Source organism: Methylobacterium sp. Leaf118 (assembly GCF_920984675.1).
In the GTDB taxonomy this organism is placed as follows: Bacteria; Pseudomonadota; Alphaproteobacteria; order Rhizobiales; family Beijerinckiaceae; genus Methylobacterium.
Genome location: NZ_CAKLBV010000004.1, coordinates 55,413 through 109,337, shown reverse-complemented (window position 1 = coordinate 109,337; position 53,925 = coordinate 55,413). Strand labels below are relative to the sequence as shown.

General features: G+C 70.7%; 59 protein-coding genes and 1 tRNA gene (2 of these 60 running past the window's edge). 37 read left to right on the top strand and 23 right to left on the bottom strand.

Going from position 1 to position 53,925, the window contains the following annotated elements; translation table 11 throughout:
- Positions 1–501, top strand: the end of a protein-coding gene (locus LW587_RS03300; protein WP_232628172.1) for a multicopper oxidase family protein. It extends 1,011 nt beyond the left edge of the window; 501 of the gene's 1,512 nt are visible here — the last part of the coding sequence; the start codon falls outside the window, past its left edge; the stop codon is at positions 499–501.
- Positions 502–531: 30 nt separating this feature from the next.
- On the opposite strand, the gene LW587_RS03295 is transcribed toward LW587_RS03300, so the two are convergent.
- Entirely contained in the window at positions 532–1,758 is a 1,227-nt protein-coding gene (locus LW587_RS03295; protein WP_232628171.1) for an A/G-specific adenine glycosylase, read from the bottom strand.
- A gap of 138 nt (positions 1,759–1,896) precedes the next feature.
- Here LW587_RS03295 and LW587_RS03290 point away from each other — a divergent pair, with 138 nt between their 5' ends.
- The 13 genes from LW587_RS03290 to LW587_RS03230 all read left to right on the top strand — a co-directional run bounded on the left by LW587_RS03290 (position 1,897) and on the right by LW587_RS03230 (position 12,196).
- Entirely contained in the window at positions 1,897–2,250 is a 354-nt protein-coding gene (locus LW587_RS03290; RefSeq protein ID WP_232628170.1) for a DUF1428 domain-containing protein, read from the top strand.
- Between the two features lie 94 nt (positions 2,251–2,344).
- Complete coding sequence (locus LW587_RS03285; RefSeq protein WP_232628169.1) at positions 2,345–2,839, top strand: DUF721 domain-containing protein; 495 nt, start codon at positions 2,345–2,347, stop codon at positions 2,837–2,839.
- Positions 2,840–2,989: 150 nt separating this feature from the next.
- A complete protein-coding gene (locus LW587_RS03280; RefSeq protein ID WP_232628168.1) occupies positions 2,990–3,637 on the top strand; it encodes a DsbA family protein in 648 nt (215 codons plus the stop codon).
- A gap of 165 nt (positions 3,638–3,802) precedes the next feature.
- Positions 3,803–4,171 carry an AtpZ/AtpI family protein gene (locus LW587_RS03275; RefSeq protein WP_232628167.1) on the top strand — a complete coding sequence of 123 codons (369 nt, stop codon included), beginning with the start codon at positions 3,803–3,805 and terminating at the stop codon, positions 4,169–4,171.
- Between the two features lie 105 nt (positions 4,172–4,276).
- The gene (locus LW587_RS03270; RefSeq protein ID WP_232628166.1) at positions 4,277–5,032 is read left to right on the top strand and encodes a F0F1 ATP synthase subunit A; all 756 of its coding nucleotides are present in this window, start codon (positions 4,277–4,279) and stop codon (positions 5,030–5,032) included.
- Positions 5,033–5,091: 59 nt separating this feature from the next.
- Positions 5,092–5,319 (top strand): F0F1 ATP synthase subunit C, encoded by a 228-nt coding sequence (locus LW587_RS03265; protein WP_003601125.1) that lies wholly within the window; start codon positions 5,092–5,094, stop codon positions 5,317–5,319.
- 108 nt (positions 5,320–5,427) lie between these two features.
- Entirely contained in the window at positions 5,428–6,030 is a 603-nt protein-coding gene (locus LW587_RS03260) for a F0F1 ATP synthase subunit B family protein (RefSeq protein WP_232628165.1), read from the top strand.
- Between the two features lie 103 nt (positions 6,031–6,133).
- Positions 6,134–6,619: a F0F1 ATP synthase subunit B family protein gene (locus LW587_RS03255; RefSeq protein WP_232628212.1), complete on the top strand. Its 486-nt coding sequence runs from the start codon at positions 6,134–6,136 to the stop codon at positions 6,617–6,619.
- Positions 6,620–7,015: 396 nt separating this feature from the next.
- Positions 7,016–8,320, top strand: a complete 1,305-nt coding sequence (gene glyA / locus LW587_RS03250) for a serine hydroxymethyltransferase (RefSeq protein ID WP_232628164.1) — start codon at positions 7,016–7,018, stop codon at positions 8,318–8,320.
- A 215-nt stretch (positions 8,321–8,535) separates the two neighbouring features.
- Positions 8,536–9,075: a transcriptional regulator NrdR gene (nrdR, locus tag LW587_RS03245; RefSeq protein WP_232628163.1), complete on the top strand. Its 540-nt coding sequence runs from the start codon at positions 8,536–8,538 to the stop codon at positions 9,073–9,075.
- A gap of 49 nt (positions 9,076–9,124) precedes the next feature.
- Positions 9,125–10,201, top strand: a complete 1,077-nt coding sequence (gene ribD, locus LW587_RS03240) for a bifunctional diaminohydroxyphosphoribosylaminopyrimidine deaminase/5-amino-6-(5-phosphoribosylamino)uracil reductase RibD (RefSeq protein WP_232628211.1) — start codon at positions 9,125–9,127, stop codon at positions 10,199–10,201.
- A gap of 1 nt (position 10,202) precedes the next feature.
- On the top strand, positions 10,203–10,841 hold the full coding sequence (locus LW587_RS03235; protein WP_232628162.1) for a riboflavin synthase: 639 nt from the start codon (positions 10,203–10,205) through the stop codon (positions 10,839–10,841).
- Positions 10,842–10,966: 125 nt separating this feature from the next.
- Positions 10,967–12,196, top strand: a complete 1,230-nt coding sequence (locus LW587_RS03230) for a hypothetical protein (protein WP_232628161.1) — start codon at positions 10,967–10,969, stop codon at positions 12,194–12,196.
- Here the strand turns inward: LW587_RS03230 and LW587_RS03225 are convergent.
- From LW587_RS03225 to LW587_RS03215, 3 genes are all read right to left on the bottom strand, one after another.
- On the bottom strand, positions 12,184–12,615 hold the full coding sequence (locus LW587_RS03225) for a GtrA family protein (RefSeq protein WP_232628160.1): 432 nt from the start codon (positions 12,613–12,615) through the stop codon (positions 12,184–12,186). The genes LW587_RS03230 and LW587_RS03225 overlap by 13 nt on opposite strands.
- Positions 12,612–14,120: a UbiA family prenyltransferase gene (locus LW587_RS03220; protein WP_232628159.1), complete on the bottom strand. Its 1,509-nt coding sequence runs from the start codon at positions 14,118–14,120 to the stop codon at positions 12,612–12,614. The genes LW587_RS03225 and LW587_RS03220 overlap by 4 nt, the downstream gene beginning before the upstream one ends.
- A gap of 315 nt (positions 14,121–14,435) precedes the next feature.
- A tRNA-Thr gene (locus tag LW587_RS03215) sits at positions 14,436–14,510 on the bottom strand.
- A 229-nt stretch (positions 14,511–14,739) separates the two neighbouring features.
- Between LW587_RS03215 and LW587_RS03210 the strand changes: the two genes are divergently transcribed.
- Positions 14,740–14,997, top strand: coding sequence for a hypothetical protein (locus LW587_RS03210; RefSeq protein ID WP_232628158.1), 258 nt, complete (start codon positions 14,740–14,742; stop codon positions 14,995–14,997).
- Positions 14,998–15,021: 24 nt separating this feature from the next.
- Here LW587_RS03210 and tgt read toward each other — a convergent pair whose 3' ends face one another.
- The 3 genes from tgt to queA are packed head-to-tail and all read right to left on the bottom strand — an operon-like array spanning position 15,022 to position 18,103.
- Complete coding sequence (gene tgt / locus LW587_RS03205) at positions 15,022–16,173, bottom strand: tRNA guanosine(34) transglycosylase Tgt (protein WP_232628157.1); 1,152 nt, start codon at positions 16,171–16,173, stop codon at positions 15,022–15,024.
- 29 nt (positions 16,174–16,202) lie between these two features.
- Positions 16,203–17,012, bottom strand: coding sequence for an aminoglycoside adenylyltransferase domain-containing protein (locus LW587_RS03200; RefSeq protein WP_232628156.1), 810 nt, complete (start codon positions 17,010–17,012; stop codon positions 16,203–16,205).
- Positions 17,009–18,103 (bottom strand): tRNA preQ1(34) S-adenosylmethionine ribosyltransferase-isomerase QueA, encoded by a 1,095-nt coding sequence (queA, locus tag LW587_RS03195; protein ID WP_232628155.1) that lies wholly within the window; start codon positions 18,101–18,103, stop codon positions 17,009–17,011. The genes LW587_RS03200 and queA overlap by 4 nt, the downstream gene beginning before the upstream one ends.
- Positions 18,104–18,210: 107 nt before the next feature.
- Between queA and LW587_RS03190 the strand changes: the two genes are divergently transcribed.
- From LW587_RS03190 to gatB, 6 genes are all read left to right on the top strand, one after another.
- Complete coding sequence (locus LW587_RS03190) at positions 18,211–19,674, top strand: FAD-dependent monooxygenase (protein ID WP_232628154.1); 1,464 nt, start codon at positions 18,211–18,213, stop codon at positions 19,672–19,674.
- 67 nt (positions 19,675–19,741) lie between these two features.
- Positions 19,742–19,990 carry a hypothetical protein gene (locus LW587_RS03185; RefSeq protein ID WP_232628153.1) on the top strand — a complete coding sequence of 83 codons (249 nt, stop codon included), beginning with the start codon at positions 19,742–19,744 and terminating at the stop codon, positions 19,988–19,990.
- 10 nt (positions 19,991–20,000) lie between these two features.
- A complete protein-coding gene (locus LW587_RS03180; RefSeq protein WP_232628152.1) occupies positions 20,001–20,228 on the top strand; it encodes a hypothetical protein in 228 nt (75 codons plus the stop codon).
- Between the two features lie 81 nt (positions 20,229–20,309).
- A complete protein-coding gene (locus LW587_RS03175) occupies positions 20,310–21,197 on the top strand; it encodes a cation diffusion facilitator family transporter (protein ID WP_232628151.1) in 888 nt (295 codons plus the stop codon).
- A 56-nt stretch (positions 21,198–21,253) separates the two neighbouring features.
- Complete coding sequence (locus LW587_RS03170; protein ID WP_232628150.1) at positions 21,254–22,036, top strand: class I SAM-dependent methyltransferase; 783 nt, start codon at positions 21,254–21,256, stop codon at positions 22,034–22,036.
- A 182-nt stretch (positions 22,037–22,218) separates the two neighbouring features.
- A complete protein-coding gene (gene gatB, locus LW587_RS03165) occupies positions 22,219–23,691 on the top strand; it encodes an Asp-tRNA(Asn)/Glu-tRNA(Gln) amidotransferase subunit GatB (RefSeq protein ID WP_232628149.1) in 1,473 nt (490 codons plus the stop codon).
- A 109-nt stretch (positions 23,692–23,800) separates the two neighbouring features.
- Here gatB and LW587_RS03160 read toward each other — a convergent pair whose 3' ends face one another.
- Both LW587_RS03160 and LW587_RS03155 read right to left on the bottom strand, forming a co-directional pair.
- Complete coding sequence (locus LW587_RS03160; RefSeq protein WP_232628148.1) at positions 23,801–25,156, bottom strand: sigma-54-dependent transcriptional regulator; 1,356 nt, start codon at positions 25,154–25,156, stop codon at positions 23,801–23,803.
- Entirely contained in the window at positions 25,153–26,988 is a 1,836-nt protein-coding gene (locus LW587_RS03155; RefSeq protein WP_232628210.1) for a sensor histidine kinase, read from the bottom strand. The genes LW587_RS03160 and LW587_RS03155 overlap by 4 nt, the downstream gene beginning before the upstream one ends.
- 332 nt (positions 26,989–27,320) lie before the next feature.
- Here LW587_RS03155 and LW587_RS03150 point away from each other — a divergent pair, with 332 nt between their 5' ends.
- Positions 27,321–28,673, top strand: coding sequence for a dicarboxylate/amino acid:cation symporter (locus LW587_RS03150; RefSeq protein ID WP_232628147.1), 1,353 nt, complete (start codon positions 27,321–27,323; stop codon positions 28,671–28,673).
- Between the two features lie 156 nt (positions 28,674–28,829).
- Positions 28,830–29,225 carry a GFA family protein gene (locus LW587_RS03145; RefSeq protein WP_232628146.1) on the top strand — a complete coding sequence of 132 codons (396 nt, stop codon included), beginning with the start codon at positions 28,830–28,832 and terminating at the stop codon, positions 29,223–29,225.
- 3 nt (positions 29,226–29,228) lie between these two features.
- Here the strand turns inward: LW587_RS03145 and LW587_RS03140 are convergent, their stop codons facing one another.
- From LW587_RS03140 to LW587_RS03130, 3 genes are all read right to left on the bottom strand, one after another.
- The gene (locus LW587_RS03140) at positions 29,229–29,813 is read right to left on the bottom strand and encodes an NAD(P)H-dependent oxidoreductase (RefSeq protein WP_232628145.1); all 585 of its coding nucleotides are present in this window, start codon (positions 29,811–29,813) and stop codon (positions 29,229–29,231) included.
- 12 nt (positions 29,814–29,825) lie between these two features.
- The gene (locus LW587_RS03135; protein ID WP_232628144.1) at positions 29,826–31,064 is read right to left on the bottom strand and encodes a lytic murein transglycosylase; all 1,239 of its coding nucleotides are present in this window, start codon (positions 31,062–31,064) and stop codon (positions 29,826–29,828) included.
- Positions 31,065–31,204: 140 nt separating this feature from the next.
- Positions 31,205–31,927, bottom strand: coding sequence for an invasion associated locus B family protein (locus LW587_RS03130; RefSeq protein ID WP_232628209.1), 723 nt, complete (start codon positions 31,925–31,927; stop codon positions 31,205–31,207).
- Between the two features lie 164 nt (positions 31,928–32,091).
- Between LW587_RS03130 and LW587_RS03125 the strand changes: the two genes are divergently transcribed.
- On the top strand, positions 32,092–32,583 hold the full coding sequence (locus LW587_RS03125) for a glutathione peroxidase (protein ID WP_232628143.1): 492 nt from the start codon (positions 32,092–32,094) through the stop codon (positions 32,581–32,583).
- A gap of 15 nt (positions 32,584–32,598) precedes the next feature.
- On the opposite strand, the gene LW587_RS03120 is transcribed toward LW587_RS03125, so the two are convergent.
- The 5 genes from LW587_RS03120 to fliL all read right to left on the bottom strand — a co-directional run bounded on the left by LW587_RS03120 (position 32,599) and on the right by fliL (position 38,360).
- Complete coding sequence (locus LW587_RS03120; protein WP_232628142.1) at positions 32,599–34,986, bottom strand: EAL domain-containing protein; 2,388 nt, start codon at positions 34,984–34,986, stop codon at positions 32,599–32,601.
- Between the two features lie 288 nt (positions 34,987–35,274).
- Entirely contained in the window at positions 35,275–36,069 is a 795-nt protein-coding gene (locus tag LW587_RS03115) for a MotE family protein (RefSeq protein ID WP_232628141.1), read from the bottom strand.
- Positions 36,066–36,545: a DUF6468 domain-containing protein gene (locus LW587_RS03110; RefSeq protein WP_232628140.1), complete on the bottom strand. Its 480-nt coding sequence runs from the start codon at positions 36,543–36,545 to the stop codon at positions 36,066–36,068. Before LW587_RS03110 ends, LW587_RS03115 begins: the two co-directional genes overlap by 4 nt.
- 14 nt (positions 36,546–36,559) lie before the next feature.
- Complete coding sequence (fliM, locus tag LW587_RS03105) at positions 36,560–37,777, bottom strand: flagellar motor switch protein FliM (RefSeq protein WP_232628139.1); 1,218 nt, start codon at positions 37,775–37,777, stop codon at positions 36,560–36,562.
- A 73-nt stretch (positions 37,778–37,850) separates the two neighbouring features.
- Complete coding sequence (gene fliL / locus LW587_RS03100) at positions 37,851–38,360, bottom strand: flagellar basal body-associated protein FliL (RefSeq protein WP_232628138.1); 510 nt, start codon at positions 38,358–38,360, stop codon at positions 37,851–37,853.
- Positions 38,361–38,629: 269 nt separating this feature from the next.
- Between fliL and flgF the strand changes: the two genes are divergently transcribed.
- The 4 genes from flgF to flgH are packed head-to-tail and all read left to right on the top strand — an operon-like array spanning position 38,630 to position 42,022.
- Entirely contained in the window at positions 38,630–39,370 is a 741-nt protein-coding gene (flgF, locus tag LW587_RS03095) for a flagellar basal-body rod protein FlgF (RefSeq protein ID WP_232628137.1), read from the top strand.
- A gap of 12 nt (positions 39,371–39,382) precedes the next feature.
- Complete coding sequence (gene flgG / locus LW587_RS03090; protein WP_232628136.1) at positions 39,383–40,174, top strand: flagellar basal-body rod protein FlgG; 792 nt, start codon at positions 39,383–39,385, stop codon at positions 40,172–40,174.
- 11 nt (positions 40,175–40,185) lie between these two features.
- A complete protein-coding gene (flgA, locus tag LW587_RS03085; RefSeq protein WP_232628135.1) occupies positions 40,186–41,250 on the top strand; it encodes a flagellar basal body P-ring formation chaperone FlgA in 1,065 nt (354 codons plus the stop codon).
- Between the two features lie 25 nt (positions 41,251–41,275).
- Positions 41,276–42,022 carry a flagellar basal body L-ring protein FlgH gene (gene flgH / locus LW587_RS03080; protein WP_232628134.1) on the top strand — a complete coding sequence of 249 codons (747 nt, stop codon included), beginning with the start codon at positions 41,276–41,278 and terminating at the stop codon, positions 42,020–42,022.
- 19 nt (positions 42,023–42,041) lie between these two features.
- Here flgH and LW587_RS03075 read toward each other — a convergent pair whose 3' ends face one another.
- On the bottom strand, positions 42,042–42,971 hold the full coding sequence (locus LW587_RS03075; RefSeq protein ID WP_232628133.1) for an AEC family transporter: 930 nt from the start codon (positions 42,969–42,971) through the stop codon (positions 42,042–42,044).
- A gap of 28 nt (positions 42,972–42,999) precedes the next feature.
- A complete protein-coding gene (locus LW587_RS03070; RefSeq protein ID WP_232628132.1) occupies positions 43,000–44,037 on the bottom strand; it encodes a polyprenyl synthetase family protein in 1,038 nt (345 codons plus the stop codon).
- Positions 44,038–44,359: 322 nt separating this feature from the next.
- Here LW587_RS03070 and LW587_RS03065 point away from each other — a divergent pair, with 322 nt between their 5' ends.
- Positions 44,360–44,593, top strand: coding sequence for a putative signal transducing protein (locus tag LW587_RS03065; RefSeq protein WP_232628131.1), 234 nt, complete (start codon positions 44,360–44,362; stop codon positions 44,591–44,593).
- Entirely contained in the window at positions 44,590–45,342 is a 753-nt protein-coding gene (locus LW587_RS03060) for a tRNA1(Val) (adenine(37)-N6)-methyltransferase (RefSeq protein WP_232628130.1), read from the top strand. The genes LW587_RS03065 and LW587_RS03060 overlap by 4 nt, the downstream gene beginning before the upstream one ends.
- A gap of 44 nt (positions 45,343–45,386) precedes the next feature.
- Here the strand turns inward: LW587_RS03060 and LW587_RS03055 are convergent, their stop codons facing one another.
- Positions 45,387–45,722: a hypothetical protein gene (locus tag LW587_RS03055; protein ID WP_232628129.1), complete on the bottom strand. Its 336-nt coding sequence runs from the start codon at positions 45,720–45,722 to the stop codon at positions 45,387–45,389.
- Between the two features lie 316 nt (positions 45,723–46,038).
- Between LW587_RS03055 and LW587_RS03050 the strand changes: the two genes are divergently transcribed.
- On the top strand, positions 46,039–46,899 hold the full coding sequence (locus LW587_RS03050; RefSeq protein ID WP_232628128.1) for a S49 family peptidase: 861 nt from the start codon (positions 46,039–46,041) through the stop codon (positions 46,897–46,899).
- 16 nt (positions 46,900–46,915) lie between these two features.
- Here the strand turns inward: LW587_RS03050 and LW587_RS03045 are convergent, their stop codons facing one another.
- Together LW587_RS03045 and LW587_RS03040 are read right to left on the bottom strand one after the other, a co-directional pair.
- Positions 46,916–47,377 carry a MarR family winged helix-turn-helix transcriptional regulator gene (locus LW587_RS03045; RefSeq protein ID WP_232628127.1) on the bottom strand — a complete coding sequence of 154 codons (462 nt, stop codon included), beginning with the start codon at positions 47,375–47,377 and terminating at the stop codon, positions 46,916–46,918.
- A gap of 21 nt (positions 47,378–47,398) precedes the next feature.
- A complete protein-coding gene (locus LW587_RS03040) occupies positions 47,399–47,686 on the bottom strand; it encodes a putative quinol monooxygenase (RefSeq protein WP_232628126.1) in 288 nt (95 codons plus the stop codon).
- 195 nt (positions 47,687–47,881) lie between these two features.
- Between LW587_RS03040 and LW587_RS03035 the strand changes: the two genes are divergently transcribed.
- On the top strand, positions 47,882–48,346 hold the full coding sequence (locus LW587_RS03035) for a nuclear transport factor 2 family protein (protein ID WP_232628125.1): 465 nt from the start codon (positions 47,882–47,884) through the stop codon (positions 48,344–48,346).
- A gap of 1 nt (position 48,347) precedes the next feature.
- The gene (locus tag LW587_RS03030) at positions 48,348–48,911 is read left to right on the top strand and encodes a TetR/AcrR family transcriptional regulator (RefSeq protein ID WP_232628124.1); all 564 of its coding nucleotides are present in this window, start codon (positions 48,348–48,350) and stop codon (positions 48,909–48,911) included.
- 4 nt (positions 48,912–48,915) lie between these two features.
- Here the strand turns inward: LW587_RS03030 and LW587_RS03025 are convergent, their stop codons facing one another.
- Positions 48,916–49,158: a hypothetical protein gene (locus LW587_RS03025; protein WP_232628123.1), complete on the bottom strand. Its 243-nt coding sequence runs from the start codon at positions 49,156–49,158 to the stop codon at positions 48,916–48,918.
- A 240-nt stretch (positions 49,159–49,398) separates the two neighbouring features.
- Between LW587_RS03025 and LW587_RS03020 the strand changes: the two genes are divergently transcribed.
- The 4 genes from LW587_RS03020 to LW587_RS03005 all read left to right on the top strand — a co-directional run.
- Positions 49,399–50,352, top strand: a complete 954-nt coding sequence (locus LW587_RS03020; RefSeq protein ID WP_232628122.1) for a glycine--tRNA ligase subunit alpha — start codon at positions 49,399–49,401, stop codon at positions 50,350–50,352.
- A gap of 238 nt (positions 50,353–50,590) precedes the next feature.
- Positions 50,591–53,533 carry a monovalent cation/H+ antiporter subunit A gene (locus tag LW587_RS03015; protein WP_232628121.1) on the top strand — a complete coding sequence of 981 codons (2,943 nt, stop codon included), beginning with the start codon at positions 50,591–50,593 and terminating at the stop codon, positions 53,531–53,533.
- Positions 53,533–53,901, top strand: a complete 369-nt coding sequence (locus LW587_RS03010; protein ID WP_232628120.1) for a Na+/H+ antiporter subunit C — start codon at positions 53,533–53,535, stop codon at positions 53,899–53,901. Before LW587_RS03015 ends, LW587_RS03010 begins: the two co-directional genes overlap by 1 nt.
- Positions 53,898–53,925, top strand: partial view of a monovalent cation/H+ antiporter subunit D gene (locus LW587_RS03005; RefSeq protein WP_232628119.1) — the 5' end (the start) only. 1,577 nt of this gene lie beyond the right edge of the window; 28 of the gene's 1,605 nt are visible here — the first part of the coding sequence; the start codon lies at positions 53,898–53,900; its stop codon lies off the right edge, out of view. Before LW587_RS03010 ends, LW587_RS03005 begins: the two co-directional genes overlap by 4 nt.

Genomic DNA, 53,925 nt, shown 5'->3' with positions numbered 1-53,925 from the left:
AAGGGTGAGCCGGTGGCCCAACAGGGGCGGCCGGCCATCGCCTCGATCCCCGAGAACAAGCGGCTGCCGGCCGAGATCCGGCTGCAGAGCGCCCTGCGTCGGGAGTTCGTGCTCAGCGGGGGGGTGAAGCCTGATCCGGTGAAGCCCGGGGTCGCGCCAACTTACACCGGCGATCCGGCCCGGGTCTGGCAGGTGAACGGCGCGAGCGGCGCGGCGGGCGCCCCGCCCCTGTTCACGGTCAAGCGCGGGCAGGTCGTCGTGCTGACGATCCGCAACGACTCCGCCTTCCTCCAGACGCTGCACCTGCACGGCCACGTCTTCCGTCTGCTGCACCAGCTCGATGACGGCTGGGAGCCCTACTGGCTCGACACGGTGCAGATCCCCGAGGGCCGCAGCGCGCAGATCGCCTTCGTGGCCGACAATCCCGGCCGCTGGCTCCTGTCCTCGACGGTGCTGGAGCGGTTCGACACCGGGCTCTGGACGAGCTTCGAGGTGACCTGACGCGCGAGGTCCCGCGGAGGCGGGGCGTCGTCAGCGCGTCCGAGCGGGTTTGGGCGCGCGTTTCACGATCCGGGCGAGGTCGGAGGGGCGCGACGAGGCCGGTTTCGGGATCGGCCCGCGTCGTCGGACCGGCTCGGGCTCCGGCAGGCTCGCGAGATCGCGCTCGGGGGCGACGACCGGCGCCGATGGGGCCGCCATGACCGGGGCCGGCCCAGCCAGGGCATGGGCGAGCACCTTCTTCATGGCCCCCGGCAGCGGCTCCGCCGAAAGCCCGTCCCGTGGGGTGAAGCGCATGCCGTCGGGTGCCGGCGTGCCGGCGGCGACGCGGGCGACGAACACGGTCAGTTCCAGCGGGAAATGGGTGAAGCCGTGCTTCACCACCCCGGGCAGGCGCTTCCAGCGGGCGTCGAGCGGCGCGTCGAGCAGGCCCTTGGCCGGATCGTAATCGGGCAGCCACGCGCTGCCCGGTGTCTCGGCCATGGCGCCGAGCAGGCCCTCCGCGGGGCGGGTCCGCAGCAGGATCGCCTCGTCCCCGGCCCGCACGGCGACGAAGGCCGCGCCCCGGCGCAACAGGCCCTTTTCTTTCTTCACCTTGCGCGGAAATGTCTCCTGAAGCCCCTCGGCGCGGGCGCGGCAGGGCCGCATCCACGGGCACAGGGCGCAGGCCGGTCGCTTGGGGGTGCAGAGCGTCGCGCCGAGATCCATCACGGCCTGGGCGAAATCGCCGGGCCGGTCGCGCGGCACCAGGCCCTGCGTGAGCACGCGAATCTGCGGGCGGGACGCCGGCAGCGGCGTTTCGATCGCGTGGAGGCGCGAGACCACCCGCTCGACATTCCCGTCCACTGCCGCTGCCGGCCGATCGAACGCGATGGCCGCGATCGCACCCGCCGTGTAGGCGCCGATGCCGGGCAGCTTGCGCAGGCCCTCCTCGGTGTCGGGGAAAGCGCCCGTCGCCGCGACCGCCCGGGCACAGGCATGCAGGTTGCGCGCACGGGAATAGTAGCCGAGCCCGGCCCAGGCCGACATCACCGCCGCCTCCGGCGCGGCGGCGAGGGCGGCGACATTCGGGAACAGGGTCAGGAATTTCTGGAAATACGGCTTCACCGCCGTGACGGTGGTCTGCTGCAGCATCACCTCGGAAAGCCAGACCCGATACGGATCGGGCCGTTCCCCGGGCAGGGACCGCCACGGCAGCGCGCGGCGGTGCCGGTCGTACCAGGCGAGCAGGTCGGCAGCCGAGGCGGCGGGCGCGGGCATGGGGCCAGTCCATAGCGGCGCGGCGCGGCCGGCAAAAGCGGCGCGGTTCGGCCCATACCCGAGAAAATTCGCGCGACCGCTGTCGGCCTGGCCGAAACCGGTGCGTCCTCGGGCGGTCCATCCACGGGAGACACCAGGATGTCCTACATCGACGGATTCGTGCTCGCGGTGCCGAAGGCCCATCTCGAGGCCTATCGCACCCTGGCACAGGCGGCCGCCGAGGTCTGGCGGGAGCATGGGGCGCTCGCCGTGGTGGAGGCCGTCGGCGACGACGTGCCCTACGGTGAGCTGACCTCCTTCCCCCGGGCCGTGCAGGCGACGGACGATGAGGTCGTCGTGTTGTCTTGGATCATCCACGCCTCGCGGGAGGCCCGCGACGCCACGAACGCGCGGGTGATGGCGGATCCGCGCATCACGTGCACCCTGGAGACCATGCCCTTCGACGGGCGGCGCATGATCTTCGGCGGGTTCACCCCGATCGTCGAACGGTGAGCCGCGCGGGCCGCGCGGCGCGACTCCCTGGAACGCCGCACTTGGGTTAGGGTGCGGGGCGCCGCGGTCCCGCGGCCCTCTGGCCGGAATTCCGATGGCGCGCTTCAAATCCGGGGCCAAACCCCTGGCCGAGCTGATCGAACCCTGCATCGGCCCGGCCTTCGCCGCGCAGGGCTTCGCCTCCGCCGACATCCTCGCCGTCTGGCCCGGCATCGTCGGGGCCCGGCTCGCGTGCGCCTGCCAGCCGGTCAAGCTCGAATGGCCCCGCCGGGCGCGCCGCGACGCGGAGGGGCGGCCGGAGCCCGGCACCCTCGTGGTGCGGGTCGAAGGGGCCTTCGCCCTCGACCTCCAGCATCTCGCCCCCGTGGTGATCCAGCGTGTCAACGCGCATTACGGATGGGCCTGCATCGGGAAGCTCCTTCTGCGCCAGGACCGCCTGCACCGGCCCGTGCGCCGCCGTGTCGCCCTTCCCCTCGATCCGGCTCGGCGGGGCGAGGTGGCGCTCGCGGTCTCGCGCATCGAGGAGGATCGCCTGCGCGACGCCCTCGACCGGCTCGGCATCGCGGTGGTCGGCGAAAGCCGTCCCTGAGGTTTCGAGGAGGCGTGCCTGTCGCCGGCTCCCATGCTATGGGCCGGCCGGTGCCGTGCGGCGACGCGCCCGCGGCCCGCGGAGACGTTTCCGCCCTATCATTCGACCCGATCGGGCCACGAGGGCCCGCCAACGGAGCCCGTCCGAGCCATGATCACCCGGCGCGACGCCCTCACCCGTACTGGCCTCGCCCTCGGCGCGGCCCTCCTGACGCCCCGATTCGTCGGCGCGGCCCTGGCGCAGAGCGCCGACGGCCTCCTGGAGCCCGGCCCCCTCGGCGATGTCTGGCTCGGCCCGAAGGACGCCAAGGTCACGATCATCGAATACGCCTCGCTGACCTGCTCTCACTGCGCTCACTTCCACGCGACGACCTGGCCCGTCCTGAAAGAGCGCTACATCGACACCGGCAAGGTCCGCTTCACCCTGCGCGAGTTCCCCCTCGACCCGCTGGCCACGGCCGCCTTCATGCTGGCTCGTTGCGACGGCGAGGCGAAATACTATCCGATCACCGACCTGCTGTTCGACCAGCAGCAGAACTGGGCCTTCGTGCGCAAGCCGCAATCGCCGGTCGACTCCCTGGAGCAGCTGCTGCGCCAGGCGGGCTTCAACAAGGAGAAGTTCGAGGCCTGCCTGAAGGATCAGAACACCTACGCCGCCATCAACACCGTGAAGACCCGTGGCCTGGAGACCTTCAAGGTCGATTCGACCCCGACGTTCTTCATCAACGGCACCAAGCACAGCGGTGCGCTGTCGATCGAAGACATGGAAAAGATCATCAAGCCGATCCTGGGCGCCTGACCGCGTCGCCGGAAAGGCGGTGGAAAAACTTGAAATTATAATGTCATATCAAGGACTTAGGCTAGGTTTTCGGCGCCTTGACACTCAAGGTTGGCGAAACTATGGTGCGCCGCGCTGGGGGGGCAGGCCCTTTCCCCCCGTTTCCGACGACGTGCGGTGCCTCCGATGAGCGGGGGGGCGGCGGGCGGCGGAGGCGGACCGGAAAAGGCCTCCGACGACGGCGATCTTTCCGCGAGGCTGAAGCGTCTCGAGACGCAGATCGAAGGCAAGCGGCCCAAAGCCGCTCCCGCCGATGCTGCGCGCAAAGCCACGCCCGGCGCGACGTCCTCGCTCGGTCAGGCCATGCGGCTCTCGACCGAATTCATCGCGGGCGTGATCGCCGGAGGGATCCTCGGATACATCACCGATCATCTCCTCGGCACCAAGCCGTGGGGCATGATCGTACTGCTGATGCTGGGCTTCGTGACCGGCATCTACAACGTCATGCGTGTGAGCGGCTTCAGCGGCCACAAAGCTGAGAAAGATCGCCGGTAGGACCCCAGAAGGGTCTTGAGACTCTGCCGGCATCGTGTAAGGGGCGACGCGCGAAAGGGAGCCGCCGGGCTCCACGCGCGCTTGAAGAGGGGCGGAAGCGAGCCAATGGCGGTCAGTGTCGACCCGATCCACCAGTTCGAGATCCAGCCCATCGTGTCGCTGGGTCATATCGGCAATCAGCAGCTCGCGTTCACGCAATCGGCTCTCTACATGTTCGCGGCGGTGGGGATCATCGCGCTGCTGACCATCGTGGCGACCTCGGGACGCTCCGTCGTGCCGGGCCGGCTCCAGGCGCTCGCCGAGACCCTGTACGAGTTCATCGCCGACACGGTCCACCAGGCCACCGGCGCGGACGGCAAGCGGTTCCTGCCGCTCGTTTTCTCGCTGTTCATGTTCGTGCTGGTCCTGAACCTGCTCGGCATGCTGCCCTACTCGTTCGCGGTGACCAGCCACCTCGTCGTCACCTTCGGTCTCGCGCTGGTCGTGATCCTGACCGTGGTGATCTACGGCGTGGCCAAGCACGGCACCCACTTCCTCGGCGTGTTCGTCCCCTCGGGCGTGCCGAAGCCGCTGCTGCTCATCATGGTCCCGATCGAGATCGTGTCGTTCCTGTCGCGGCCGATCAGCCTGTCGGTCCGTCTGTTCGCCAACATCCTGGCCGGCCACATCGCCCTGAAGATCTTCGCGTTCTTCGTGGTGCAGCTTCTGGTCGCCGGGGCCTGGGGCGTTCTCTCGCCCCTGCCGCTCGCGCTCACCATCGCGCTGACGGCCCTCGAGTTCCTCGTCGCGGCCCTCCAGGCTTACGTGTTCGCGACGCTGACGGCGGTCTATCTCGCCGACGCCCTCCACCCCGGCCACTGATCTCTACGGCCGGACCCTTCCGCCCTCACGAACCCCCGTTCGAACTTCAGGAGTGTTTCATGGATCCCGTCGCTGCGAAGTACATCGGCGCCGGCCTCGCCTGCCTCGGCATGGCGGGCGCCAGCATCGGCCTCGGCAACCTGTTCGGTCAGTTCTATGCGGGCGCCCTGCGCAACCCGTCGGCCGCCGATAGCCAGCGCACCAACCTCCTCCTCGGCTTCGCCCTCACCGAGGCGCTCGGCATCTTCTCGCTGCTCGTCGCGCTGCTGCTGCTCTTCGCCGTCTAAGGCATCGCTCGCTGGCGAAGTGCGGGCCACACCGGCCCGCGCTTCGCCGCTCGTTGATCCGGCCGCTCCGTTCCCGGAGCCGGTCTTCCGATGCCACCGGATAGGGCCATGGCCGAGAAGAATCCCCTCACGACCCCCTCCCCGAACGCGGACACGCAGGTCGTTCCGCCGGGAAGCCATCACACCCATACCGAGCAGCCGTCCGGGGGCCACAAGAGCGCCTTCCCGCCCTTCGAGAGCCACACCTTCCTCTCGCAGCTGATCTGGCTCGCTCTGGCCTTTGGCCTGCTCTATTACCTGATGTCCAAGATCGCGCTGCCGCGCATCGAGGCCATTCTCGGCGATCGCGCCAACCGCCTCTCGGCCGATCTCGACGAGGCCCAGCGCATGAAGTCCGAGGCCGAGGCCGCGGGCCAGGCCTACGAGGCCTCGCTGCGCGAGGCCCAGGCCAAGGCTCAGGGCATCGCTCAGGACACCCGCAACGCCCTCTCTGCCGAGGCCGACGCCAAGCGCAAGACCCTGGAAGCCGAGCTGAACCAGCGTCTCGCCGCCGCCGACGCCACGATCAAGGCCCGCACCGCCGAGGCCATGGGCAATGTGCGCGCGATCGCGGGCGAGACCGCTAGTGCCATCGTGGAGCGGCTCACCGGCAAGGCGCCCGATCAGGCCAGCCTGAACCGCGCCCTCGACGCGACGCCGGCGATCCACTGATCCTGCCACTGATCCCTGCGGGTCGGCGTCCTCGCCGGCTCGTCCTCCGAACCGATCCCACCCGCCGGGTGGACGATCGCTCAAGGGTTTGAGACCGATCATGCTGTTGACCGCCGAGTTCTGGGTTCTCGTCGCCTTCCTGGCGTTCATGGCCATCGTCTGGCGGGTCGGCGGCTTCACGATGATGACGAGCGGCCTCGACAGCCGCGCCAAGCGCGTCCGGCACGAGCTCGACGAGGCGCGCCGCCTCCGCGAGGAGGCCGCCGCCGTCCTCGACGATTACAAACGCCGCCGCGCCCAGGCCGAGAAGGACGCCGAGGCCATCGTGGCGAGCGCCCGCGAGGAGGCCGAGCGCATCGCCGAGGAGGGCCATGCCCGCCTCAACGACTTCGTGGCCCGCCGGACGAAGTCCGCCGAAACCAAGATCGCCCAGGCCGAGGTTCAGGCCGAGGCCCAGGTCCGCGCCGCTGCCGCCGATGCAGCCGTGAAGGTGTCTGAGACGATCCTCCGGGAGCGTCTCCAGGGCGGTGCCGCCCAGGACCTCCTGCGTGCGAGCCTCGGCAGCGTGAAGACCCGCCTCCAGGCCTGACGGGTTCCTCCACACGTCCCCTTCTGCGAACGCCCGGCCCCGGCCGGGCGTTTTGCTGTTCAAGACCTGACCCAACGGGACGTCCCCATCGCGGCGAAGCCGATGCGGCATAACGACCGTCCGCCGAGACCCTGTGACGGTGGCCTGACCCGCGCGGGGGAGGCTGTCGCCCCCGACGACCGACCGGTCCCCTTGGGCCGGTGCCGCTGGACCACGGCGTCCGGTGCGGCGTCGCGGCGCGGATCGATCCCGTGAAAATTTTTGAAGGTTCGAGCAAAATCAGCTGCGCTTGGCCTGACATGCGACGGCGTGTAGGAATGGCGCCCGAAAAACACCCCCGCGATCGCCGACAAGAAGCGGGTGGGTTTAATCAGGAAACATCAGAAGAGGCCTGCCATGAGCGCCGGTTCCGCCACCAACACCACTGCCCTCGATACCTTCTTCTCCGCTGGACTCGCCGACACGGATCCGGAGATCGCCAAGGCGATCAGCCAGGAGCTCGGTCGTCAGCAGCACGAGATCGAGCTCATCGCCTCCGAGAACATCGTCTCGCGCGCGGTGCTTGAGGCCCAGGGTTCGGTGCTGACCAACAAGTACGCGGAAGGCTATCCGGGCCGGCGCTACTATGGCGGCTGTCAGTTCGTCGACATCGCCGAGGAGCTGGCGATCGACCGGGCCAAGCGCCTGTTCAACTGCGGCTTCGCCAACGTGCAGCCGAATTCCGGCTCCCAGGCCAACCAGGGCGTCTTCATGGCCCTGATGCAGCCCGGGGACACCTTCCTCGGCCTCGACCTCGCGGCGGGCGGCCACCTCACCCACGGCGCCCCCCCGAACGTCTCGGGCAAGTGGTTCAAGCCGGTCTCCTACACCGTGCGCCGCGACGACCAGCGCATCGACATGGAGCAGGTGGCCCAGCTCGCCGCCGAGCATAAGCCGAAGGTCATTATCGCCGGTGGTTCGGGCTATCCGCGTCAGTGGGACTTCGCGAAGTTCCGCGAGATCGCCGATTCGGTCGGCGCCTACTTCTTCGTCGACATGGCCCACTTCGCCGGCCTCGTCGCCGCCGGCCTGCACCCGTCGCCGTTCCCCCATGCCCACGTGGCCACCACGACGACCCACAAGACCCTGCGCGGCCCCCGCGGCGGCATGATCCTGACGAACGACGAGGCGCTCGCCAAGAAGTTCAACTCGGCGATCTTCCCCGGCCTCCAGGGCGGTCCGCTGATGCACGTCATCGCCGCCAAGGCGGTCGCCTTCGGCGAGGCGCTGAAGCCCGAGTTCAAGATCTACGCCCGTCAGGTGATCGACAACGCCAAGGCACTGGCCGACACCATCATCTCCGGCGGCTACGACATCACCTCGGGCGGCACCGACAACCACCTGATGCTGGTCGATCTCCAGCGGAAGGGCCTCACCGGCAAGGCGGCCGAGGCGGCGCTCTCGCGCTCCGACATCACCTGCAACAAGAACGGCGTGCCGTTCGACCCGCAGAAGCCCACCATCACCTCGGGCATCCGTCTCGGCACCCCGGCCAGCACGACCCGCGGCTTCGGCGTCGCCGAGTTCAAGCAGGTCGGCTCGCTGATCGTCGAGGTGCTCGACGGCCTCGCCGCCAAGGGTGAGGGCGGCGACGCGGCGGTCGAGGCCGAGGCCAAGAAGAAGGTCCACGCCCTGACCGATCGCTTCCCGATCTACCAGTAAGCGCCCATCGATCGAGGGGTGAGGGGAGGCCGCGGATCGAAGGATCCGCGGCCTCCTGCGTTCGGGCCCTCGCCGGCAAGCCTCCCGAGCACCGGCCGGCGTCCGGCCCCGTTCGTCCGTCGGAACGCCCCCGCTGTCAGGCCCGCTCCTGGCAATCCGTCGCCGCCTGGGGCACAGAGGCGTCCGGGTTCCGATCAAAGGTGTAGAAGCGCGCGATGCGGTGTCCGTTCTGCGGGGGTCCCGACACGCAGGTGAAGGATTCGCGACCGAGCGAAGATTCCGCCGCGATCCGCCGCCGCCGCGTCTGCCCGGATTGCGGGGGCCGGTTCACCACCTTCGAGCGGGTGCAACTGCGCGAGCTGACCGTGGTCAAGCGCTCGGGCAAGCGCGTGCCGTTCGACCGGGACAAGCTCCAGCGCTCCATCGACGTCGCCCTCCGCAAGCGCCCGGTCGATCCGGAGCGGATCGAGAGACTGGTCTCCGGCATCGTGCGCCGACTGGAGAGCGGCGGCGACGGCGAGGTTACGAGCGAGGGGATCGGCGAGGCCGTGATGGAGGGGCTCAAGGGTCTCGACGACGTGGCCTATGTCCGCTTCGCCTCCGTCTACAAGAACTTCCGCGAGGCGCAGGATTTTCAGGACCTGCTCGGTACCCTCGGCGGCCGCTTGGCCGACCAGACGCCGCCGGACGAACCTGTCGTGCGGGACGAGCCGGCCGATCCGCCGCGCCGCCGCGCCGCGCGCCCGCGGAGCTGAGGGACCGGCCGTGAGCGAGCGTGAACAGCAGGCCCTCGATCGCCGCGCCATGCGCCTCGCCCTGGCGCTGGGGCGGCGCAATCTCGGGCGGACATGGCCGAACCCGAGCGTCGGCGCCGTTGTCGTGGCCCGGGGGCGCATCGTCGGACAGGCGGCGACCGCTCCCGGCGGACGGCCCCATGCCGAGCCGCTCGCCCTCGCCATGGCCGGCGAGGCCGCCCGCGGCGCCACTCTCTATGTGACGCTGGAGCCCTGCTCGCATCACGGCCGCACGCCGCCTTGCACGGACGCCACCCTCGCCTCGGGCGTCCGACGGGTGGTCACGGCCATGGAAGATCCCGATCCCCGCGTCGCGGGCCGGGGGCACGCGCGGCTCGAAGCCGCCGGGCTCGCGGTCGAGACCGGGCTGCTGCGCGAGGAGGCCCTGCGGGACCATCGCGGCCACGTCACCCGCGTGACGCGGGGGCGCCCGAGCGTCCACCTCAAGCTTGCCCGCACCCGCGACGGCTTCGCCGCGCCCTCCACCGGCGAACGGCTGAAGATCACCGGCCCGGTCGCGGACGGGGCCGTGCATCTGTGGCGGGCGCATGCCGATGCGATCATGGTCGGGATCGGCACCGTACGGGCCGACGACCCGTCGCTGACAGTTCGCTTGCCGGGCATGACCGAGCGCTCACCCGTGCGGATCGTCCTCGATTCGACTCTTCGCCTCACGCCCTCGACCCATCTCGTGCGCGGCGCCCGCGACATTCCGACCCTCGTGGTCACGGGGCGTCACACCCCGACCCATGCCCGGCGGATGCTGAGCGCCTTCGGCGTCGAACTCCTCCCCGTCGCCACGGACGCGGATGGACGCATCGAGCTGGGGGCGGCGCTCGCCGCGCTCGCCGAGCGGGGACTGACCCGGATCTGCAGCGAGGGCGGGCCGGCGCTTGCGGACGCGCTGGCCGCGCACGATCTCGTCGATGCCTGCACGCTGATGACGGGCCCGGCCGATCTCGGTGGGGCGGGGGGGCTGCCCGCGGTGGGGCCCCACCTCGCCCGCCGTCTATCCGACGGCACCCTGCGCGTGACCGAGGAATCGGTGCTCGGCCCCGATACCGCGCTGACCTACGAAAGGGCCTGATATGTTCACCGGACTCGTCACCGATGTCGGCCGCGTCGTGGCGGTGGACGGCGATGCCCGCCTGCGCCGTATCGTGATCGAGAGCGCCTACGCGCCCGATGGCATCGCGCTCGGCGCCTCCATCGCCTGTTCCGGCCCCTGTCTCACCGCCGTCTCGGTCGAGTCCCACGGCGCCGGCTGTCGCTTCGCGGTCGACGCTGCCGCCGAGACCCTCGACCGCACCACGGTGGGCCTCTGGCGCGAGGGCACCCGGGTCAACCTGGAGCGTTCCCTGCGGCTCGGCGACGAGATGGGCGGCCATCTCGTCACCGGCCATGTCGACGGCATCGCGGAGATCGTGGCCCGCGAGACCGTGACCGGCGAGGACAACCCCTGGGGGGCGAGCGAGCGCTTCACCCTCCGGGCGCCGGCTGCCTTCGCCGCCTTCATCGCCGAGAAGGGCTCGGTCTGCCTCGACGGCACCTCGCTCACCGTGAACGCCGTGTCGGGCCGCGACTTCTCGGTCCTCCTGATCCCCCACAGCCTCTCGGTGACCACCTGGGAGGAGCGCCGGGCCGGCGACCGGGTGAATCTGGAGGTCGATCTCATCGCCCGCTACGCCGCGCGCCTGGCCGAGGCGCGCGGGCTCATGCCGGGATAAGGCGTCCCTCAAAGCGCGGCGGTCCCCCCATGTTCGCGCGGCGCCCTCCGTCTCGGTGAATCAGACCTTAACGGTTTCGGCGGAGTGTCAGGGCCGCACGACGCGATTCGGGGTGGCCGGCGGTGATGACGGGGATCAGGTTCGAGGCAAGGCGGGATGGGCTGCTCGCCGGCCTCGCCGCGCTCGCGGGTGCCGCGCTGCTGGGCTTCCTGCTGCTGCGGGCGGGCCTGCGCGATGCCGGGCTCAACTCCCACGGCGCGCTCGCCGACGCCTTCCTGCACGGTCGGCTCTGGGTCGAGACCTGTCCGGAGATCGATTGCGCGCTGTTCGAGGGCCGCACCTACGTCATCTTCCCGCCGGTGCCGGCGGTGATCGCGATGCCCTTCGTGGCCCTGTTCGGCTTCCCCGGCTTCAAGGGGTTCGTGTTCCTCGGCCTCGCCCTGTCGGGCCTGAGCCTCCTGGCGTGGCGCGCGATCTTCCGCGCGCTCGGCGTCGAGCGGACGGACGCCCTCTGGCTCCTGGCGGCGATCGCGTTTGCCAGCCCGCTCTTCCAGGTCACCCTGCGCTCCGACGGGGTTTGGTTCTACGCCCAGACCGTCGGCTTCCTGATGATCAGCGCGAGCCTCTGGGCCGCGATCTGCCGAGGCTCGCTGCCGCTCGCGGGCCTGTTCGTCGGCCTTGCCTTCCTGTGCCGCCAGATGGCGATCTTCTATCCGCTCGTCCTGCTGTTCCTGTGCCTTCCGCGAGACCGGCCGCTCGGCGCCGGGTTGCTCGGCCTCGTCCGGCCGGTGCTCCTCGCCGGGATCCCGATCGCGGCGGCGCTCGCGGTCTACTTTGCCTACAACGCGGCCCGCTTCGGCAACCCGCTCGAGACCGGCTACGCCTTCATCCACAACCCCGACCAGACCACCTTCATCTGGCGGCGCATCAGCGAGACCGGCCTGTTCTCGCGCGAGTACCTCTTGTTCAACACCCTCTACCTCTTCCTCCAGGGACTCCATTTCGAGTTCGGCGGCCCGCGCCTCACCACGCTGACCGGGTTCGACAAGGCCGGCACGGCCCTCCTCGTCGCGAGCCCCTGGGTGCTGCTCGCCGTCTACGCGCACCTCGACCGGGTTTCTGCGGCGGGCGCCGCGGTCATCGCGATCATCGCCGGGATCACGTTGTTCTATCACTCCAACGGCGCCGAGCAGATCGCCACCCAGCGCTACACCCTCGATTGGCTGCCGATCCTTTGGGTGCTGATGGCGCGGGGCAACCGGCCTCCCGCCTTCGCGGCCCTGCCCCTCCTCGTGACCTGGGGCATCCTGTCGAACCTCGCCGTCGTCGTGCTCCTGTCCGTCTACAAGGTCTGAGGCGCGGCCGCGCGGAAAGTCAGGAGGCGGTGGCCGAGATAGTTCGACACCGCCCCGACCGCGATCCCGAACCCGTGGCCGAGCGCCTCGGCGACGGCGCGCGGCAGCCCCAACGGCAGGGCGTCGAGCGCGGCGATGAGGCCCGCGCTGACGGCGAGCACCACGCCCGCCCCGACCGCGTTGACCGCGAGGAAGAGGGCGATCTGACCCGGCGCGGAGGCGCGGGGCGCGGCACGGAACACGAAGGTCCGATAGAGCCAGAACCCCACGGCCATCCCGATCCCGTAGGCCACGAGCAGGGCCGCCTCGAACGGCATGACCTGCGACAGCGCGATCCGGGCGAGCCAGTTGATCGCCGCCGCCCCTCCCCCTGCGATGAGGAAGCGAACGACCTCGCTCTGCATGACGGCGCTCGTCATAGGATCCATCCCGGCAGGCCGAAGGCCGCGATGCCGAAGGCGAGGCCCGCCACCGCGCCGAGGCCCAGGCTCGGACGATCCTTGACCGCGAAGGCGACCGGATCGTCATGCATCTCGCCGCGGCCGGCGAGCAGCCAGACCCGCCCCATGAACAGAACCAGGATCAGGGGGAAGCTCCACAGAGCCAGCGGTGCCGCCAGCACTGCGTGGCGGAACGCCTCGTTGGCGAGATACAGGATGAAGATGACGACGCTCGCGAGCCCCGCCGCGATGCCGAAGGCCATCACCACGGGCTCGTCCGCGCTCTGGTAGCCGCGCCCCGAAAGCCGGCCCGACTGTCCGCGCTTTGCCGCACCGCGCAGCTCGGTATGGCGCTTGGCGAAGGACAGCGAGGTGAACAGGAACATCGAGAAGGTCAGCAGCCACGGCGACCAAGCGACGGCCACGGCCGCCACGCCCACCGCGAGGCGCAGCGTGAACAGGCTGCCGAGGGTCAGCGCGTCGAGCATCGGCACCCGCTTGATCCAGGCGGAGTAGGTCAAAGTCAGCGCGAGATAGGCGAGGACGCCGACGAGCACGGCCGGCCCGGCCGCGGCGGCCACCGCGAGCCCGCCGAGGAGGCCGAGGCCGAGGGCGATCAGGCCGTGAACGAGCGGGAGGCGCCCACTCGCCAAGGGGCGCTCGCGCTTCGACCAATGGGCGCGGTCATGGGGCAGATCGAGCAGATCGTTGAGCAGATAGCTGCCCGAGGCAACGAGCCCGAGGGCCAGGAAAGCGGCCAGGGCCGCGCCCCAGGCTGCCGCCTCGCCGGCCCGGCCGCCGAGGACCAGCGGCACGAAGACGAGGCCGTTCTTGGCCCATTGATGAAGCCGCAGGCCCTTGAGAAGGGCGCGCAGCCGCGAGGCGGCGGGGAAGGATTCCGAGGGCTTGCCCAGGGCATTGGCGGCGCGGGCGACCCGGGCCGGCGCCTCGACGACGAGCACCCGCCGCGCCCGCGCCCAGACCGCCAGATCGCAGGCCGCGTTGCCCGCATAGTCGAACCCCTGCGGGAACAGGGCGGCAAGCTGCTCCGCCTTGGCCGCCCCCTTGAGGTTGCGCACGCCGTCGCTCGCGACGACGCGGTCGAACACGGCGAAGCGCTGCATCACCCGCAGGGCCATCAGGGCGTCGGCGGCGGTAGCGAGCACGATCGGGCGGCCGGTGGCCCGTTCGGCGTCGATCCGGCCGAGCAGCGCCGTGTTGGCGGGAAGCGTCGCGATGTCGAGTTCGGCCCGCTCGGCGACCTGTCGCTTGAAATAGGCCCGGCCCCGCGGCAGCCACAGCAGCATCGCGAAGACCATCAGCAGGTTGCGCCGCAGGATCGAGACGACGCCTTCGAGGAGCAGGTCGGTGCGCAGCAGCGTGCCGTCGAGATCGATCACCAGCGGAACGGTGTCGGCCGCGCCGCCCGTCCCGGCGGGAGTGAGCTCGGGCAGGTCCGCCCTTCGAAGGTTCGCGATGGCCATTCCGGATCCCCAGCCCAAGGACGCGATCGCCGCGCGATCGCCGTTCTTGTTCCTGGAGACAGGATTCCGGCCGCGCCGACTTCCGGCGGGTTAAGAACGACTGCGTCGCGCAGACGAAGTCAGACTTCGGTCGATCGTGATTAAAAATCTCGGGAACGATTCGACGGATCTTGTCGAGCGGCGATAACCTTACCGAAGGCCGCCTCGCCCTGCCCCGTCCGAAACGGCGCGCTCACCGCGAAACCGAGGCGTCCGATCACGCACACATCCGCGAAGGCGCGCATTGTGTAGCAACGATGTTCGGAAGGGATTTGATGGTGCTGCGAGAGAGGATTGAACTCTCGACCTCTTCATTACCAATGAAGTGCTCTACCACTGAGCTACCGCAGCGCGGGTCCGGAAGGCTGTGCCGCCGAACGCGAGGCGGCATTAGCGGATCGGATCGCGGTTGGCAACGCTTTCCCGGCGAAGGAGACGAGAAATGCGGCTGGTCGGCCCCTGAACCGGGGCTTCGGGGCGACGCGCCGCGGAGGCTGTGGCCGGCCGGCCGCACTCTCGTCCAAGTCGAGGGGTCTACAGCGCCCGCCCGGCCCGACCGTGGCGCAGGAGAAAAGACCTGATGATCGGACGCATTGCCTTCGCCCTCCTCCTTACCGGCGGCACGGCCTTGGCCGCCCCCGCCGCGGCACCCGGCGCCGACCGTGACGCCCTGCGTCAGCATTGCACCGGCGATTACCTGAGCTTCTGTGGCGACTTGCCGCCCGATGGGCCCGAGGTTCGGGCCTGCTTCAAGCAGAACAAGGCCAAGCTCTCGCCGGGCTGCCAAGCGGCGATCACCAGCTTCACCAAGGCTCAGAAGCGCGCCGACCTGCGCTGAGGGCTCCCGGTCGGCCCGGCGCATTCACGCGTGCTCGGCGGCCTCGGCGCGGGCCCAGCCCGCCTTGGTCGCCGCGACGAACTCCGCGAGCCGACCGTCGGCGATCGCGCCGCGCATCCCGGCCATCAGCGACTGGTAGTAGGCGAGGTTGTTCCAGGTCAGGAGCATCATGCCGAGGATCTCGTCCGAGCGGACGAGATGGTGGAGATAGGCCCGGGAATAGTCGCGCGCCGCCGGGCAATCGGAGGCCGCGTCGAGGGGGCGCACGTCCTCCCCGTGGCGGGCATTGCGCAGGTTGATCCGGCCGTGCCGCGTGTAGGCGAGGCCGTGGCGCCCGGCCCGGGTCGGCATCACGCAGTCGAACATGTCGATCCCGCGCATCACCGACTGCATCAGGTCGTCGGGCGTGCCGACGCCCATGAGGTAGCGCGGCTTGTGGGCGGGCAGGTGCGGCTCCACCGTCTCGATCATGGCGAGCATCACCGCCTGGGGCTCGCCGACCGCGAGCCCGCCGATGGCGTAGCCCTTGAGGTCGAGGTCGGTGAGTGCCCGGGCGCTCTCGACGCGCAGGGCCGGCACGTCGCCCCCCTGGACGATGCCGAACATCGCCTTGCCCGGCTGCGTGCCGAAGGCGACGCGGCAGCGTTCGGCCCAGCGCAGGCTGAGATGCATCGCCCGCTCGATGGTGGCGTGGTCGGCGGGCAGCCGCACGCATTCGTCGAGCTGCATCTGGATATCGGAGCCCAGGAGCCCCTGGATCTCGATGGAGCGCTCCGGGCTCATCCGGTGCGACGAGCCGTCGACATGCGAGCGGAAGGTGACGCCGTCCTCGTCGATCTTGCGCAAAGCCGAGAGCGACATGACCTGGAAGCCGCCGGAATCGGTCAGGATCGGGCCGTCCCAGCGCATGAAGCTGTGCAGGCCGCCCAGCCGCGCCATCCGCTCCGGGCCGGGCCGCAGCATCAGGTGATAGGTGTTGCCGAGCACGACGTCGGCCCCGAGATCGCGCACCTGAGCGGGATACATCGCCTTGACGGTCGCGGCCGTGCCGACCGGCATGAAGGCCGGCGTCCGGATCGTTCCACGCGGCATGGTGATCGCCCCGGTGCGGGCTTGGCCGTCGCGGGCATGGACCACGAAGCGGAAGTCGTCGGAGGCCGGGAAGGGCTCTGTCATGGTCTCGGATGCTGGGATCGGGGAACGGCTCACGGCTGATAGCCCGGAGCCTGGTCGATGACGAAGCGCATATAGGCGAGCGCCGCGTGCAGATGCGTCACCGGCACCCGCTCCGGGCCGCTGCGATGGATGGACAGCGCCTCGGCGAGCACCGGATGCCAGGACGGCGGATCGGTGCGGAGCCCGAAAGCGCCGGCCTCCCGCTTCGAGACGATCGTACCGGTCGCGAGCGTGCAGGCGATGCGGCTGACGCCGAGGACGCCCCAGGCGAGCGCGGCGGCGTTCGCATCGTCGCCCGGCGCCTTCGCATTGAGTGCCGTCTCGGCGTCCGCGATCCAGTCGCGCCAGTAGCCGTGTAGGTTGGTGAGCTGATGCGCCCGCAAGGTCGCGTCGTCGTCGGCGATGCCGAGTTCGGACGGTGGGATGCCGAGGACGGTGCGTCCGTTCCGGGCGAGACAGCGCCAGACCACGGGACTCGCCTCGCGGCAGGGCCGATCGGTACGGAGCCGACCGTCGACGCTGAAGGGCACCGCGGCCTCTCCCGGCGCCGGCTGCCTGAGCAGGCCGGCGGGAAGGTAGACGCCATCGAGAAGGGGCCCGCCGCCCGTCGTGAGCCGGGCATGAACCCGTGCGAGCCGTTCGACGGCCTCGGCCGAAGGGGCCGAATCGAGGAGGGCGACGAAATCGATGTCGCTCGCGCCGGGCCGATAGTCGCTGAGGGCGAGCGAGCCGACCAAGTAGAGGCCGCGAAGCGCCGGCGCCCCCTCCGTTTCGAGTCCGTCGCGAAAGGCGCGGAGCACGGCCTCGACCTCCGCCGGGAGCGGCGCGCCCCGGCTCATCCGGCCCGGTCCGGAAACAGCAGGCTGGCATCGCCGTAGGAGTAGAAGCGGTAGCCTTGCGCGATCGCGTGCGCGTAGGCCGCGCGCATGGTGTCGAGGCCGGAGAAGGCGCTGACCAGCATGAACAGGGTCGAGCGCGGCAGGTGGAAGTTCGTCACCAGCGCATCGACCGCACGGAAACGATAGCCCGGCGTGATGAAGATCTCGGTGGCGCCGGCGAAGGGGCGGATCGTGCCATCAGACCCGGCCGCACTCTCCAGCAGGCGCAACGCCGTGGTTCCGACCGCGACCACCCGGCCGCCGCGGGCGCGCACGCCGTTGAGGCGCTCGGCGGTGGCGACGTCGATCGTCCCGATCTCGGCATGCATGCGGTGCGCGTCGGTGTCGTCCGCCTTGACCGGCAGGAAGGTGCCCGCGCCGACATGCAGCGTCACGTGGGCCCGCCCGATCCCGGCGTTGTCGATGGCCGCGAGGAGGTTGTCCGAAAAATGGAGGCCCGCGGTGGGGGCCGCGACGGCGCCGGGCTCGCGGGCATAGATCGTCTGGTAGTCGGTCGCGTCCTGCGCGTCGGTGGCGCGCTTGCCCGCGATGTAGGGCGGCAGCGGCAGGGCTCCCAAGGCGGCGATCGCCTCGTCGAGGACGGGGCCGGCGAGGTCGAAGCGCAAGGTGATCTCGCCGCCCTCCCCCTTCGCCTCCACCGTGGCGTCGAGACCGGTCAGGGCGCAGGTCTCGCCCGCGCCCTCCCCCGCCGGCCCGAACCGGACGCGATCGCCGGGGGCGAGCCGCTTGGCGGGCCGGGCGAAGGCGCGCCAGCGGTCGGGGGCCTCGCGCAGGTGGAGCATGGCCTCGCAGCGCTGGCCGCTGCCGCCTGCGCGGTGACGGATGCCGGTGAGGCGGGCCGGGATCACCCGCGTGTCGTTGAAGACGAGCACGTCGCCGGGCGCAAGGCAGGCGGGCAGGTCGCGCACGCCGCGATCGGCGAGCGGCGCTCCGGGCCGCACCACGAGCAGGCGGCTCGCGTCGCGCGGGCTCACCGGGCGCAGCGCGATCCGCGCCTCGGGCAGATCGAAATCGAACAGGTCCACGCGCATCCGCGCGGCATAGCCACGGAGACGGCGCGGAGGCAAATGCGGGTTGATCCGCTCGGGGCCGAGGCGCATGCAGGAGACCGGCATCGCCGGACGCGCGAGGACGATCCATGTCCGACAGACTCCTCGTCGTCGGGGCCGGGCCGGTCGGCCTGACGCTCGCCTGCGAACTGGCGCGCTACGGGGTCGGCGTGCGCCTGATCGACCTCTGTCCGGAGCCGACGCGGACGTCGAAAGCGCTGGTGGTCTGGTCGCGCACCCTCGAACTCATGGACCGGATGGGCTGCACGGACGCCTTCCTGGCCGCGGGCCTGCGCGCCCGGGGCGCAACCCTGCGCAGCGACGGCCGCGTGCTCGGCGGCTCGCGCTTCTCGGAGATCGCCAGCGCCTACGCCTTCGCCTTGATGATCCCCCAATCCGAAACCGAGCGGCTTCTGACGGAGCATTTGGCGGGGTTCGGCGTCGCGATCGAGCGGTCGGTGGCGCTCACGGGCTTCGCGCAGGGGCCCGATGCGGTGGAGGCGTGGCTGCACCATCCGGACGGGCGCGAGGAGCGCGTCGCCACCCCCTTCCTGATCGGCTGCGACGGCGCCCACTCCAGTGTGCGCCACGGCCTCGGCCTCACCTTCGAGGGACAGGCGCAGGGCGATGCGTGGCTGCTTGCCGATGTCCGCCTCGACGGCCCGGGTGCGCCGGCGCCGGACGAGATCGCGGTCTACCTCCATCGGGACGGGCCGTTCGTGATCTTCCCGATTCCCGGCGGGCGAGCCCGCATCGTCGCGACGGTGGGCCGGATCGATCCGGCTCATCCCCGGCCCGAGCCGACGCTCGAGGACGTGCGGGCCGTGGTCGCGGCCCGGGCCGGGGCCGGCATCCGGGTCGCCGACCCGGTCTGGCTCGCCCATTTCCGCATCCACGAGCGCAAGGTCGCGCAGTACCGGACGGATCGGGTGTTCGTGGCGGGCGACGCGGCCCACATCCACAGTCCCGCCGGCGGACAGGGCATGAACACCGGCATGCAGGACGCGGTGAACCTCGCCTGGAAGCTCGCGCTGGTGATGCGGGGCGAGGCCGCGCCCGACCTGCTCGACAGCTACGGCCCGGAGCGCGAGGCGGTCGGCGTGATGGTTCTGCGCAATGCCACCCGCCTCACCGAGGTCGCGACCCTGGCCAACCCGGCCGCCCAGGCTGCCCGCAACCTCGCCCTGCGGGTGCTGCTCGGCTTCCATGCGGTGCGCGATCGCATGGCCGCGACGATGAGCGAGATCGAGAACGGCTATCCGGACGGCCCGCTCTCCGAAGGGCCGGGCTCGGGCCTGCGCTGGCCGCCGGAGCACGATGCCGGGCCGCCCCCCGGCGCGGGTGCGGCGCCGCGCTTCGTGCTCTACGCGGCGGACGAGAACCGGGGCGACGCCCTCGCCGGCCACTTCCCGACCCTCCTCGCCCCCAAGTCCCGCCCCTCCCCGGACGGCCGGCTGCATCTGGTGCGGCCCGACGGCTATGTCGGGCTCACCGCGGGCGCACAGGACTGGAACACGGCCGAACGCTACCTCGCCCGTCTCGCGCCCGGATGACCCGATGCAGCCGGCCTGCTTCTCGCGCGTTGAGCCACCGCTCCGACCACGAGGACCGACGCCCGCGATGAGATGGTACGCCCTGCAGCCGCGCGATCCCGCCGATCCGCGCTGGCCCCTGCCCCAGAGCCCGCAGATCCGCCTGAAGGCCGAGGACCCGGACGATGCGCGGCGGCGATTCCACGAAGCCTATCCGAGCGAGCCCTTCGGCACGCCGGGCCAGCCGCTCCCGAACCGGGGGGCGGGCTCGTTCCGGGACGATCCGGACGGGCTCGTCGTCGCGGAGACCGAGGCGCCGCCCGCGCCCCAGGAGTGAGGCCCGCCCGATGACGATTCCCCACGAGACCCTCGACGCGCAGCTCCTGCGCTACTGGGAACGGGAGGCCGCCCGCTTCGAGGGGCTGGCCGAACGCACGCGCTTCGGCTGGCTCGCCCGCGGCTACGCCCGGCGCGGGCGCCGCGCCCGGGAGATGGCCGAGCGCTGCCGCGCCAAGGAGATCGCCCGTGGACGCCTCGCCCCCTCGGAGACCAGCGTGGCGGCGTCGGCGCGATAGCCCAAGCTAAACCCTTTGCCGTGGCCTTCGGGGGTGGTGCGGCCTATGGGCGGGGCGTCGCGTCCCACCCCAGAAGCCGTCATGACCCGAACCGAGAACGCCGCGCTCGCCAGCGCCGCCGTGGGCGTCGTCGTGATGGCGCTCAAGTTCGTCGCCTACTGGCTCACCGGCAGCCTCGCGCTCTATTCGGACGCGCTGGAGAGCATCATCAACGTGGTGGCGGCGGCCTGCGCCTTCCTGGCCGTGCGGGTCGCCGCCCGCCCGGCCGACGACGACCACCCTTACGGCCATCACAAGGCCGAGTATTTCTCGGCGGTGATCGAGGGGGCGCTCGTCATTGTCGCCGCTCTGCTGATCCTGCGCGAGGCCTATCTCGGCATCCTCAATCCGCAGCCCCTTGATGCCCCCGCTCTGGGGCTCGCCGTGAACGGCGTCGCCTCCGCGATCAACGCGGGCTGGGCCTTCGTGCTGCTGCGCCGGGGCCGGGCGCTGCGCTCGCCCGCGCTCATCGCGGATGCCCGGCACATCTTCGCCGACGTCGTCACCTCGTGCGGCGTGCTGCTCGGCGTCGGGCTGGTCCTGGCCACCGGCACGCTGGTGCTCGATCCGGTGGTGGCCGGGCTCGTGGCCCTGCACATCCTGTGGTCGGGCTGGAGCATGGTGCGCGATTCCGTCAGCGGCCTGATGGACAAGGCGGCCTCGCCCGAGATGATCACCCGCATCCGCGCCCTGATCTCGACCCATGGCGAAGGAGCGCTCGAGGCGCACGACGTGCGCACCCGCCATGCCGGCAGCGCCACCTTCATCGACTTCCACCTCGTGGTGCCGGGGGAGATGTCGGTGGCGACCTCCCACGCGATCTGCGACCGGCTGGAGACCGTCATCGAACGCGAGATCGAGGGCGCCGTGGTGGTGATCCACGTCGAACCCGGGGACGAGGCGAAGCAGCGCGGGGTGCCGGTGATCTGAGGCACCCCACCGCCCCGGGGCTTGACGCGGCGGGCGCAGTTTTCCAGCACGGTGCCATGAGCCAGCGCGTCTTCGTCACCACCACGCCGAGCCATCGCAACGCGACCGACCTGTTCGCCGACCGCTGGGCTTGCGACCTCAGCGAGCTGGCGCCGGGTCTTCCGGGCGGGGGGCTGCCGGGCTTCCACCTCGATCCGCGCCCGCGGCAGGCGGCCGAGCATCTCGGCGTGAACGGGCGCCTCGAGGGCTACGACGTGCTCGAACTCGGGCCGCTGGAGGGCGCCCATACCTGCCAGCTCGAACGCCTCGGGGCGAAGAGCGTCACGGCGGTCGAGTCGAACTCGGAGGCCTTCGTCAAGTCGCTCATCGTCAAGAACATCGCCGGGCTCACCCGCTCGACCTTCCTGCTCGGCGATGTGAGCCGCCATCTCGAAGCGCCGGGGCCGCGCTACGACATGATCTTCTGCTGCGGCATCCTCTACCACATGCTCGACCCGGTGGAGCTGATCCGGCTCGCCGCCGCCCGTACCGACCGGCTCTTCATCTGGACCCACTATTACCGCGCGCAGCCCCGCCTGCGCGGCTACACCCCCCGGCCGGTCGACCACGAGGGGATGCGTCTCACCCTGCACGAGGTGACCTATTACGACCGGAAGATCGCGACCTTCTGGGGCGGCAACCGGAGCAAGACGCGCTGGATGGAACTGCCCGACCTGATGCGGGTGCTCGCCCATTACGGCCTGTCCGAGACCACGGTGATCGCCGACGATCCGGACTTCGCGAACGGGCCGTCCGTCACCCTCGTGGCCCGGCGGCCCGGGGCGGTGCCGCCGACCTGAGATCGCCCCGAGAGCGGGCCTCCGGCGCCCGGGAACACCGGGGATGCGGCGCACAGACCCGGCGCCGCAACCAGCCGATCGGATCGAGGACGCGGCGCTTGACCCGTCCGGCACCCCCTCCCTACACATCCCGCACGACCTGCGTCGGTCCGGCGGCGTTGAACGGAAGATCGCGAAGAACCATGACCGAGCGCGTCGATCCCAAGAAGCTCATCAAGGGCGGGCTGCACGACTGGGAGGTCGTGATCGGCATGGAGATCCACGCCCAGGTCACCAGCCGCTCCAAGCTGTTCTCCGGCGCCTCCACGGAGTTCGGGGCCGAGCCGAACGACCACGTCTCGCTGGTCGATGCGGCGATGCCCGGCATGCTGCCCGTCATCAACGAGGAATGCGTGGCCCAGGCGGTGCGCACCGGCCTCGGGCTGAAGGCGAAGATCAACCTTCGCTCGGTGTTCGACCGCAAGAACTACTTTTATCCGGACCTGCCGCAGGGCTACCAGATCTCGCAGTACAAGGACCCGATCGTCGGCGAGGGCGAGGTGCTGGTCGATCTGCCCGATGGCGGCGCGATCACCGTCGGCATCGAGCGGCTGCATCTCGAACAGGATGCCGGCAAGTCGCTGCACGATCAGGACCCGACCAAGAGCTTCGTCGATCTCAACCGCTCGGGCGTCGCCCTGATGGAGATCGTCTCGCGCCCCGACCTGCGCTCGTCGGAGGAGGCCAAGGCCTACGTGACGAAGCTGCGCACGATCCTGCGCTACCTCGGCACCTGCGACGGCGACATGGAGAAGGGCTCCCTGCGCGCCGACGTGAACGTCTCCGTGCGCCGCCCCGGGGACGGCCTCGGAACCCGCTGCGAGATCAAGAACGTCAACTCGATCCGCTTCATCGGGCAGGCGATCGAGACCGAGGCGCGGCGCCAGATCGCGATCCTGGAGGATGGCGGCCGGATCGATCAGGAGACCCGCCTGTTCGATCCGGGCAAGGGCGAGACCCGCTCGATGCGCTCGAAGGAAGAGGCGCACGATTACCGCTACTTCCCCGATCCCGACCTGCTGCCGCTCGAATTCGACCAGGCCTTCGTCGACGGCCTCGCCTCGGGCCTGCCGGAGCTGCCGGACGCCAAGAAGGCCCGCTTCATCAGGGATTTCGGCCTCTCTTCCTACGATGCCGGCGTGCTCGTGGCCGAGCGCGCCTCGGCGGATTACTTCGAGGCGGTGGCGCGGGGCCGCGACGGCAAGGCCGCGGCGAACTGGGTCATCAACGAGCTGTTCGGGCGCCTCAACAAGGAGGGGCTCGGCATCGACGCCACGCCGATCTCCGCCGAGCAGCTCGGTCAGATCGTCGATCTCATCGGTGAGGGCGTGATCTCGGGCAAGATCGCCAAGGACCTGTTCGAGATCGTCTGGTCCGAGGGGGGGGACCCGCGCGTGATCGTCGAGACCCGCGGCATGAAGCAGGTCACCGATACCGGCGCCATCGAAGCGGCGATCGACGACATCATCGCCAAGAATCCCGACAAGGTCGCGCAGGCCAAGGCGAAGCCGACGCTGCTCGGCTGGTTCGTCGGCCAAACCATGAAGGCGACCGGCGGCAAGGCCAACCCGGCCGCGGTCAACGCCCTGCTGAAGGACAAGCTCGGGATCGAGTAGTCGTGCCAATCGCCGTGCCCGACCACGTTGGGTCGGGTTCGCGCCTCTCCGTTTTGGTTCTGATGCGCCGTCTTGCAACGAACCGGCATCCGCTTCGCCGGAAAGCGCTCTACCGAAAATCCGTCGGGGCGAGCCCGTAGCGGGCGATCTTGTCGTAGAGGGTCTTGCGGGGCACGCCGAGGGACTCGGCCGCCTGCCGCACGTCGCCGCCGGCCATGATCAGCTCCTCGCGGATCAGACCGCGCTCGAACCGCTCGACCTGCTCGGAGAGGGTCTGCGCCGTCTGCGCCTCCGCGGCCCCGGTCGGGGCGAGGCCCTGGCCGGGCAGGCCCAGGGCGCAGCGTTCGGCGAAATGGTCGAGTTCGCGCACGTTGCCGGGCCAGGTATGGCGGGTGAGGTGATCGCGCATGGCTGCGGTCACCGGCGGCGGCGTGCGGCCGAACCGGGTGGCAGCCCGCACGAGGAAGTGCTGGAACAGCAGCAGGATGTCCTCCCGGCGCTCCCGCAGCGGCGGGATCGCCACGGTGACGACGTTGAGCCGGTGATAGAGGTCGTCGCGAAACGTGCCCGCGGCGGCCTCCTGCCCGAGATCGACCTTGGTGGCCGAGACCACCCGCATGTCGACCGGCCTGCGCTCGTTGGTGCCGAGCGGCTCCACCACCCGCTCCTGGAGCACGCGCAGCAGCTTCACCTGGAGCCCGAGCGGCATGCTCTCGATCTCGTCGAGGAACAGGGTTCCGCCCTGGGCGTGCTCGATCCGCCCGACCCGCCGCTTCAGGGCGCCGGTGAAGGCGCCAGCCTCGTGCCCGAACAGCTCGCTCTCGACCACGCTGTCGGGCAGGGCGCCGCAATTCATCGCGACGAAGTTTTTCGCCGCGCGCCGGCTCCAGCGGTGCAGCGCGCTTGCCACCACCTCCTTGCCCGAGCCGGTCTCACCGAGCACCAGGACGTCGACATCGGCCGAGGCGACGTCGCGCACGAGGCGGCGCAGGCGCACGATCTCCGGCGAAATGCCGAGGAAGGCCGGGTCCTCCTCGATCGCCGCGTCGAGACGCGCGCGGAGGCGGCGGTTCTCCAGGACGAGGCGGCGGTGCTCGAGGGCGCGGCGCACGGAGGCCATCAGCGCCTCGGCCGGATAGGGCTTGGCGAGGAAGTCGTAGGCGCCCCCGCGCATGGCCGCCACCGCCATGGAGATGTCGCCGTGGCCGGTGATGAGGATCACCGGCAGGTCGGGATCGGCGGCGCGGACCCGATCGAACAAGGCGCGTCCGTCGATCCCGGGCAGGCGCACGTCGGTGACGAGGACGCCCGGCGGCTCCGCCCGGATCGCGGCGAGCGCGGCCTCGGCGTTGTCGAAGGTCTCGACCGCGAAGCCGTCGAGTTCCAGGCTCTGGCGGTTGGCGCGCCGCACGTCCGCCTCGTCGTCGACGAAGACGATGCGCTCCGAGGGGGACTCGCTGCTCATGACGCCTCCAGGGGAAGGGTTGCGGGGGTGGTCGCCGGAGCCGGCTCGCGCGCGCGCAAAAGCTCCATCCTGAAGGCGGTGCCCTCGGACCCCGAGGTCACCGTCAGGGTGCCGCCGCATTCCTCGACGATGCCGCGGGAAATGGCGAGCCCCAGGCCGAGCCCCTCGGGCTTGGTGGTGAAGAAGGCGTCGAACACCTGGGCGCGCACCGCTTCCGGGATGCCGGGGCCGTTATCCGCCACGCAGACCGTCACCCGGTCCGCTCCCGCCTCGACGGTCAGCGCGACGCGGGCCCCCGCCTGGCCCGCGACTGCGTCGAGGGCGTTCTGCAGCAGGTTGACGACGACCTGCTCCAGGCGCGGGCCGTCGCCGAGCACGGCGAGCGCGGGATCGAGCTCCGGCACGTCGAGGCACGGGCCCGCTTCACCAACGCGGAATGCCACCACTTCCAGGCTGCCCCGGACGATCTCGGCGAGCCGCACCGGCTCGCGCCGGCCCGAGGCGCGCCGGGCGAAGCCCTTCAGCTGCCGGGTGAGGCCGCCGATCCGCTCCGTCAGCCGGCCGATGGCGGAGACGTTCTCGGCCGCGTCCTCGACCCGGCCACGGCGGACCAGGATCGCGGTGTTGTCGGCGTAGGAGCGGATCGCGGCGAGCGGCTGGTTGATCTCGTGGGCCATGCTGGCCGCGAACTGGCCGAGCGCCGCAAGGCGGCCGGCCTGGGCCAGTTCGCGCCCGAGCCGCTCGCGCTCGGCCTCCGAGCGGCGCCGCTCCTCCATTTCGGCCACGAGCTGGCGGTTGGCGTCGCTGAGCGCCTGGGTGCGCTCGGCCACCCGCCGCTCCAGCTCCTCCCGCCGCGCGCTGTCCTCGGCGAGGCGCAGCCGCATCCGCCGCCTCCGGCCGAGCCAAGCCGCGAGGGCGGCCCAGGCGAGGCCGGTGGCGAGCAGCGCGATCGTGCGCCCCTGGACCTGCTCGCGCTCCACCGCGGCCGCGATCGGCGTCACGGTATGCAGGCGCCAGGACGTGCCCGGAATGAGCGTGTCGAGCATCAGGGCCGGCCACGCCGGGCGCGGACCGCCGCCGACGCGCACCAGATCGGGCGCGGCGCCGCTCGGAAAGATCGGCACGGAGCCGAGCGGCGCCTGCCCGAACTCGAGCGCCGCGCGGACGGCCTGCCGCTCGCCCTCGTCGATGCCCCGCAGGGTCGAGAAGCGCCAGCCGGGCTCGCTCGCGACCAGCACGATGCCGCGGGGATCGGCCACGAACACGGTCTCGCCGGCCGCCCGCCACGCTGCTTCCATGGCGTCGAACTCGATCTTGACGACGACGACGCCGGCGGCGGCGGGCAGGCGCCGGGCGAGATAGAAGCCCGGCCGCCCGCTCACGGTGCCGAGGGCGAATTGCGAGCCCGCCCCCGCCTCCATCGCCTGCTGGAAGTAGGGGCGGAACGCGTAGGAATTCCCGATGAAGCTGCGCGGGTCGCCGGCATTGCTGGCCGCCACCGTCACGCCGTCCGCCCGGATCACGTAGATCACCGCCGAGCCGGTCGCCCGGGCGATCTCCGCGAGCCGTCCGTTGACGCCCTCGACGAGGCCGGGCACCGGCGCGGGCCGGACCACGCGGGCGATCTCCGGATCGGTGGCGAGGGCCAGCGGAAGCGAGGATTGCCGCTGCATCTCCGCGCTCAGGGCCGTCACCTGGAGCCCCAGGGTGGAGAGCGCGCTGCGCCGCAGGTCGGTCAGCGCGAGGCGTTCCGCGAGGCTTCCCCCGAGCCAGACCGCCAGCGCCATCGCGGTCAGGCCGGCGAGGATCAGGAAGCCCTGACGGCTCGGCATGCGCGGCCCGGCGTCGAGCCCGGTCACGGGGCCGGCCTCGTTCCGGATTTCCGGAACCATTCTCGAGCCCCCGTGCGGAAACCCGCAAGGGTCCGCGGACCGGACCCGGCAAAGTGCAAGAAAATGATACTCATTTCAGGGAGTTAGCAAAAAGTTACGAGCCCCGTCGGTGTGGCACGCCGGTTGCCATTCATTTTGCGAAACGCAGTCATGCCTAAACCGCAGAGCTGTGTGCCGGAAGGCCAAAAGCAAGACCGGACGGTGCCGGGGAGCCCAAAGGGCCCGGCGGCCCGATCCGACCGACGAAGACACGAACGACAGGGAGAGCCCCCATGGCTGCCATACCGTCCCCGCTGACCGCGCCGCACGCGCCACCCGCGCCGAAGCCCTTCTACCGCACGCTCTATTTCCAAGTGCTGCTCGCGGTGGCCATCGGCATCACGCTCGGCCATTTCTATCCGAAGCTCGGCGCCGACATGAAGCCGCTCGGCGACGCCTTCATCCGGCTCGTCAAAATGATCATCGCGCCGGTGATCTTCCTCACCGTGGTCTCCGGCATCGCCGGCATGACCAATCTCGAGAAGGTCGGTCGGGTCGGCGGCAAGGCGCTGATCTATTTCATCACCTTCTCGACGCTGGCGCTCATCGTCGGCCTGATCGTCGCCAACGTGCTCCAGCCCGGCCACGGCCTGCACATCGATCCGAACTCCCTCGATCCGAAGTCGGTCGCGACCTACGCCGGCAAGGCGAAGGAGCAGAGCATCGGCGACTTCCTGATGAATATCATCCCGACGACCGCCGTCGGCGCCTTCGCGGGCGGTGAGATCCTCCAGGTTCTGTTCTTCTCGGTGCTGTTCGGCTTCGGCCTCGCCTTCCTCGGCGAGAAGGGCAAGCCGGTCCTCGACATCATCAAGGTGCTGTCGGAAGCCATCTTCGGCGTCGTCAACATCATCATGAAGGTCGCCCCCATCGGTGCCTTCGGCGCGATGGCCTTCACGATCGGCAAGTACGGCATCTCCTCGCTCGCCAACCTCGCCTACCTCGTCGGCGCGTTCTACCTGACCTCGGCGATCTTCGTGCTCGGCGTGCTCGGCGCCGTCGCCCGCTACAACGGCTTCTCGATCATCAAGCTCATCCGCTACATCAAGGAAGAGCTGCTGCTCGTGCTCGGCACCTCCTCCTCCGAGTCGGCCCTGCCTTCGCTCATCGAGAAGATGGAAAAGGCCGGCTGCTCGCGCCCCGTCGTCGGCCTCGTCGTCCCGACCGGCTACTCGTTCAACCTCGACGGCACCAACATCTACATGACGATGGCCGCGCTCTTCATCGCCCAGGCCACCGACACGCCGATCACCTTCGGCGAGCAGATCCTGCTGCTCCTCGTCGCCATGCTCTCCTCGAAGGGCGCGGCGGGCGTGACCGGCTCGGGCTTCATCACCCTGGCCGCGACGCTGGCGGTGGTTCCCTCCGTGCCCGTCGTCGGCATGGCGCTGATCCTCGGCATCGACCGCTTCATGTCGGAGTGCCGCGCCCTCACCAACTTCATCGGCAACGCGGTGGCCTGCATCGTGGTCGCCCGCTGGGAAGGTGAGGTCGACGAGGACCAGCTCCGCGCCGCCCTCAACGGCGAGACCGTCGAGACGGTCGTGGCGGCGCCCGCCGTCCCGGTCCTCCAGGCCGCCGAGTAGATTCGAGCTCCGGGCGGAGCGCTACCCTCCCTCCCCTCCGTTCCGCCCGTGAAGGGAAACCGCGGCAGCCGTCACCGGCCGCCGCGGTTTCCTGGTTTATGGCACCCCCGTCCGCGCCTATCCTGCCCGTCGATCCGGACGAGACGCGAGGAACCCATGCTGAGCGGACGCTGCCATTGCGGAGCGATCACCTACGCGATGTCCGAGGAGGTGATGCACTGCGCCCTGTGCCACTGCTCCGATTGCCGGCGCCATGCGGGCGCGCCGATGGTCGGCTGGGCGATGGTGCGGGCCGAGCAGGTGACGATCGAGGGGGAGCCCACGGTCTATCACTCGTCCGAGCACGGGCGGCGGCACTTCTGCGGACGCTGCGGCACCGGCCTGTTCTACGTCAACGAACAGACGCTGCCGGGGCTGATCGACGTGCAGACCGGCACGCTCGACACGCCCGAGGCGCTTCCGGCGCAAGTGCATATCCAAGTCGCCGAGCGGATCGCCTGGATGGAGGACGCCCACCAGCTGCCGGCCTTCGCGCGCTATCCGGCCGGCTGACGCTCAGACGGCCGCGAGCCGCCGGCGCACACGCGCCACGAAGCGCTGCCGGGCCCCCTGCCCGGCGGTGTCCATTCCGGTGAGGGCGATCCAGTCGAGGCGGCAGCGCGGCGCGCAGAGCACGCACATGCCGCGCTTGAACAGGCGCCGATCCGGCCAGCCGACGAGCCAGAGCAGCCATCGGGGCGAGCCGTAGGTTGTCACCACCGTGATCCGGCGGATGGACACGAGGCGCGGCTGGAGGGCGCGCAGGCCACCGAGGCTGAAGGCGACGCCCGGCCGCCAGACCCGATCGAACCAGCCCTTAAGCATCGCCGGCGGTCCGAACCACCAAGTCGGGTAGACGAAGACCAGCCCCTCCGCCCGCTGCAGGGCGGCGACATGCCCGGCGAGGTCGGGCGGGATCGCCGCCTCCTCGAAATAGGTGCCCCGCTCCTCGCACCCGAGCCGCGGGTCGAAGCCCTCGGCGTAGAGATCGATGACCTCGACCGTGTGGCCCGCGCCCACGAGGGCCGCCTCCGCCACCGCGGCAAGCGTTGCGGAGAAGCTGTCGGGCCGGGGATGGCAACGGACCAGAAGGACGCGCATGGGCCGAAGACCCTACCGTCCCTGCGGGGCCGCTCGCACCGCCTCCAGCAGCCCGGCCTCGGCATAGCCGTCCGGCACGCGGCCGCTTCCCGCCTGGAAGGCACGGATCGCCGCCCGGGTTTTGGGGCCGATCTTGCCGTCGGCACCCCCGACCGGATGGCCCAGTGCCTCGAGCCGGGTCTGAAGGTCGGTGCGCTCCTCGGTCGTCAGCATCCGGTCGCCGCGCGGCCAGTCCCGGGTGAAGGGGGGCCTGCCCGCCAGCCGGTCCGAGAGATGGGCGACGGTCAGCGCGTAGGAGAGCGCCGTGTTGTAGCGCAGGATCACCTTGAAGTTCGGCTCCAGGAGGAAGGCGGGGCCTCGGGCGCCCGTGGGCACGACGAGGGTCGCCCGCCGATCGGCCCCGTCCGGGAAACTCCCGGGGCCGGCCGGCGCCAGGCCGAGCGCCTGCCACTCCGCGAACGTCCGTTCGGTGGTCTCGTCGGCGAGGCGGTAATCGAAGCCCGCGGGCACCGTAACCTCCAGCCCCCAGCTCTCGCCCCGGCGCCATCCGGAATTCTTCAGGAAGTTTGCCGTCGAGGCCAGCGCGTCGGGCACCGAGCGCCAGATGTCGCGCCGTCCGTCACCATCGAAATCGACGGCGTGTTTGAGAAAGGCGGTCGGCATGAACTGGGTGTGGCCCATGGCGCCGGCCCAGGAGCCGGTCATGCGCTCCCGGTCGGCGTCGCCCTGGGCCAGGATCGTCAGGGCGCCGGTCAGCTCGTCTCGCCAGAGGGTGGCGCGGCCGGGGTCGCCGCAGGCCAAAGTCGCGAGCGAGGGAATCACCGGGCGGACGATGGCGGGATTGTCCAGCACCGTGCCGTAGCCCGATTCCACGCCCCAGAAGGCGACGAGCACGTGCCGGTCGACGCCGTACGCCGCCTCGATGCGGCCCAGCACCTCCGCCCATTCCGCGAGCTTGGCCTGTCCGGCCGCGATCGTCTCCGGCGTGATGTTGGCGTCGAGATAGTCCCAGATCGGCTTGACGAACTCGGCCTGCGTCTTGGTCGCGGACAGCACCGCCGGGTCCGGCGTCAGGCCGGCCAGCGCGCCCTCCGCCACCGGCGCGGGCACGCCGCGCTCCCGGGCGAGCGCCGCCAAGGTGCCCAGGCAGGCCTCGAAGCCGGGGGGCGTCGGGGCCGGTTCCTGCGCATGGGCCGCGCCGGCCGAGAGAAGCGCCAGCGCCGGGGCGAGCCGGCGGAGGAGGAGGTGCATGAACGATCCCATCGGGCTCCCGCGACCTGTCGCGGGCGGGCGCATCCTAGCACCGCTGCGCCCCTCGTGACCGCGGAAAGACCCGGTGGGGCCGGGCGCGCCGTCGGGCAGCCCGCGGCCGCCCCCCGGACCGCGATGGATCAGTGGCCGAAGGCGCTGGCCCGGGAGAACGCGGCCGCGAAGCCCGAGAGCGGCACGGTGATGACCGTCGGATCCTGGGTGTCCGGCTTGGCGGCGGTGATCGTCAGATTCTGCCCGGTCTTCATCGCGTCCGTTGCCAGCGTCGGCAGCGAGATCGGCACGAGACACCCGTCGCCGATGCAGGTCGAGTAGGGCGCGCCCTTGCCCAGTGCCCGGTCGTCGAGCTTGAACGAGACGCCGGGCTCGATCTGCAGGCCGAACGGCATCAGGATCAGCCCTTCCGCGCGTCCGTCCTTCGGCGCCCGAAGCTCCACGCTGAACAGGCGCTTGCCGGTCTTGCGGTCCCCCTGGGACTGGATGACCACGCAATCGGTGCGGCTCTCCTCACGATTGCAGTTCATGGTCCAGTCGCCATAGCTCTCGCTCACCGAGCGGGCCCCGGCCGGCCAGGTCGCCGGACCGGCGGGCGCTGCCGGCTCCAGCACGGGCCCGGTGGTGACGGGAGAGCCGGCATTCTCTTTCGCGGGCTCCTTGGCTTCCTCGGCCGGCTTGGGCTTCGGCGGCGGCCGGCGGGGCTTGGGCTTGGGCTTGGGCGCTTCCTCGGGGGCCGCCTCCGGGCTCGCGTCCGGCGCGGTATCCTGGGCGAAGGCCGGCAGGGCGGCGATCACGAGCCCGGCCAGGAGAAGCGCCGCGAACGACGGGGTCCGGCGAAGGGGGGGCAACATGAAAAGGCTCCTGCAGATGGGTCTGCGCCGCCTAGCCTCGCCGTGCGGTTGATGCAATCTCCTCGGGACGATTACGGCGAAGCCTAGAATCGTTCCATGATTTCCGGCACATACCTCCCGGGTTCGGTTGGGACCATCAGGAACGCGGAGACGGTGGCGGCATGAGCGTCATCCTGGACCACGCCCCGCAGGACGCGCGCGGACGGTTGCATCCCCTGTCGCAGTATCGCGGCAAGGTTCTGCTCATCGTCAACACGGCCTCGAAATGCGGATTTACGCCACAATATCAGGGTCTTGAGACCCTCTGGCGCCGCTATCGCAGCCGCGGTTTCGTCGTGCTCGGGCTGCCGTGCAACCAGTTCGGCGCCCAGGAACCGGGCGATGCCGACGCGATCGAGCGGTTCTGCTCGCTCACCTACGACGTGACGTTTCCGGTCCTGGCCAAGGTGGAGGTCAATGGCGCGGGGGCCGATCCCCTCTTCGTCGATCTCAAGCGGGCGAAGCCCGGCCTGTTCGGCACGCAGCGCATCAAGTGGAACTTCACCAAGTTCCTGATCGGCCGCGATGGGCGCGTGATCGGCCGTTTCGCGCCCTCGAAGAAGCCGGCGGCGCTGGAAGGGGCGATCGAACGGGCCCTCGACGAGGCCGTCTGACGGCCCCATCCCGCCTCACGCCCGCTCGCGCTCCCGGTCGTCGAGGGGCACCGTGCCGTGCGTGTATTGGGCGAATTGCCGGATCGGCGCGGGCCGACCCATTAGGTAGCCCTGCGCGGCGTCGCACCGCTCGGCGGCGAGGAAGCGCAGCTCCGCCTCCGTCTCGACCCCCTCGGCCAGGACCGGCAGCCCGAGGCCGCGGCCCAGGCCCAGCACCGACCGGACGATCGCCGCGGTCTGCTCGTTGCTGTCGACCGCCCGCACGAACGAGCCGTCGATCTTGATCTTGTCGAAGGGGAACGAGCGCAGGTTCGAGAGCGACGAGTATCCCGTGCCGAAATCGTCCATGGCGATGCGCAGGCCGAGGGCCTTGAGCTGGCGCAGGGTCAGCAAGGCCCGGTTCGGGTCGCGGACCAGGGCGGTCTCGGTCACCTCGATCTCCAGGCGGCTCGGGGTGAGGCCGGTCTGGAGCAGGACCTCGTGCACGAGGCCGACCAAGTGCGGGCTGTGGATCTGCACCGCCGAGACGTTGACCGCGATGGAGAGGGGCCGTGACCAGCTCGCCGCCTCGCGGCAGGCTTCGCGCAGCACCCATTCGCCGATCTGGATGATGATGTCGCTCTCCTCGGCGACGGGGACGAACACCGCCGGCGAGATGGCGCCGCGCTCGGGGTGCTTCCAGCGCAGCAGCGCTTCGAACCCCATCACCGCGCCGGTGCCGACCTGCGTCTGGGGCTGGTAGACCAGTCCCATTTCGCCCCGGGCGACGGCGTGGCGCAGGTCGTATTCGAGGGAGCGGCGCTCGCGCACCTCCGCGCCCATCTTCGCCTCGAAAAACCGATAGGTGCCGCGCCCCTCGGCCTTGGCCCGGTAGAGCGCCGTGTCGGCGTCGTTCAGGAGCGAGGCCCGATCGTGGCCGTCGTCCGGGTAGAGGGCGATGCCGATGCTGGTCGCGATCTGCGGGCCACCCTCGTCGGTGCTGCCTCGGCGCAGGGCGTCCAGGATCCGCTCGGCGAGGCGGCCCGCCTCCGAGGGGCCTTCGCAGAGCGTCAGGACGGCGAACTCGTCGCCGCCGAGCCGCGCCATCATCTGGTGGTCGGCGAGTTCACCCGAGACGATGCGGGCGACGCTCTCCAGCATGGCGTCTCCGGCCGCGTGCCCGAACAGGTCGTTCACTTCCTTGAAGCGGTCGAGATCGAGGCAGAGCACCGCGAGCTTCCGGTGACCCGCCTCGGCGGCCCGCATCTCCTGATCGAGCCTCTTGGCGAAGCTCGCCCGGTTGGCGAGGCCGGTCAGGGGATCATGATGAGCGAGGAAGTGGATCTGGCGCTCGGCCTGGCGGCGCGCTCGCAGGTCGCGCACGGCGATGGCGTATTGGGGACGTCCCGCATGCCGGACCGGCTGCACGATGACCTCGACCGGGATCACGCCCCCACCCGCCTGGCGCAGATCCGCCTCGACGGGCCGCTCGGGCCGCCCGAAGATGGCGCGCCGGCCCCCTTCGTCGGGCAGGAAGGTCCAGAGGGACGCACCGGCGAGCGCCTCCTGGGGCAGTCCGACCAGCCGGGCGAAGCTGTTGTTGGCGGTGACGATGGTCTCGCCGGTGCAGACGACCAGCCCCTCGACGGCGGCGTTGGCGAGGCTGCGGAGGCGGTCGTCCTCGAGGGAGGCCTGTCGCCGGTCGCGGATGTCGAGGGCGAGGGCGGCCGCCGCGAGAAGGAGAATCGCGAAGCTCGCCAGCGCGACGGCCATGGCGAGCCAGGTGTTCGAGACGGCGGCCTCGGAGACCTGCACGGTCGGGTCCGGCGTCACCGTCACCGCCCCCATGGCGGTGAAGTGGTGGCTGCAGATGGCAAGCACCAAGAGGATGGCGGCCGGGATCTGCCGCTTGAGGCCGCTGCCCTCGAACCGGACCGCCAGGGCAGCTCCGCCGAGAACGGCCCCGAGCGCCAGCGAGAGCGCGACGGTGGCCGGCTCCCAGGCCTTGTGGCCGGCGACGTCGTAGGCGGCCATCCCGGTATAGTGCATCGCCGCGATGCCGAGACCCAGGACCGCTCCGCCCGCCCAACTCGCGCGGTTCCCGCCCACGAGGATGGACAGGGACACGCCGCTGCCGACGAACAGGATGGCGATGACGAGGGAGAGAATGGTGAGCGCGACGTCGTAGCCCCCGGGCACGCCGGGCGCGAAGGCCAGCATCGCGATGAAGTGGGTCGCCCAGATGCCGGAGCCGCCCGCGAACGCCGCAACCGCAAGCCACCCACCCTGCAGCCAGACGCTCGCACGGCGTGCATGACTGACTATGCAGACCGTTGTCAGGGCCGAAAGCGTACAGACGCTCGCGGCCAGCACAACGAGCCGAACATCGTGTGTATCGATGAGGCAACCGACGACGCTGAGCATGAGGAAAGAGCCTCGCGGGGGAGCGAACGGCTTTCGTCGTGCGGCATCTTTTCTTCAGGGCAACTTAATGGCGGGCAATCGAGCTGTGGATCTGAGGGCGATCCAAATGCCGCACCCGGCGTTCTTGCTCGCCCGTGACGGGATGGGCGCCGGCGGGTCTGGCCGCTTCCCGACGGGCTGCGCGGCAAGGCCGAGCCTCGGCCCGGACGGTGGACGTCGGCACTCGGAGAGAAGCCGTGGCGGCGGGACATCCGAGGAACAGGTCTGGCTCCGCTGCCGGACGCCGCCCTACCGGCCCGAGCGCAGCCCCGGATCAATCGCCGGCAACTCGCCCGGGGGCAGGATCGGCGCGGCGGCGGCGGCTTGCGGGGCGTCGAGGCCGCGGGCACGGTTGGCCAGCGCCACGGTGAGCTTCTCGGCGGGCTCCGCCCCCATGACGGCCAGCACCTCGGCCATCTTGCGCGGGTTCATGGCCACCACGATCGGCACGAGGGTCTCGAGGTTGAGCCGGTCGAACACCCGGGCGGCGTCCTTGGGCTTCATCGTCTCGTACATCGTCACGAGGCTCTTCAACCCGGCCCGCTCGGCCTCGCCGCGTTTCGCGCCGCCGGAATCCGCCCGCTCCTCGGCCTCCCGCAGGTCGGACACGCCCGATTCGAGCTTGCGCTCGGCGTCCTTGAGCATCTGCTCGCGCAGGTCGAGGGTGTCCTGGCGCTGCTTCAGCGCGTCGCGGCGGGCGGAGAGCTTTTCCAGCAGCGCCCGCTCGGTCGGGGAGACCGGATCGGCCACCGGCGGCTGGTAGACCGGCGGCGGGGCCGGCTCCGCCTTCTTCTCGGGGGGCGAGACCGAGCCCGTCGTGCTCGGATCGGCCGGTTCGTAACCCGAGCGCGCCTTGGCCAACACGCGGGCGAACTCGGGCAAAGGTGCGCCCGGCCGGGTCTCGGCGGCCCCCGCCATGAGGGCGGTCAGCTTCAGCACCAGAAGCCCGATCGCCGCCAGAATCACGGCGTCGATCAGGCGCAGCCGGAAGGGGCGTGCCGGCAGGCTCGCGAGTCGTGCGAGGCGGCGCGCCGGAAGGGTCATGCGGCCCTGGCCCGGAGACGGTCGAGGGCGCGCTCGGACAGGGCCTGAGCGGCGGCCAGCGCGGCGCCGACCCGCTCGCCGTTCCCTGCGATGGCGGGCGCCGCGGCGGCGACGGGCACGGGAACGGGGCGCGGGGCCGGGGCGGCCGCACGGGCCTGACCGACGATGGCGGCGATGCGGGTGACGACGCTCTCGCCCGCCTCGACATGGGCGGAGAGTTCGGCGGAGGCCCGCTCGGCGTGGCCGAGCCGATCGGTCAGCGTCCGGTCGCATTCGTCGAGGGTGGCGCGCAGGCCGGCGATGGCCCGCTCCGCGGTGGCGCTCGCCACCACGAGATCACCGATCGTCGTGCGCAGGGCGGACTCGTCGGCCTTGAGTCGGGCGATGCGCCGCGACAATCGGATCGAGGAGGCGATGGTGGCCAGCAGCAGGATGGCGACGAGGGCATCGGCGGCGAGGGAGACGAACACGGTCATGGAGGTCGGTCGCCCTACCCGTCGTTGCGGTTCTGCATCGAGGCCTCGTAGGCCTGGAGCGTGGTGCGGGACTGCCGCAGCGGCCGGGCGATCTGGACCGCGATGGCGTCGTCGATCCGGCCGATGCGGCCCTGGGTCAGCGCCCAGTCGCCGCACCGGACCGTGATCAGGTCCGTGGGCTTGCGGTCGAACATCAGCGTGTCGCCGACCTTGAGGTTCAGCACGCGCTTCAGGGGCAGCGTCACCTCGTGGAGCACCGCCTCCATCTCCAGATCGGCCTGCCAGATCTCGGTGGCGAGATGGCTCTCCCAGACCTGATCGCGCCCGAGCCGCTCACCCATGAAGCTCTGCATGAGCAGATCGCGGATGGGCTCGACGGTCGCGTAGGGAAACAGGATCTGCATCCCGCCGCCGCGCCCGTCCATGTCGAGCTTGAGCGTGATCAGGATGGCGGCGTTGCCGGGCCGGGTGATCGTGGCGAAGCGCGGATTGGTCTCGATCCGATCGATGCCGAAGCGCACCGGCGAGAGCGGCTGGAACGACATCTCGAGGTCGGCCAGGATGATCTCGACGAGACGGCGCACGAGGTTCATCTCGATCGTCGTGAAGGGTCGCCCGTCGAGACGGCTCGAGGTGCCGCCGCGCTTGCCCCCGAGCAGGAGGTCCATCGTCGAGTAGGCCAGCGTCTGCTCGACGGTGACGAGGCCCGAGCCTTCCCAGAGATCCGCCTTGAACACGCCGAGGAGCGTCGGCAGCGGGATCGCGTTGAGGTAGTCGCCGAAGCGGACCGAGGTGATGTTGTCGAGCGTGACCTCGACGTTGTCCTGGAAGAAGTTGCGCAGAGACGTCGACAGCAACCGGATCATCCGGTCGAAGACGATCTCCAGCATCGGCAGACGTTCGTACTGAACGACGCCCGAATCGACGATGGCGCGCACGCCCCCCGCGCCGGAGGCGGAGAGTTCGCGCAACGAGAAGCCCAGAACGCCGTCGATCTCTTCCTGGTTCAGGATGCGATCGTTGCCGGCGAGCTCGGGGAGATTCTCGGTCTCCCCGTCCTCGATCATCGTCGCCCATTCGGCCGCGACGTCGCTCGCGCTCTTCGTCGTGCCCTGCTCGGCGAGGGCGGCGCCCCATTCCTCGGCGAGCGAGGCGTCGCCGCCCCCTTCGGCACCCTGCTCGGCGAAGGCGGCTGCCCAATCGTCGTCGAGATCGTCTTCGGGTCCGGTCATGCGGCTCTCGGGCTGAAGAGGCTCGGGGGGAAGGAGGGTGGGGTCGGGCGGGGCGCGCGGAGAGGCGAAACGGTCAGTTGACGATGACGTCCTTGAACAGAACCGCCTCCGCCCGCGCCGGATGGATCGCGATGTTGACCCGGCGCAGCAGTTCCTCGCGCAGGCGGTAGAGCCCGGCCGAGCCGGCGAGGTCGCTGGCGCGGATCTCGCGCAGGTAGGTCTGGAAGGCGTCCTCGACCCGCGGCATCAGCGGCTTCACCTCGGCCTCGACCTTGGCGTCCTTCAATTCCAGCGCGATGCGCAGCTTGAGCGTGTTCACCTTGGTCTGGCCGGGATCGGCGCTGAGGTTCACCAGCATGTCGCGGACATCGACGAAGACGGCGGTCGCCTTGGCCTCGACCTTCGCCCCGTGCTCGCCGTCCGCATGGGCGGCCTTCTTCTTCATGAAGACGTAGCCGCCCCCGCCACCGATCAGCAGCACGGCCGCGGCCACGATGATGATGAGCTTCTTCTTGGACTTCGGGGCTTCCGCCTCGCCGGCTTCGCCGTCCGTCTCGGGCGCCTTCTTCGGCTTCTTGGCCATGTGCTGCTCGTGACGGCGAGAGGGAGGCGGCGGGTCCACGCACAGGCGCGGGTCTGCGTCATCCCGTTCTCGTCCGGCGTGGTTAACGCGCGATTAAGGCGGCAGGAATTGCCGGGTCGGACTTGCCGCCGGGCTCGGGCGGTACGACCGCGACCAGGCCGAACACATCCATCAACACATTGATATATATGTGAAAAACACAAAAACGAGGATTGGCACGGGGCCTGCGGAGGATAGGCCAAGTTCCGTCGCCGCCCGAGGGTCCATCCATGCAGAACGCGCTCTTCGTCGGGGTCTCCGCCCAGACCGCCCTCGCCCGCGAGCTCGACGTCATCGCCAACAACATGGCCAACGTCTCGACGACCGGCTTCAAGGCCCGCTCGGCCCGCTTCCAGGAATACCTGATGCCGGTGGCCTCCGCGGACAGCTTCCAGCGCCAGGACCGCCGTGTCTCCTACGTCATCGACCAGGGCACGCCCCTCGACCTCTCCCAGGGCCCGATCGAGCCCGACGGCAACCCGATGCACGTCGCGGTGCGGGGCGAGGCCTTCCTGACCGTGCAGACCCCGCAGGGGGCCCGCTACACCCGCAACGGCGCCTTCGAGCTCGACCCGCAGGGCAACCTCGTCACCTCCGACGGTTACGCCGTACAGGGCGATGGCGGCTCGATCACCATCGGCCAGCAGGAGACGGGCCTGACCATCGCCCCCGACGGCACGGTCTCGACCAATCTCGGCGTGCGCGGCCGCGTCCGCCTCGTCAGCTTCGCCGATCCGAAGGCGCTCAAGAGCGAGGGCGGCAACCTGTTCTCCGCGGAGGCGGCGCCCCGCCCCGCCGGCCCGGAGGGACGGCTGGAATCCGGCGCCCTCGAGCGCTCCAACGTCAAGCCGGTCGTCGAGATGACCCGGCTGATGGACGTGAACCGCACCTACACCATGGTGTCGAGCATCGTCTCGCGTCTCGACGACCTGCGCGGGACGGCGATCCGCCGTCTCGCCGATGTCGCATAAGGAGAGGCTTCGATGCGCGCCCTCTACGCCGCCGCCACCGGCATGGCGGCCCAGGAACTCAACGTCCAGGTCATCTCGAACAACATCGCGAACCTGCGCACCACCGGCTACAAGCGCCAGCAGGCCCATTTCCAGGATCTGCTCTACCAGAACCTGCGCCGCTCCGGCTCCTCGACCTCGGACCAGAACACCGTGCTGCCCGCCGGCCTGGCCCTCGGCTCGGGCGTGAAGACGGTCTCGACGGCGCGCGTCATGTCGCAGGGGACGATGACGATGACGGAGAAGGACTACGACGTCGCCATCCGCGGCGAGGGCTTCTTCCGCGTGCGCATGCCCGATGGGCGGACCGCCTATACCCGCGACGGCTCGTTCGACCTCGACGCGCAGGGTCAGATGGTGACCCGGGACGGCTACCTGCTCGATCCCGGCATCACGGTCCCGAACACGGCGACCTCGGTGACGATCGGGGCGACCGGCGCAGTTCAGGCGACGATCCCCGGACAGACGGCGCCGCAGGCGCTCGGCCAGTTCCAGATGGCCCGCTTCGTCAACAAGGTCGGCCTCGAATCGATCGGCGACAACCTGTTCGTCGAGACCGCGGCCTCGGGGGCGGCCGTCACCGGCCTGCCGGGCTCGGAGGGCTTCGGCAACCTGCAGCAGAGCTACCTCGAAGAGGCCAACGTCAACGCGGTGACGGAGATCTCGTCGCTGATCGCGGCCCAGCGCGCCTACGAGATGAACTCGAAGGTCGTGACCGCCGCCGACCAGATGCTCTCCACCACCTCGCAGATGTTCCGGGGCTGAGGACTCGCGTGATGCACGACCTTCGGCCGATCCGACGCCCCGTCCGCCTCGCCGTGGTCCCGCCCTCGCGCGGGGCCCTCGGCCGGGCGGTGCTGACCTGCGTCGCCTTCATCATGCTCGCCCTGTTCGCCGCCCCGCTCATGGCGGCCGAGACGGCGCCCGCGAGCGTCCTGCGCCTGCGCGGCGACGTGACGGCGCGGGGCGACACCCTGAACCTCGGCGATCTCGTCGAGGGGGCGCCCGCCGAACTCGCCGCCCGGCCGGTGTTCCGCGCGCCCGGCCTCGGCGCCGTCGGGACGATCCAGACCCGACGTATCCTCGACGCGGCCTTCGCCCTCGGACTCGGCGGCATCGAGACCGGCGGCCGGGTGCAGGTGAGCGTGCAGCGCGCCGCCCGGCGGGTCGGGCCGCCGGAGATCGAGGCGGCCCTGAAGCGGACGCTGGAGACCGCCTACGGGCTCGACCCGAAGGCCCACACCGTCCGCCTCGACGGCGAGACCCTGCTGCTCGCCCCCCTCGACCTCGACGGCCCGGCCGCGGCGGTGGACGTGACCTACGATCCTCGCACCCGGCGGGTCGCCGGCCTCGTCGTGCTCGGCGAGCGGCAGGCCTCCCTGCGGGTCTCGGGCGTCGCCATCGAGACCCGCGAGGTCGCGGTGCTGACCCGCAGCCTGTCCCGCGGCGAGGCCGTGACCGCGACCGACCTCACCGTCGAGCGCCGCCCCCGCGAGGCCGTGGCGGCCGACGCGCTCGGCACGCCGTCCCTCGTGGTGGGCCAGGTGGCCCAGCGCCCGGTCGGCGCCGGCGCGGTCCTGCGCTCCGGCGACGTGGCGCCGCCGGATCTCGTCGCCCGCGGCGACGGCGTGACCATCGTGTTCGAGACGGCGGGCGTGTCCCTCGCCATCCGCGGCACCGCCAACGAGAGCGGCCGCCTCGGCGCCAGCGTCACGGTCACGAACACCGCCTCCAAGAAGGTGCTCCAGGCCGTCGTCGTCGGCCCCGGCCGCGTCTCCGTCGGCCCCGCCCCCCAGCCCGTCCGTCAGGCCAGCGCCGACGTGGCGCAGCCCCTCAACTGATCCCCGTCGCTCGCGGACCCGCCCGATGACCGCTCGCCTGCACCGCCTCGCCCTCGCCGCCGTCGCGATCGCGCCCCTGGCCGCCTGCAACACCGTCGATCGCCTCTCGCAGGTCGGCGCGACGCCCGCGCTCTCGGCGATCGAGGATCCGACCAGCCAGCCGGGCTACAAGCCGGTGCGGATGGCGATGCCCGACATCCAGCCCGTCTCCTACGCGCCGAACTCCCTGTGGCGCACGGGCTCGCGCGCCTTCTTCAAGGACCAGCGCGCCGCCCGGATCGGCGACCTCCTGACCGTGAAGGTCAACGTCACCGATCGGGCCAACCTCAACAACGAGACGAAGCGCTCGCGCTCGAACGCCGAAGGCCTCGGGCTGCCGAACGCTTTCGGCCTGGAGAACAGCGCGGCGGTCGCCGCCGCCGGCATCACCCCGGACAAGCTCGTGACCGGCTCCTCGACCTCGTCGAGCGCCGGCGCCGGCTCGGTCCAGCGCGCCGAGACGGTGACGACCAACGTCGCCGCGGTGGTCACCCAGGTCCTGCCCAACGGCAATCTCGTGGTCGAGGGCAAGCAGGAGATCCGCATCAACTTCGAGGTGCGCGAGCTGATCGTCGCCGGCGTGGTGCGGCCGGAGGACATCGAATCCGACAACACGATCGAATCGTCCAAGATCGCCCAGGCCCGCATCGCCTATGGCGGGCGCGGCCAGATCACCGACGTGCAGCAGCCCCGCTACGGCCAGCAGATCGTCGACATCCTGCTGCCGTTCTGACGATCGGCGCGGCGGCGTCTCAGAGCGTCACGACGGTGGAGAGCCCGGCGAGCACCAGGGGGATCGCCGCCAGCGCCAGGACGGTCTGGGCCGCGATGATGCCGGCCATCAGGGGCGCGTCGCCGCCGAGCTGGCGCGCCAGGATATAGGCCGTCGAGGCCGTCGGCAGGACCTGGAAGACGAGGGCCACCGTCAGGGCCTGTCCCGTCAGCCCCATCGGCAAGGCGACGAGGAGCGTGGCCAGCGGCATCAGCAGGAACTTCACCACGGAGGCCGTCGCGATCGGGCGCAGCCACGCCCGCGCCGCGCCGAACTCGAGGGCCGCGCCGATGCAGAGGAGGCCGAGCGGCAGCGCGGCGGCCCCCAGCGTCCGTAATGCCGGCTCGAACCCCGGCGGCAGGCCGAGCCCCAGCATCCGAGAGGCGATCCCGGCCAGAGAAGAGATGAGGAGCGGGTTGGTGGCGAGCTGCCGGGCGATGCCGCGTCCGGTGAGTTGGGCCGACCCATGCCGGGCGAACACCGCCACGCACAGGATGTTGACGGTCGGCACGATGGCGGCGTTGCAGACGGCGGCCAGCGCGATGCCGCTCGCGCCATAGAGCCCCGCCGCCAGGGTCACGCCGACATAGTTGTTGAAGCGCACGCTGCCCTGAAACACCGAGGTGAAGGCGGGCCCGTCGAGCCGCATCCGCGGGCGCAGGGCGACGACCAGGGCCGCGATCGCCACCGTCGCGAGGATCAGCGTCGAAGCGAGGTCGGCGACGGGCAGCGCCTCGAGCCGGGCGGTCGCCAGCCCGTGGAAGAACAGGCACGGCAGCAGGACGAAATAGGCGAGGCGCTCGGCCTGGGGCCAGAAGGCCTCGGCGAGGAACCGGCGGCGGCGCAGTACCGCGCCCAGCGCGATCAGCAGGACGATCGGCAGGAGGGCCAGGACGACCGGACCGGTCACCGCCGCGGGCTCCGGTCGCCGCGCGGCCTCAGTGGGCCCGGGCGATGCAGAAGTCGACCGCCTGGAGCAGGGCCGACTTCATCGGCCCGTTCGGGAACAGGGCCAAGGCGTCGCGGGCCATCGCGCCGTAATGGCGGGCGCGCTCGATCGTGTCGTCCAGGGCGCGGTGCCGGCGCAGGATCGCCAGCGCCTGTTCGAGGTCGCCCTCGTCGAGGTCCTCGCGCTCGAGCGTGCGGCGCCAGAAGGCCCGCTCCTCGTCCGTGCCGCGGCGGAAGGCCAGCACGATCGGCAGGGTGATCTTGCCCTCGCGGAAATCGTCGCCGACATTCTTGCCGAGCGCCGCGCTGGTGCCGCCGTAATCGAGCACGTCGTCGATGAGCTGGAAGGCGATGCCGAGATTCATCCCGTAGGAGCGGCACGCCGCCTGCTCCGGCCGGGGCCGCTCGGCGAGCACCGGGCCGACCTCGCAGGCCGCCGCGAACAGCTCCGCCGTCTTGCCGCGGATCACCGCGAGATACTCGTCTTCCGAGGTCTCGGTGTTCTTGGCGGCGGTGAGCTGCATCACCTCGCCCTCGGCGATCACGGTGGCCGCGCAGGACAGGATGTCGAGGGCGCGGAGCGACCCGACTTCGACCATCATCCGGAAGGCCTGTCCGAGCAGGAAATCGCCGACGAGCACGCTCGCCTCGTTGCCCCACTTGATGCGGGCGGCGACGCGCCCGCGGCGCATATCGCTCTCGTCCACCACGTCGTCGTGCAGGAGGGTCGCCGTGTGCATGAACTCGACCGCGGCGGCGAGCTTCACGGCGCCGTCGGCGGCACCTTCCTGTCCGAGGCCGTAGCCGGCCAGGTCGGCGCAGGCGAGCGTCAGGATCGGGCGCAGACGCTTGCCGCCGGAGGCGATCAGGTGGTTGGCGACCTCCGGGATCATCGCCACGTCGGAGCCGGTGCGCGACAGGATAGTGGCGTTCACCCGCTCCATGCCGCCTGCGACGAGGCCGACGAGGTCGTCGAGGCTCGCCTCCGGATCGGTGCGGCCTTCTTCGAACGGAACGACGACGCCCAAGCGCGATGCCTCCGGAACGCGAGCCAGCGCGGCGCCGGCCACTCTCACCCTAAGGCGCCCCGTGTCGCACGGGGCAGCCCGCACCGCAACACGCGCCCGCGCCGCATGGGGGTCGGCCTCGGGGGCTCTGCCCCATGGGAATCGCTGCCGGCTCCGTCCCGACCTGCCGGGTTCTCGGGCCTTCCGCATCTCTTGGCCTTCCGCATCTGTTGGCTTACGCTTTTCTTGCCCTGCGCTTTTCTTGGCCCTCCCCTTTCCTTGCGAATGATCTTGCGGATCGTTTAGGGAAGCCGGACGCTGCCTCGCGACCGGGAAGGGCGCCGTGACCGAACTGATCCGCAGCAACGACATCGTCTTGATCGGCTTTGTGCGCTCGCTCCTGGAGGGGGCCCAGATCCCTCTAATGGTCGCCGACGAGCATATGAGCCTGATGGAAGGCTCGATCGGGGCCTTTCCCCGCCGTCTCCTCGTGCCCGACGATCACGCGAACCAGGCCCGCCGCATCCTCACCGATGCCGGGCTCGCCGCCGAACTCCGCGATTCCGCGCGGGGATGACGGAGGGGATCGCCGCCGACGGGTTCCTCGGGGGCGCTCTGCATCTGCGTCAGCCGCCTCGCGGCGCCCACCGCGCCGGCACCGACGCGGTGCTGCTCGCCCGGGTCCTGACGCCGGACCCGGGGGCAATGGTCTACGATCTGGGCGCGGCGACCGGCGCGGTCGGTCTCGCCGTGGCGCATCTCCATCCCGCCTGCCGGGTGGTGCTGGTGGAGCGCGATCCCATCATGGCCGCGCTCGCCCGAGAGAACGCCGCCGCCAACGGCTTCGAGCGACGTGTCGGCATCGTCGAGGCCGACCTGCTCGCCGCCGGGGCGGAGCGCCGCGCGGCCGGGCTCGCCGCCGATCAGGCCGATCTCGTGCTCACGAACCCGCCCTTCTTCGAGGGGGGCGGGCACCGTCCCTCGCCGAATCCCAGCAAGGCCGCCGCGCACGCTTTCGAAACCGGGGGGCTCGATCTCTGGCTGCGCGCCTGCGCCGATCTCGCCCGTCCCGGCGGGCGCCTCGGCCTGATCCATCGGGCCGAGGCCCTGCCGGCCTGCCTCGCCGCCCTGCGCGGGCGTTTCGGTGATTGTGCCGTGCGCCCGGTCCATGCGCGCGCCGAGCGTCCGGCGATTCGGGTCCTGATCACCGCGGTGAAGGGGAGCCGTGCCCCGTTCCGTCTGCTGCCGCCCCTCGTGCTTCAGGACGGCTCGGGGCGCTTCACGCCGGAGGCGGAGGCCCTGCATCGCGGCGGGGGTCCGTCGTGAGAAGGGGCACCCGTTGAGGCGCCCCTCCCCTCCTTGCTACGGCGTCAGTAGAAGCGGCGATAGTAATGGCGACGGTGCCAATAAGGGCGCGGACGCCAGTAATGGCGGCCGTAGTAGGGCCGGGGCCGCCAGTACGGGCGGCGATAGATGTAACGCGGGCGCCAGTAGGGGCGACGGTAATAGACCGGGCGGTGGTAGTAGCGCGGGCGCCAGTAATGGCGGCGGTAGCCATACCAGTACGCCTTGGCGACGAGCGGCGCCTCGGCGGTCTGGCCCGCCATCGGTGCCACCGGCAGCGGGGCGGCTCGAGCGGTGGCATTCAGGCCGGCGAGGCCGCCGATCATCGCCAGCGCCAGGATGAACAAACGTAGGACACGCATCGCGAAACGATTCCTTCCGTTCCGTCCGTCGCCTCCGACGAAGCGCCCGCCGGTCATCGCTGCGTCCGACCGGTGTTTCGCGAGGCACGTTCAGGTGCGGAGCCGCGCGGACGGAGCGCGGTCCGGCCATGCCGGGCTCTCGGACCCGCGACACGGCGCAATGGAACGTCGCCCGGCTGGGCTTGGTTCTCCACTTTCGGCTTTGTGAACAGATTCGGTTCGGATGAGCGGGCGCGTGGATCGGGGTCGGGCGGCCTGCTAAGCGAAAACCCCCACCGCGTCCGGTCACCGGGCCGGGCCATCGCCGGGAACCGCCATGCCGTTTCGCCTGCCCAACTGGATCCGCGCCGTTCTCCCCCGTCGGTTCCGCGAGCGGGCCCCCCTCGTGGCGGTGGTGCGGCTCAGCGGCGTGATCGGCGCGGTTTCGCCGATCCGCCCAGGTCTCTCGATCGGCTCCGTGGCGCCGAGCCTGGAACGGGCCTTCGCCATGCCGGATCTCGCGGCGGTGGCGCTGATCGTCAATTCGCCGGGCGGATCGCCGGTGCAGTCGCACCTGATCTATCGGCGGATCCGGGCGCTGGCCGAGGAGAAGGGCGTCAAGGTCTTCGCCTTCGTGGAGGATGCGGCGGCCTCGGGCGGCTACATGATCGCCTGCGCGGCCGACGAGATCGTCGCCGACCCGGCCTCCATCGTCGGCTCGATCGGCGTCGTTTCCGCGGGCTTCGGCTTCGACCGGCTGATCGAGCGGATCGGCATCGAGCGCCGGGTGCACACGCAGGGCGAGGCGAAGGCGATGCTCGATCCCTTCCGCCCGGAGAATCCGGACGACGTCGCCCGCCTCAAGGACATCCAGGCCGACGTACAGGACCTCTTCACCACCCTGGTGCGCGCGCGCCGGCCGGGTCTCGAGACCGGACGCAATCTCTTCACCGGCGCGATCTGGACCGGGCGCCAGGCGCTGCCGCTGGGTCTCGTCGACGCCGTGGGCGATCTGCGCGGCACCCTCCGGGCGCGTTACGGCGAGACGGTCGAGCTGCGGCTCGTGCCGGAGACCCGCGGCTCCCTCGTGGCGCGCCTGCTGCGGCGCTCCGTGCCGGGCCAGACCCTGGCCGACCTCCCGGACGCCACCTGGGCGGCGGCCGAGGCGCGGGCGGCCTGGGCGCGGATCGGGCTGTAGGGCGGAGCGGACGGGATCATCGGCCGGACGGACCGGCCGGGTCCGGACACCGCGCCATCTCCTCGGCGATGAGGCTCATATAGCCGGGGAGCAGCCCGACGAGCTTCGCCTTCCCCGCGAGGGTCAGGCCGACATGCTTGATCCGGGCGTCTCGGTCATCCTTGGCCTGAGTGATCAGCCCTTCGTCGAGCAGCGCGCGCAGCGTGCGGGCGACCACGGGGCCGGCGACATCCAGACGGTCCGTGATCTCGCCGACGGTGAGGCGGTTACGCTCGGGCTCCCGGTCGATGACGATCAGGACCAGGAAGCGCAGCTGCGACAAGCCGTGCTCCCCGAAAAAGGCCTCGAGCCGGCGGATCATCAGGCTCGCCCGGCGCATCATGGCAAGCCCCGCGGCGATCGTCTCCGTCGCCACGCCATGCGCCTCGGCATAGCCGTCGATCATCTGTCGCGAGGGAAGCTCCTTCAGGAAGAACATCGTCACGCCCTCGTCGTCGGATCAGGTCACCGGCTGCAGGAAGGTCAGCGCGACCGGTTGGGCGAGCCACGCCTGGTAACGCCGAAACACCGCCCGCGTGTAGGGCTGGGCATGGTGATGGTCGAAGGCGTCGCGATCAGCCCAGACCTCGTAGAGGTGAAGGTGCTCCGTCTCGACGCCCCGGTGGAGATCGAAGCGCAGGCAGCCCGCCTCGGCCCGGGTCGCGGCCAGGATGCCCTCGATCGCCGCCAGGGCGTCGGTCAGGTGCTCGGGCTTTGGGGTGATGGTGGCAAAGATTGCGAGCGGCACGGCCATCGTCTCCATCAATAAGTTATCAAGATATATATCATGCTACTTTGTGGTGCAATCCGCCTCCGGACGTCGGCGATCACCCAGTCTGCCGAGCACGGAAGGGTCGGCGCGCCCTCGCTCGGGTTGCCTCATCCGAGAACTTCCTGTACCAATCGGTACACGATTGACCGATTAGTACAGAAAGGTACCGCCATGTCCCGCCCACCGCTCCCGCCCTTCACCGCCGAGACCGCGGCGCAGAAGGCCCGCATGGCCGAGGATGCCTGGAACAGCCGCGATCCGGCGCGGGTGGCGCTCGCCTACACGCCGGACAGCCAGTGGCGGAATCGGGCCGAGTTCATCCAGGGGCGCGACCAGATCGCAGCCTTCCTGACCCGCAAATGGGCGCGCGAACTCGATTACCGCCTCATCAAGGAAGTCTGGGCCCACCACGAGAACCGGATCGCCGTGCGCTTCGCCTATGAGTGGCGCGACGACAGCGGGCAGTGGTTCCGCTCCTACGGCAACGAGAACTGGGAGTTCGACGAGGCCGGGCTGATGCGGCTGCGGATCGCCTCGATCAACGACCGTCCGATCGCGGCGACCGACCGGGCCTACCACTGGCCGCTCGGCCGCCGCCCCGACGACCATCCGTCCTTGAGCGATCTCGGACTCTGAGGTGGCCCGCACCGTCACGGAGCGGGGCGACCTGCTGGCGCCCCTCGCCGAGACCTTTCGCGAGCACGGCTACGAGGGGGCGAGTCTGTCCCTGATCGCGAAGGCGACAGGTTTGGGCAAGGGGAGCCTCTACCACTTCTTCCCCGGCGGGAAGGCCGAGATGGCCGAGGCCGTGCTCGCCGAGATCGAGGGCTGGTTCGAAGGCGCGGTCTTCCGTCCGCTGCGGGAGGCGCAGGATCCCGACGCGGCCGTCGCGGCCATGTTCGAGACCGTCACGGCCTATTTCCGCTCCGGGCGTCGCGTCTGCCTGGTCGGAGCGCTCAGCCTCAGCGACGCCCGCGACCGCTTCGCGGCGGCCCTGCGCCGCTACTTCGCGCTGTGGGTGGAAGCCCTCGCTGCCGCGCTCGTCCGCGCCGGACATCCGCCGGATGGGGCCGAGGCCCGCGCCGAGGAGATCGTCGGGGGCATCCAGGGCGCCCTCGTCCTGGCGCGCGCCCTCGACCGCCCGGAGGCCTTCGAGCGGGTGCTGGCCGGCCTGCGGGCGCGGAGCCGGGCGCCCGCCTGACCGGTCAGCGCAGGCAGCCGGCCGGGGCGGCGGCGTAGCCGCTGTACACGACCCGGACCTTGCGGGTGCAGGTCTCCGGCGCGGCCGGGGCGGCCACGGGGGCGATCTCGACGGGGGTGATGGCCACCCGGGTCTCGACGGTGTCGGGCCCGTTCGAGGTGGCGAGCGCCGAGGCGCCCATCACCAGGGGCGTGGCGGCGAGCGAGGCCGCGACGAGGGCGGCGAAGATGGTCATTCCCTTGCGCATGATGGTCCAAGCCGTGATCTGGGACGCCCGAGGGGCGAAGCGTGGCTGTTCGATTGCCGCATTAACTTGGCGGCAACCTTTGCTGTTCCCTCTGTGAAAGGTTTGGTGGAGAAAATATGTGCTGGGCCGCACCGGGATTCCGCGTTCGCGCGCGCCGCCTTCGGCGACCGGGCTGGCTTCCCCTGCGGCGGCGGGCGCTCTAAACGGTCGGCTCCTGTTTTCCTGCCGTCGGACCCCGAGATGCCGAGCGACGCCGATCTCTCGCCCACCCGCTCGTTCCAGGGCCTGATCCTGACGCTTCAGCGCTTCTGGGCGGCCCAGGGCTGCGTGATCCTGCAGCCCTACGACATGGAGGTCGGCGCCGGCACCTTCCATCCGGCCACGACCCTGCGGGCCCTGGGGCCGAAGCCCTGGAAGGCGGCCTATGTCCAGCCCTCGCGCCGGCCCAAGGACGGGCGCTACGGCGAGAACCCGAACCGGCTGCAGCACTATTACCAGTTCCAGGTCATCCTGAAGCCGAACCCGCCGAACCTCCAGGAACTCTATCTCGCCTCGCTCGAGGCGATCGGGGTCGATCTGCACCTGCACGACATCCGCTTCGTCGAGGACGATTGGGAGAGTCCGACGCTCGGCGCCTGGGGCCTCGGCTGGGAATGCTGGTGCGACGGGATGGAGGTGAGCCAGTTCACCTATTTCCAGCAGGTCGCGGGCTTCGAATGCGCCCCGGTGGCGGGCGAGCTGACCTACGGGCTGGAGCGCCTCGCCATGTACGTGCAGGGGGTTGAGAACGTCTACGACCTCAACTTCAACGGGGCCGAGGGCGCGGCGAAGGTCACTTACGGCGACGTGTTCCTGCAGGCGGAGCAGGAATATTCGCGCCACAATTTCGAGGCCGCGGACACCGCGATGCTGTTTCGCCAGTTCACCGACGCGGAGAAGGCCTGCCGCCTCTATCTCGAGACCGGCGCTCCCGCGTCCGAGGGCGAGCGCCACGGCATGGTCCAGCCGGCCTATGACCAGTGCATCAAGGCCAGCCACGTCTTCAACCTGCTCGACGCCCGTGGCGTCATCTCGGTCACCGAGCGGCAGAGCTACATCCTGCGAGTGCGCGAACTCGCCAAGGCCTGCGGCGCCGCCTGGCTCAGGACGGCGGCCGGGGGCTTCGAGGCGGCCGGCGCGCCCGGTGCCGCCTGAGGGGCGTCGGGGGACGGTGTCCCCGCTCCGGCGGCGCGCGACGGGCTGCACGGCTGAGGCGCGCGACAATTCCCTCGCCCCGGACATGGCTCGCGCCTACCTTGGCCTCATAGGCGCGGTTCGCGCCGCGCGTGCTTCTGCTAGAAGCGCCCGGCGAGACGTGTCCCCTGCCCCGATGGATGGCCCCATCACCTGACCGGGTGGTGTCCGGCCCGCGAGTTCATCCTTGCCCCCACCGATGTCGCCTCACCTGCTCGTCGCCCTCGCCGCGATCCTTCCGTTCCTCGGCAGCGCCGTGGCGATCTGCCTGCCGGGTTCGGCCCGCAATACCGCCGCGATCCTGGCGGGCGGCGTGATGCTCGTGAGCCTCGCCTGCATCGCGAGCCTCTATCCGACGGTCTCCGGCGCCGGCCCCGTCGTGTGGGCGGTGGATTGGCTGCCGACGCTGGGGGTCCGCATCGTCCTGCGGCTCGACAGCCTGGCCTGGCTGTTCGCGATGCTGGTGCTGGGGATCGGCGCGCTGGTGGTGCTCTACGCCCGCTACTACATGGCGGCCGCCGACCCGGTGCCGCGCCTGTTCTGTTTCTTCCTCGCCTTCGTCGGCGCGATGCTCGGCATCGTCTTGTCGGGCAACCTGATCCAGCTCGTCGTGTTCTGGGAGCTGACCTCCGTCGTCTCGTTCCTGCTGATCGGCTACTGGTCCGACAACGCCTCCGCCCGCGACGGCGCCCGAATGGCGCTGACCATCACGGCCGCGGGCGGCCTCTGCCTGCTGGTCGGCATGATCCTGATCGGGCAGATCGTCGGCAGCTACGATCTCGACGCGGTGCTGGCTTCCGGTGATGCGATCCGCAACAGCCCGCTCTACGTGCCGGCCCTGGTCCTCGTGCTGGCCGGCGCGCTGACCAAGTCGGCGCAGTTCCCGTTCCATATCTGGCTGCCCCGCGCCATGGCGGCGCCGACGCCGATCAGCGCCTATCTGCACTCGGCCACCATGGTGAAGGCCGGCATCTTCCTGATGATCCGGTTCTGGCCGGTCCTGTCGGGCACCGAGAGCTGGTACTGGATCGTCGGCGGGGCCGGCATGGCGACGCTGCTCGTCGGTGCCTGGAGCGCGATCTTCCAGCACGACCTGAAGGGGCTTCTGGCCTATTCGACCATCAGCCATCTCGGGCTGATCACCCTCCTGCTCGGTCTCGACTCTCCCCTCGCCGTCGTCGCGGCGATCTTCCACGTCGTGAACCACGCGACCTTCAAGGCGTCGCTGTTCATGGCGGCCGGCATCATCGACCACGAGACCGGGACCCGCGACATGCGCCGCCTGAGCGGGCTGTGGCGCGCGATGCCCTACACGGCGACGCTGGCGATGGTGGCCGCCGCCGCGATGGCCGGGGTGCCGCTGCTCAACGGCTTCCTGTCCAAGGAGATGTTCCTGTCGGAGGCCGTCGACAACGCGGGCGACCACCCGCTCCACCTCGCGCTGCCGGTGCTGGCGACCCTCGCCTCCGCCTTCACCGTGCTCTACTCCCTGCGCTTCATCCGCCAGACCTTCTTCGGCCCGCCCCCGCACGACCTGCCGCACGCGCCGCACGAGCCGGTGCGCTGGATGCGTATCCCCATCGAGGCGCTGGTTCTGACCTGCATCGCCATCGGCCTCGTGCCCAATCTCACCATCGGGCCGGTGCTGGAGAGCGCGGTGCGGGCGGTGCTCGGCGCGCGCACGCCCGACTACGATCTCGCGATCTGGCACGGCTTCAACACCCCGCTCGCCATGAGCGTCGGGGCCCTGATCGGCGGCGTCGTGCTCTATCGGGCCTTCGGCGCGCGCATCAACACCAATCCCCGCGGCGGGCCGTGGCTGATGGACCGGCTCGACGGCGGCTGGCTGTTCGAGCGGGCGATGACCGGCCTCGTGCGCGGCGCCCGCGTCCTCGAGGGTTGGCTCGGCACCGAACGCCTTCAGCCGCAGCTACGCATCCTGTTCCTCGCCGCCCTCACGGCGGCGCTCGCCGCCGGGACCGCCCGCGGACTCGACCTGATCGCGCCCGGACGGATGACGGAGTTCGATCCGGCCTTCGCCCTGATGTGGCTCGTGGGCGCCGCCTGTGCGATCGGCGCGGCCGAGCGGGCGAAGTATCACCGCCTGTCCGCGACGATCTTCGTCGGCGGGGCGGGCCTCGTCAGCAGCCTGACCTTCCTGTGGCTGTCGGCCCCCGATCTCGCCGTCACGCAGATCCTCGTCGAGATCGTCACCACGGTGATGCTGCTGCTCGGCCTGCGCTGGCTGCCCAAGCGGAACGCGGCGATTCCCGTCCCGGCCTCCGAGGAAGCGCGGGGCCGCCGCCGCCGCCTGATCGACCTGTGCATCGCCGGGCTCGTCGGCTTCGGGATGGCGGGGCTCGCCTACGCGGTGATGACGCGCCCGGCGGTCGACGGCATCAGCCGCTGGTTCGTCGAGGAGGCCTATCCGCAGGCGGGCGGGCGCAACGTCGTCAACGTGCTGCTCGTGGATTTCCGGGCCTTCGATACCCTGGGCGAAATCTGCGTGCTGGGCGTCGTCGGCCTCACGGTCTTCGCTCTGCTGCGCCGCTTCCGTCCCGCCCCCGACAGTCTGGAGCGGCCGCTCCAGCAGGTGCGCTACGACGCCTATGACGGTGCCCGCGAGGGCCGCGAGCCGGGGCAGACCACCGCCGACGCCCTGCTGGTGCCCCGCCTCGTGACGACCTGGCTGTTCCCCTTCATCGTGCTGCTCGCGCTGCACCTGTTCCTGCGCGGCCACGACCTGCCGGGCGGCGGCTTCGCGGCGGGCATCGCCATGACCGTCGCCTTCATGCTGCAATACATGGCCAACGGCGCCGAGTGGGTGGAGCAGCGCCTGCGCATCCAGCCGATCGCGTGGATCGGCGCCGGGATGCTGATCGCCGCGCTCGCCGGCGCCGGTTCCTGGCTGTTCGGGCGTCCGTATCTCACCGCCTTCTTCGCCTATTGGGAGCCGCCGCTGCTCGGGAAGGTGCCGGTCGCCAGCGCCCTCCTGTTCGATCTCGGCATCATGGTCCTGGTGGTGGGTGCGAGCGCCTTGATGCTCGTGGCGCTCGCCCACCAATCCCTGCGCCGCACCCGCGCCGCGGATGCCGAGGCCGCTGCCGCCGCCGAGCGCATGGCCGAGAAGGAGCCCGCCTGATGGAACTCGTCCTGTCGGCGGGCATCGGCGTCTTCGCCGCCTCCGGCGTCTGGCTGATGCTGCGGCCGCGCACGTTCCAGGTCGTGCTCGGCCTCTCGCTGCTGAGCTACGCCGTCAACCTGTTCATCTTCGCCATGGGCCGCCTCACCGTCGGCGCACCGCCGGTGCTGGGCGCCGTACCCGAGATCGTCTCGGTGGACGATCCGGTGCCGCAGGCCCTCGTCCTCACCGCCCTGGTGATCAGCTTCGCGCTGACGGCTCTGTTCCTCGTCGTCCTGCTGGCCGCCCGCGGCGTCACCGGCAGCGACCACGTCGACGGCCGCGAGCCGCACCGGGTCGAGCCGCATCCCGGGAACCCCCTCCCATGACCGGCGTCGCCGCGAACGTTCCCG

Coding starts and splice junctions, on each gene's coding strand:
- LW587_RS03295 (WP_232628171.1), bottom strand. CDS start 1,758: ATGCCCGCGCCCGCCGCCTCGGCTGCCGACCTGCTCGCCTGGTACGAC.
- LW587_RS03290 (WP_232628170.1), top strand. CDS start 1,897: ATGTCCTACATCGACGGATTCGTGCTCGCGGTGCCGAAGGCCCATCTC.
- LW587_RS03285 (WP_232628169.1), top strand. CDS start 2,345: ATGGCGCGCTTCAAATCCGGGGCCAAACCCCTGGCCGAGCTGATCGAA.
- LW587_RS03280 (WP_232628168.1), top strand. CDS start 2,990: ATGATCACCCGGCGCGACGCCCTCACCCGTACTGGCCTCGCCCTCGGC.
- LW587_RS03275 (WP_232628167.1), top strand. CDS start 3,803: ATGAGCGGGGGGGCGGCGGGCGGCGGAGGCGGACCGGAAAAGGCCTCC.
- LW587_RS03270 (WP_232628166.1), top strand. CDS start 4,277: ATGGCGGTCAGTGTCGACCCGATCCACCAGTTCGAGATCCAGCCCATC.
- LW587_RS03265 (WP_003601125.1), top strand. CDS start 5,092: ATGGATCCCGTCGCTGCGAAGTACATCGGCGCCGGCCTCGCCTGCCTC.
- LW587_RS03260 (WP_232628165.1), top strand. CDS start 5,428: ATGGCCGAGAAGAATCCCCTCACGACCCCCTCCCCGAACGCGGACACG.
- glyA (WP_232628164.1), top strand. CDS start 7,016: ATGAGCGCCGGTTCCGCCACCAACACCACTGCCCTCGATACCTTCTTC.
- nrdR (WP_232628163.1), top strand. CDS start 8,536: ATGCGGTGTCCGTTCTGCGGGGGTCCCGACACGCAGGTGAAGGATTCG.
- ribD (WP_232628211.1), top strand. CDS start 9,125: ATGCGCCTCGCCCTGGCGCTGGGGCGGCGCAATCTCGGGCGGACATGG.
- LW587_RS03235 (WP_232628162.1), top strand. CDS start 10,203: ATGTTCACCGGACTCGTCACCGATGTCGGCCGCGTCGTGGCGGTGGAC.
- LW587_RS03230 (WP_232628161.1), top strand. CDS start 10,967: ATGACGGGGATCAGGTTCGAGGCAAGGCGGGATGGGCTGCTCGCCGGC.
- LW587_RS03225 (WP_232628160.1), bottom strand. CDS start 12,615: ATGACGAGCGCCGTCATGCAGAGCGAGGTCGTTCGCTTCCTCATCGCA.
- LW587_RS03220 (WP_232628159.1), bottom strand. CDS start 14,120: ATGGCCATCGCGAACCTTCGAAGGGCGGACCTGCCCGAGCTCACTCCC.
- LW587_RS03210 (WP_232628158.1), top strand. CDS start 14,740: ATGATCGGACGCATTGCCTTCGCCCTCCTCCTTACCGGCGGCACGGCC.
- tgt (WP_232628157.1), bottom strand. CDS start 16,173: ATGACAGAGCCCTTCCCGGCCTCCGACGACTTCCGCTTCGTGGTCCAT.
- LW587_RS03200 (WP_232628156.1), bottom strand. CDS start 17,012: ATGAGCCGGGGCGCGCCGCTCCCGGCGGAGGTCGAGGCCGTGCTCCGC.
- queA (WP_232628155.1), bottom strand. CDS start 18,103: ATGCGCGTGGACCTGTTCGATTTCGATCTGCCCGAGGCGCGGATCGCG.
- LW587_RS03190 (WP_232628154.1), top strand. CDS start 18,211: ATGTCCGACAGACTCCTCGTCGTCGGGGCCGGGCCGGTCGGCCTGACG.
- LW587_RS03185 (WP_232628153.1), top strand. CDS start 19,742: ATGAGATGGTACGCCCTGCAGCCGCGCGATCCCGCCGATCCGCGCTGG.
- LW587_RS03180 (WP_232628152.1), top strand. CDS start 20,001: ATGACGATTCCCCACGAGACCCTCGACGCGCAGCTCCTGCGCTACTGG.
- LW587_RS03175 (WP_232628151.1), top strand. CDS start 20,310: ATGACCCGAACCGAGAACGCCGCGCTCGCCAGCGCCGCCGTGGGCGTC.
- LW587_RS03170 (WP_232628150.1), top strand. CDS start 21,254: ATGAGCCAGCGCGTCTTCGTCACCACCACGCCGAGCCATCGCAACGCG.
- gatB (WP_232628149.1), top strand. CDS start 22,219: ATGACCGAGCGCGTCGATCCCAAGAAGCTCATCAAGGGCGGGCTGCAC.
- LW587_RS03160 (WP_232628148.1), bottom strand. CDS start 25,156: ATGAGCAGCGAGTCCCCCTCGGAGCGCATCGTCTTCGTCGACGACGAG.
- LW587_RS03155 (WP_232628210.1), bottom strand. CDS start 26,988: ATGCCGAGCCGTCAGGGCTTCCTGATCCTCGCCGGCCTGACCGCGATG.
- LW587_RS03150 (WP_232628147.1), top strand. CDS start 27,321: ATGGCTGCCATACCGTCCCCGCTGACCGCGCCGCACGCGCCACCCGCG.
- LW587_RS03145 (WP_232628146.1), top strand. CDS start 28,830: ATGCTGAGCGGACGCTGCCATTGCGGAGCGATCACCTACGCGATGTCC.
- LW587_RS03140 (WP_232628145.1), bottom strand. CDS start 29,813: ATGCGCGTCCTTCTGGTCCGTTGCCATCCCCGGCCCGACAGCTTCTCC.
- LW587_RS03135 (WP_232628144.1), bottom strand. CDS start 31,064: ATGCACCTCCTCCTCCGCCGGCTCGCCCCGGCGCTGGCGCTTCTCTCG.
- LW587_RS03125 (WP_232628143.1), top strand. CDS start 32,092: ATGAGCGTCATCCTGGACCACGCCCCGCAGGACGCGCGCGGACGGTTG.
- LW587_RS03120 (WP_232628142.1), bottom strand. CDS start 34,986: ATGCTCAGCGTCGTCGGTTGCCTCATCGATACACACGATGTTCGGCTC.
- LW587_RS03115 (WP_232628141.1), bottom strand. CDS start 36,069: ATGACCCTTCCGGCGCGCCGCCTCGCACGACTCGCGAGCCTGCCGGCA.
- LW587_RS03110 (WP_232628140.1), bottom strand. CDS start 36,545: ATGACCGTGTTCGTCTCCCTCGCCGCCGATGCCCTCGTCGCCATCCTG.
- fliM (WP_232628139.1), bottom strand. CDS start 37,777: ATGACCGGACCCGAAGACGATCTCGACGACGATTGGGCAGCCGCCTTC.
- fliL (WP_232628138.1), bottom strand. CDS start 38,360: ATGGCCAAGAAGCCGAAGAAGGCGCCCGAGACGGACGGCGAAGCCGGC.
- flgF (WP_232628137.1), top strand. CDS start 38,630: ATGCAGAACGCGCTCTTCGTCGGGGTCTCCGCCCAGACCGCCCTCGCC.
- flgG (WP_232628136.1), top strand. CDS start 39,383: ATGCGCGCCCTCTACGCCGCCGCCACCGGCATGGCGGCCCAGGAACTC.
- flgA (WP_232628135.1), top strand. CDS start 40,186: ATGCACGACCTTCGGCCGATCCGACGCCCCGTCCGCCTCGCCGTGGTC.
- flgH (WP_232628134.1), top strand. CDS start 41,276: ATGACCGCTCGCCTGCACCGCCTCGCCCTCGCCGCCGTCGCGATCGCG.
- LW587_RS03060 (WP_232628130.1), top strand. CDS start 44,590: ATGACGGAGGGGATCGCCGCCGACGGGTTCCTCGGGGGCGCTCTGCAT.
- LW587_RS03055 (WP_232628129.1), bottom strand. CDS start 45,722: ATGCGTGTCCTACGTTTGTTCATCCTGGCGCTGGCGATGATCGGCGGC.
- LW587_RS03050 (WP_232628128.1), top strand. CDS start 46,039: ATGCCGTTTCGCCTGCCCAACTGGATCCGCGCCGTTCTCCCCCGTCGG.
- LW587_RS03045 (WP_232628127.1), bottom strand. CDS start 47,377: ATGTTCTTCCTGAAGGAGCTTCCCTCGCGACAGATGATCGACGGCTAT.
- LW587_RS03035 (WP_232628125.1), top strand. CDS start 47,882: ATGTCCCGCCCACCGCTCCCGCCCTTCACCGCCGAGACCGCGGCGCAG.
- LW587_RS03025 (WP_232628123.1), bottom strand. CDS start 49,158: ATGCGCAAGGGAATGACCATCTTCGCCGCCCTCGTCGCGGCCTCGCTC.
- LW587_RS03020 (WP_232628122.1), top strand. CDS start 49,399: ATGCCGAGCGACGCCGATCTCTCGCCCACCCGCTCGTTCCAGGGCCTG.
- LW587_RS03015 (WP_232628121.1), top strand. CDS start 50,591: ATGTCGCCTCACCTGCTCGTCGCCCTCGCCGCGATCCTTCCGTTCCTC.
- LW587_RS03010 (WP_232628120.1), top strand. CDS start 53,533: ATGGAACTCGTCCTGTCGGCGGGCATCGGCGTCTTCGCCGCCTCCGGC.